The sequence below is a fragment of the Gemmiger sp. genome, from assembly GCF_057431175.1.
The window spans coordinates 1-57,454 of record NZ_DBMDDV010000006.1 but is presented as its reverse complement, the minus strand read 5'-3'; the positions used below and the strand labels follow the sequence as shown (position 1 = coordinate 57,454).

Annotated in this window: 48 protein-coding genes (1 of these 48 cut by a window edge); 6 read left to right on the top strand and 42 right to left on the bottom strand. The window is 60.3% G+C overall.

Translation table 11 applies throughout. The annotated features are described in order from the left end of the window. The 15 genes from ACZO0A_RS04010 to ACZO0A_RS03940 all read right to left on the bottom strand — a co-directional run. Nucleotides 1–1,375: the 5' portion of a sodium-dependent transporter gene (locus tag ACZO0A_RS04010; RefSeq protein ID WP_368043168.1), read on the bottom strand. The gene continues 5 nt to the left of window position 1, outside the view; only the first 1,375 of its 1,380 coding nucleotides appear in the window; its start codon is at nucleotides 1,373–1,375; its stop codon lies beyond the left edge, outside the window. A gap of 145 nt (nucleotides 1,376–1,520) precedes the next feature. Next, nucleotides 1,521–2,987: a zinc ribbon domain-containing protein gene (locus ACZO0A_RS04005; RefSeq protein ID WP_302376631.1), complete on the bottom strand. Its 1,467-nt coding sequence runs from the start codon at nucleotides 2,985–2,987 to the stop codon at nucleotides 1,521–1,523. A gap of 185 nt (nucleotides 2,988–3,172) precedes the next feature. Then, nucleotides 3,173–4,270: an RNA polymerase sigma factor RpoD gene (gene rpoD / locus ACZO0A_RS04000; RefSeq protein WP_215693376.1), complete on the bottom strand. Its 1,098-nt coding sequence runs from the start codon at nucleotides 4,268–4,270 to the stop codon at nucleotides 3,173–3,175. A gap of 52 nt (nucleotides 4,271–4,322) precedes the next feature. Continuing rightward, nucleotides 4,323–6,107, bottom strand: a complete 1,785-nt coding sequence (gene dnaG, locus ACZO0A_RS03995) for a DNA primase (protein ID WP_302370857.1) — start codon at nucleotides 6,105–6,107, stop codon at nucleotides 4,323–4,325. Between the two features lie 123 nt (nucleotides 6,108–6,230). Beyond that, a complete protein-coding gene (locus tag ACZO0A_RS03990) occupies nucleotides 6,231–7,232 on the bottom strand; it encodes a deoxyguanosinetriphosphate triphosphohydrolase (protein ID WP_291232332.1) in 1,002 nt (333 codons plus the stop codon). Nucleotides 7,233–7,385: 153 nt separating this feature from the next. Further along, complete coding sequence (locus tag ACZO0A_RS03985) at nucleotides 7,386–8,003, bottom strand: IMPACT family protein (RefSeq protein ID WP_291212889.1); 618 nt, start codon at nucleotides 8,001–8,003, stop codon at nucleotides 7,386–7,388. A 66-nt stretch (nucleotides 8,004–8,069) separates the two neighbouring features. Beyond that, complete coding sequence (rpmE, locus tag ACZO0A_RS03980; RefSeq protein WP_078784264.1) at nucleotides 8,070–8,276, bottom strand: 50S ribosomal protein L31; 207 nt, start codon at nucleotides 8,274–8,276, stop codon at nucleotides 8,070–8,072. A 224-nt stretch (nucleotides 8,277–8,500) separates the two neighbouring features. Beyond that, the gene (locus ACZO0A_RS03975) at nucleotides 8,501–10,744 is read right to left on the bottom strand and encodes a DNA gyrase subunit A (protein ID WP_291212895.1); all 2,244 of its coding nucleotides are present in this window, start codon (nucleotides 10,742–10,744) and stop codon (nucleotides 8,501–8,503) included. Nucleotides 10,745–10,966: 222 nt separating this feature from the next. After that, a complete protein-coding gene (locus ACZO0A_RS03970) occupies nucleotides 10,967–12,946 on the bottom strand; it encodes a DNA gyrase/topoisomerase IV subunit B (RefSeq protein ID WP_215693366.1) in 1,980 nt (659 codons plus the stop codon). 186 nt (nucleotides 12,947–13,132) lie between these two features. Beyond that, nucleotides 13,133–14,020, bottom strand: coding sequence for a glycoside hydrolase family 25 protein (locus tag ACZO0A_RS03965; RefSeq protein ID WP_302376628.1), 888 nt, complete (start codon nucleotides 14,018–14,020; stop codon nucleotides 13,133–13,135). Nucleotides 14,021–14,110: 90 nt separating this feature from the next. Further along, nucleotides 14,111–14,269: a hypothetical protein gene (locus ACZO0A_RS03960; protein WP_302376626.1), complete on the bottom strand. Its 159-nt coding sequence runs from the start codon at nucleotides 14,267–14,269 to the stop codon at nucleotides 14,111–14,113. A gap of 93 nt (nucleotides 14,270–14,362) precedes the next feature. Then, on the bottom strand, nucleotides 14,363–14,947 hold the full coding sequence (locus ACZO0A_RS03955; RefSeq protein ID WP_302376624.1) for a pentapeptide repeat-containing protein: 585 nt from the start codon (nucleotides 14,945–14,947) through the stop codon (nucleotides 14,363–14,365). Then, the gene (gene ymfI / locus ACZO0A_RS03950) at nucleotides 14,947–15,687 is read right to left on the bottom strand and encodes an elongation factor P 5-aminopentanone reductase (protein WP_291232355.1); all 741 of its coding nucleotides are present in this window, start codon (nucleotides 15,685–15,687) and stop codon (nucleotides 14,947–14,949) included. The genes ACZO0A_RS03955 and ymfI overlap by 1 nt, the downstream gene beginning before the upstream one ends. A 2-nt stretch (nucleotides 15,688–15,689) precedes the next feature. Next, nucleotides 15,690–16,151, bottom strand: coding sequence for a nucleoside deaminase (locus ACZO0A_RS03945; protein ID WP_215693356.1), 462 nt, complete (start codon nucleotides 16,149–16,151; stop codon nucleotides 15,690–15,692). Between the two features lie 9 nt (nucleotides 16,152–16,160). Beyond that, on the bottom strand, nucleotides 16,161–17,072 hold the full coding sequence (locus ACZO0A_RS03940; RefSeq protein ID WP_291212790.1) for a CPBP family intramembrane glutamic endopeptidase: 912 nt from the start codon (nucleotides 17,070–17,072) through the stop codon (nucleotides 16,161–16,163). A 379-nt stretch (nucleotides 17,073–17,451) separates the two neighbouring features. Here ACZO0A_RS03940 and ACZO0A_RS03935 point away from each other — a divergent pair, with 379 nt between their 5' ends. Next, the gene (locus tag ACZO0A_RS03935) at nucleotides 17,452–18,330 is read left to right on the top strand and encodes a LysR family transcriptional regulator (RefSeq protein WP_291231702.1); all 879 of its coding nucleotides are present in this window, start codon (nucleotides 17,452–17,454) and stop codon (nucleotides 18,328–18,330) included. 26 nt (nucleotides 18,331–18,356) lie between these two features. Here the strand turns inward: ACZO0A_RS03935 and ACZO0A_RS03930 are convergent, their stop codons facing one another. Both ACZO0A_RS03930 and ACZO0A_RS03925 read right to left on the bottom strand, forming a co-directional pair. Then, nucleotides 18,357–19,637 carry an NAD(P)-dependent oxidoreductase gene (locus ACZO0A_RS03930; RefSeq protein WP_302376618.1) on the bottom strand — a complete coding sequence of 427 codons (1,281 nt, stop codon included), beginning with the start codon at nucleotides 19,635–19,637 and terminating at the stop codon, nucleotides 18,357–18,359. Nucleotides 19,638–19,721: 84 nt separating this feature from the next. Continuing rightward, nucleotides 19,722–20,888 (bottom strand): nucleotidyltransferase family protein, encoded by a 1,167-nt coding sequence (locus ACZO0A_RS03925; RefSeq protein WP_302376615.1) that lies wholly within the window; start codon nucleotides 20,886–20,888, stop codon nucleotides 19,722–19,724. Nucleotides 20,889–21,067: 179 nt separating this feature from the next. On the opposite strand from ACZO0A_RS03925, the gene ACZO0A_RS03920 reads away from it, so the two are divergent. Then, entirely contained in the window at nucleotides 21,068–22,276 is a 1,209-nt protein-coding gene (locus ACZO0A_RS03920; RefSeq protein WP_291231704.1) for an acetate/propionate family kinase, read from the top strand. A 302-nt stretch (nucleotides 22,277–22,578) separates the two neighbouring features. Here ACZO0A_RS03920 and ACZO0A_RS03915 read toward each other — a convergent pair whose 3' ends face one another. From ACZO0A_RS03915 to murC, 16 genes are all read right to left on the bottom strand, one after another. Then, nucleotides 22,579–24,738 (bottom strand): polyribonucleotide nucleotidyltransferase, encoded by a 2,160-nt coding sequence (locus ACZO0A_RS03915; protein WP_302376613.1) that lies wholly within the window; start codon nucleotides 24,736–24,738, stop codon nucleotides 22,579–22,581. A gap of 302 nt (nucleotides 24,739–25,040) precedes the next feature. Next, entirely contained in the window at nucleotides 25,041–25,313 is a 273-nt protein-coding gene (rpsO, locus tag ACZO0A_RS03910) for a 30S ribosomal protein S15 (protein WP_078784277.1), read from the bottom strand. 155 nt (nucleotides 25,314–25,468) lie between these two features. Then, nucleotides 25,469–25,651 (bottom strand): hypothetical protein, encoded by a 183-nt coding sequence (locus tag ACZO0A_RS03905; protein WP_486846058.1) that lies wholly within the window; start codon nucleotides 25,649–25,651, stop codon nucleotides 25,469–25,471. Further along, a complete protein-coding gene (locus ACZO0A_RS03900) occupies nucleotides 25,621–27,054 on the bottom strand; it encodes a hypothetical protein (protein ID WP_486846057.1) in 1,434 nt (477 codons plus the stop codon). Before ACZO0A_RS03900 ends, ACZO0A_RS03905 begins: the two co-directional genes overlap by 31 nt. Nucleotides 27,055–27,079: 25 nt before the next feature. Continuing rightward, complete coding sequence (gene ribF, locus ACZO0A_RS03895) at nucleotides 27,080–28,000, bottom strand: riboflavin biosynthesis protein RibF (RefSeq protein ID WP_302370863.1); 921 nt, start codon at nucleotides 27,998–28,000, stop codon at nucleotides 27,080–27,082. A gap of 7 nt (nucleotides 28,001–28,007) precedes the next feature. Continuing rightward, nucleotides 28,008–28,901 (bottom strand): tRNA pseudouridine(55) synthase TruB, encoded by an 894-nt coding sequence (truB, locus tag ACZO0A_RS03890; RefSeq protein WP_302376610.1) that lies wholly within the window; start codon nucleotides 28,899–28,901, stop codon nucleotides 28,008–28,010. A gap of 60 nt (nucleotides 28,902–28,961) precedes the next feature. Continuing rightward, nucleotides 28,962–29,948, bottom strand: coding sequence for a DHH family phosphoesterase (locus tag ACZO0A_RS03885; RefSeq protein WP_294718224.1), 987 nt, complete (start codon nucleotides 29,946–29,948; stop codon nucleotides 28,962–28,964). A gap of 30 nt (nucleotides 29,949–29,978) precedes the next feature. After that, complete coding sequence (gene rbfA, locus ACZO0A_RS03880) at nucleotides 29,979–30,344, bottom strand: 30S ribosome-binding factor RbfA (protein ID WP_215693334.1); 366 nt, start codon at nucleotides 30,342–30,344, stop codon at nucleotides 29,979–29,981. 17 nt (nucleotides 30,345–30,361) lie between these two features. Further along, a complete protein-coding gene (gene infB / locus ACZO0A_RS03875; protein WP_215693332.1) occupies nucleotides 30,362–32,812 on the bottom strand; it encodes a translation initiation factor IF-2 in 2,451 nt (816 codons plus the stop codon). A gap of 18 nt (nucleotides 32,813–32,830) precedes the next feature. Further along, nucleotides 32,831–33,133: a L7Ae/L30e/S12e/Gadd45 family ribosomal protein gene (locus ACZO0A_RS03870; RefSeq protein ID WP_078784282.1), complete on the bottom strand. Its 303-nt coding sequence runs from the start codon at nucleotides 33,131–33,133 to the stop codon at nucleotides 32,831–32,833. Then, nucleotides 33,126–33,434, bottom strand: coding sequence for an RNase P modulator RnpM (rnpM, locus tag ACZO0A_RS03865; RefSeq protein WP_215693330.1), 309 nt, complete (start codon nucleotides 33,432–33,434; stop codon nucleotides 33,126–33,128). Before rnpM ends, ACZO0A_RS03870 begins: the two co-directional genes overlap by 8 nt. 151 nt (nucleotides 33,435–33,585) lie before the next feature. Next, entirely contained in the window at nucleotides 33,586–34,659 is a 1,074-nt protein-coding gene (nusA, locus tag ACZO0A_RS03860; RefSeq protein WP_215693328.1) for a transcription termination factor NusA, read from the bottom strand. A gap of 176 nt (nucleotides 34,660–34,835) precedes the next feature. Further along, the gene (rimP, locus tag ACZO0A_RS03855) at nucleotides 34,836–35,330 is read right to left on the bottom strand and encodes a ribosome maturation factor RimP (RefSeq protein WP_418758054.1); all 495 of its coding nucleotides are present in this window, start codon (nucleotides 35,328–35,330) and stop codon (nucleotides 34,836–34,838) included. A gap of 129 nt (nucleotides 35,331–35,459) precedes the next feature. Continuing rightward, nucleotides 35,460–36,638, bottom strand: coding sequence for an acyltransferase family protein (locus tag ACZO0A_RS03850; protein ID WP_302376608.1), 1,179 nt, complete (start codon nucleotides 36,636–36,638; stop codon nucleotides 35,460–35,462). Beyond that, the gene (locus ACZO0A_RS03845; protein ID WP_302376607.1) at nucleotides 36,626–37,861 is read right to left on the bottom strand and encodes an aminopeptidase; all 1,236 of its coding nucleotides are present in this window, start codon (nucleotides 37,859–37,861) and stop codon (nucleotides 36,626–36,628) included. Before ACZO0A_RS03845 ends, ACZO0A_RS03850 begins: the two co-directional genes overlap by 13 nt. A 248-nt stretch (nucleotides 37,862–38,109) precedes the next feature. Further along, nucleotides 38,110–39,480, bottom strand: coding sequence for a UDP-N-acetylmuramate--L-alanine ligase (murC, locus tag ACZO0A_RS03840; protein WP_215693322.1), 1,371 nt, complete (start codon nucleotides 39,478–39,480; stop codon nucleotides 38,110–38,112). A 383-nt stretch (nucleotides 39,481–39,863) separates the two neighbouring features. Between murC and ACZO0A_RS03835 the strand changes: the two genes are divergently transcribed. Beyond that, on the top strand, nucleotides 39,864–41,285 hold the full coding sequence (locus ACZO0A_RS03835) for a glycine--tRNA ligase (protein ID WP_215693321.1): 1,422 nt from the start codon (nucleotides 39,864–39,866) through the stop codon (nucleotides 41,283–41,285). A gap of 67 nt (nucleotides 41,286–41,352) precedes the next feature. Here ACZO0A_RS03835 and ACZO0A_RS03830 read toward each other — a convergent pair whose 3' ends face one another. The 6 genes from ACZO0A_RS03830 to rlmB form a co-directional block, all read right to left on the bottom strand. Continuing rightward, the gene (locus ACZO0A_RS03830; RefSeq protein WP_302376605.1) at nucleotides 41,353–43,419 is read right to left on the bottom strand and encodes a DUF6311 domain-containing protein; all 2,067 of its coding nucleotides are present in this window, start codon (nucleotides 43,417–43,419) and stop codon (nucleotides 41,353–41,355) included. 12 nt (nucleotides 43,420–43,431) lie between these two features. Further along, nucleotides 43,432–44,313, bottom strand: coding sequence for an aldose 1-epimerase family protein (locus tag ACZO0A_RS03825; protein ID WP_215693319.1), 882 nt, complete (start codon nucleotides 44,311–44,313; stop codon nucleotides 43,432–43,434). Nucleotides 44,314–44,447: 134 nt separating this feature from the next. Further along, nucleotides 44,448–45,314 carry a putative manganese transporter gene (locus ACZO0A_RS03820; protein ID WP_215693318.1) on the bottom strand — a complete coding sequence of 289 codons (867 nt, stop codon included), beginning with the start codon at nucleotides 45,312–45,314 and terminating at the stop codon, nucleotides 44,448–44,450. A 28-nt stretch (nucleotides 45,315–45,342) separates the two neighbouring features. Further along, nucleotides 45,343–45,738 (bottom strand): transposase, encoded by a 396-nt coding sequence (locus tag ACZO0A_RS03815; RefSeq protein ID WP_215693317.1) that lies wholly within the window; start codon nucleotides 45,736–45,738, stop codon nucleotides 45,343–45,345. A gap of 24 nt (nucleotides 45,739–45,762) precedes the next feature. Continuing rightward, nucleotides 45,763–49,353, bottom strand: a complete 3,591-nt coding sequence (locus ACZO0A_RS03810) for a DNA polymerase III subunit gamma/tau domain-containing protein (RefSeq protein ID WP_486846055.1) — start codon at nucleotides 49,351–49,353, stop codon at nucleotides 45,763–45,765. Nucleotides 49,354–49,388: 35 nt separating this feature from the next. After that, nucleotides 49,389–50,189, bottom strand: coding sequence for a 23S rRNA (guanosine(2251)-2'-O)-methyltransferase RlmB (rlmB, locus tag ACZO0A_RS03805; RefSeq protein ID WP_291212826.1), 801 nt, complete (start codon nucleotides 50,187–50,189; stop codon nucleotides 49,389–49,391). Nucleotides 50,190–50,774: 585 nt separating this feature from the next. Between rlmB and fba the strand changes: the two genes are divergently transcribed. The 3 genes from fba to ACZO0A_RS03790 all read left to right on the top strand — a co-directional run bounded on the left by fba (nucleotide 50,775) and on the right by ACZO0A_RS03790 (nucleotide 53,203). After that, on the top strand, nucleotides 50,775–51,638 hold the full coding sequence (gene fba, locus ACZO0A_RS03800; RefSeq protein WP_302376600.1) for a class II fructose-1,6-bisphosphate aldolase: 864 nt from the start codon (nucleotides 50,775–50,777) through the stop codon (nucleotides 51,636–51,638). 144 nt (nucleotides 51,639–51,782) lie between these two features. Next, nucleotides 51,783–52,283: an RNA polymerase sigma factor gene (locus ACZO0A_RS03795; protein ID WP_215693310.1), complete on the top strand. Its 501-nt coding sequence runs from the start codon at nucleotides 51,783–51,785 to the stop codon at nucleotides 52,281–52,283. Beyond that, the gene (locus tag ACZO0A_RS03790; RefSeq protein ID WP_302376598.1) at nucleotides 52,280–53,203 is read left to right on the top strand and encodes an anti-sigma factor; all 924 of its coding nucleotides are present in this window, start codon (nucleotides 52,280–52,282) and stop codon (nucleotides 53,201–53,203) included. Before ACZO0A_RS03795 ends, ACZO0A_RS03790 begins: the two co-directional genes overlap by 4 nt. Nucleotides 53,204–53,220: 17 nt before the next feature. Here the strand turns inward: ACZO0A_RS03790 and ACZO0A_RS03785 are convergent, their stop codons facing one another. From ACZO0A_RS03785 to ACZO0A_RS03775, 3 genes are all read right to left on the bottom strand, one after another. Beyond that, the gene (locus ACZO0A_RS03785) at nucleotides 53,221–54,087 is read right to left on the bottom strand and encodes an AAA family ATPase (protein WP_302149593.1); all 867 of its coding nucleotides are present in this window, start codon (nucleotides 54,085–54,087) and stop codon (nucleotides 53,221–53,223) included. 695 nt (nucleotides 54,088–54,782) lie between these two features. Then, the gene (locus ACZO0A_RS03780) at nucleotides 54,783–56,006 is read right to left on the bottom strand and encodes a recombinase family protein (RefSeq protein ID WP_302376597.1); all 1,224 of its coding nucleotides are present in this window, start codon (nucleotides 56,004–56,006) and stop codon (nucleotides 54,783–54,785) included. Between the two features lie 176 nt (nucleotides 56,007–56,182). Beyond that, on the bottom strand, nucleotides 56,183–57,145 hold the full coding sequence (locus tag ACZO0A_RS03775; RefSeq protein WP_302376595.1) for an alpha/beta hydrolase: 963 nt from the start codon (nucleotides 57,143–57,145) through the stop codon (nucleotides 56,183–56,185). Between the last annotated feature and the right edge of the window lie 309 nt (nucleotides 57,146–57,454).

The window sequence follows — 57,454 nt, the reverse complement described above, 5'->3', positions numbered from 1 at the left end:
TCTTAATGATTCCAAACGCGTTGGCTACCGAGCTGGCCAGGATGATGGCGGCAAAAATTGGGCAGAGCCAGCGGATCATGAAGGCAAAAATCCTCTTGCGGCGGAAGGGCTGACCGTCCGCCTCGACCTCCTGCTCGATTTTCTCCACACCAATGACGCGAGAGACAAGCAGGCAGGTAGCAATGGCCGCAATCGGCATCATGACCGAGTTGGTCAGGAAGTCGAAGAAGTCAAGGAACTGCATTCCGATGATGGTCACGCCCGCCAGTGGGCCATAACCCAGGCTGGACAGCGTACCCAGCGCCACCATGATGACGCCGACAAGCACCGTGGATTTTTTGCGGCCCCAGCCCAGCTCATCTTCAAAGGTCGAGACAGCGCTCTCGGTCAGAGCAATCGAGCTTGTGACCGCCGCGAACAGTACGAGCAGGAAGAACAGCACACCGACGACCGTGCCCAGCCCCATGCTGGCAAACACCTTGGGGATGGTAATGAACATTAACGCCGGGCCTGCCTGTAAGGTGTCCGGGTCGCCGCCGGTGAAAGCAAACACCGCCGGGATGATCATAAGGCCCGCCATGATGGCGATGATCGTGTCAAAAATTTCAACGTGTTCGGTGGATTCCTCGATCGAGACGTCCTTTTTCATGTAAGAACCGAACGTGACCAAAATGCCCATGGCGATGGACAGCGAGTAGAACATCTGGCCCATGGCCGTGACCACGGTCATCCAGGAGAAGTTGTCCGGGTTGGGCACCAGGAAGTAGGCCACGCCCGCCAGCGCGCCGGGCCGCGTGATCGAGTAGACCGCGATAATGACCGACAGCACCACCAGCACCGGCATCATGATCCTGGAGACGCGCTCGACGCCGTTGCGTACGCCTGCAAAGATGATGCCCAGCGTGAAGAGCGCAAACAGCAGAAAGCAAATCTCCGCCGAGGCTCCGTCCGCAATGAAGGAGCTGAAATAGTCATCCTGTGCAAGGCCCTGGGCGTTGCCGCGCAGATACTCAAACAGATACTTGATGACCCAGCCGCCGATGACCGAGTAGTACGGCACGATCAAGACCGGGATAATGGCGTTGATCCAGCCGCCAAAGCCGAGAAAGCCGTTTTTCTTGCCCGGCTTGGCAAAGCTGCCGTAGGCGCTGACCGGGCTTTTGTGGGTCATGCGGCCCAGGGCGGTCTCAGCCATAATCATCGTGTAGCCGAAGGTGAGCGCCAGCACAATATAAATCAGCAGGAAAATACCGCCGCCGTATTTAGCCGCCAGGTACGGGAACCGCCAGATATTGCCCAGCCCCACCGATGCCCCGGCCGCCGACAGCACAAAGCCGAGTTTACCGGAGAAGCTGCTTCTGTTTTTTTCTTTCATGATTTTTCCTATTTCCCTCCGCATTATAGTTTTTTCACACGTGGGCAAGTGTATCACATACAAGCACAAAATGCAACCCCCTGGCAGCAAAACAGCCCCGCCGGGCAGGCGGGGCTGTTGGTTTCAGATTGGTGTCAGGCCGTTATCAGCCGACATTGTCCTGATGGTTGTAGTCCTCAACATTACGGGTGACAGCATTGCTGTACAGTTCGTCCAGGGTTTGGTAGCCATCGTAGCTCCAGTACTTCTCCCACCAGCCATCATCGAGGCCGGTTTTAACATCGAAGCTCGCATTCGCTGTATAGTAGTCATCCAGACCACCGGCGATGTTGCCGTCAGCATCTTTGCTGACGTTCCTGAAAGCGATGTACCAGTAGTACGAAACATCCGCATCATAAACCTGGCCTTTATCATCCTCAAAGTGGTTATGCGAGGTCACCTGATAAGGCAGGATGATAACATCCTGAGAAACACCGTAGTTATCCTTGTTTTTTGGGGTCAGGATGTAGTAGCCCAAGTAGCTCATCCCCTTGAGGGTGACGCACTCGCTGTCCCAAGACTTGGCAATGTATGCATTCAGCACATCCTGGGCCTGGTTCTGCAAGCTGACCAGCACGGAATCGGTCAGGCCGTCGGAATCGGTGACATACTCGTTCAGCCCCTCCACCGTGTAGGTCTTTTCAGTGGTGGCGGGGATAGCGCCGTACTTCTCGATGCAGTCGCTGAAATCATCGCGGTTGCTGTGTACGGTCACGGTGACAGTGTCGCCGTTGGCGAGGTCATACTGCTCGTCCAGTGTGTAGTACAAGCCCTTGGCGGCCTCGGCGGTGGGCAGGGTGTTGACCGTGGCGCTGCCGTCCGGGGAGATGCCGTTGAACTCGACCTCGACGCCGTCGAAAGCATCAAAGGTATTCACAGCAGTCAGGCCGGAGACCTTGTAGGTCACGTCGCTGCACTTGATCTTGACGCCGAACATTTCCTCGGCTTCCTTCTTGGTCTGCTCGTTGACGCCGTCCCAAGTGTAGGTGACAACATCGCCGTTGCTCAGGTTGCAGGTCTTGTCGGCGCTGCCGTCGGCGCAGTAGGTCACAAACAGGCTCGTCTCGCTGCCCTCATACAGGGAACCGGCCAGGTTGCTGAGGCCGTAGGTGTCCTCCTCGTGGTTCTTCATCGCCTTCTGGAAGTTCTTGGCAATCTTTTTGCCGTAATCCTTTTCCAACTTGTCGGTGTCGAACTCGACATCCAGCGTGCCGATGGAGTTGTAGCCCTCGGCAGACAGGGTGATGTACTTGTTCAGGTTGACGGTGGGCTTATGGGTGGCAATCAGCACACCGCCCACAACCACGACAGCCGCCACAGCGACCGGCACAGCCAGCTTCTTGGGGTCGATGGGTGCTTTGGGCGTCACCGTTGCGGTGGCCGCTGCGGGCTGGCCGCCCATGGGCTGCTGTGCGCCCATGACCGGGGGCTGCTGCGGCGGCTGCACGCTTGCGCCGGGCTGGATGTTGAACGCAGGCTGACCGGCGGGCTGGTCAGCGGCGACCGGCTGGCCGCAGAAGGGGCAGAACTTCGTTCCGTTGGGGATATCGCGTCCGCAATGTACACAAATCATACTATTTTCCTCCTTGATTTTCAGCGGGCAGCGCCTTGTTGGGGGTGCTGCCTGCAGCCTTTCCTTGAAGAACTTTCTGTCATGATTCTACATCATCAGGGTGGAGTTTGCCACCCTTTTCGGATGAAACGTCGTTTTTGATGTATGAATGACCACATTCAGGCCCAAATACCGCAATTTGGGGCTTAATCCAGGAAGTCACGCAGTTTTTTGCTGCGGCTGGGGTGGCGCAGCTTGCGCAGGGCCTTGGCCTCGATCTGGCGGATACGCTCACGGGTGACGTTGAACTCCTTTCCGACCTCTTCCAACGTGCGGGGGCGGCCATCCTCCAGGCCGAAGCGCAGGCGCAGGACCTTTTCCTCACGCGGGGTCAGGGTCTTGAGCACATCGGCCAACTGCTCTTTCAGCAGGGTCTGGCTGGCGGCCTCGGCGGGGACCGGGGCATCGTCGTCGGGGATGAAGTCGCCCAGGTGGCTGTCCTCCTCCTCGCCGATGGGGGTTTCCAGGCTGACCGGCTCCTGAGCTACGCGCATGATCTCGCGGACCTTATCGACCGGCATATCCAGGCGCTCGGCAATTTCCTCGGCGCTGGGGTCGTGGCCGCACTCGTGCAGCAACTGGCTGGACACCTTCTTGACCTTGTTGATAGTTTCGACCATGTGGACCGGGATGCGGATGGTGCGGGCCTGGTCAGCGATGGCACGGGTGATGGCCTGGCGGATCCACCACGTTGCATAGGTAGAGAACTTGAAGCCCTTGGTGTGGTCGAACTTTTCCACAGCCTTGATCAGACCCAGGTTGCCCTCCTGGATGAGATCCAGGAACTGCATACCGCGGCCGACATAGCGCTTGGCGATGGAAACGACCAGACGCAGGTTGGCCTCGCTCAAACGCTGCTTGGCCTTCTCGCCCTCGGGGCCGCCGGCCTGAATCTTCAGCGCCAGCTCGGTTTCTTCCTCGGGAGTCAGCAGCGGCACGCGGCCGATCTCCTTTAAGTAAACTTTGACGGGGTCGTCGATGGTGATGCCGTCGGCGGTCAGGCCGTCCTCGTAATCGTCGGCGCCGTCATCCGGGGCGGCAACGGTGTCGTCCACCTCGACGGGGGTGTCGTCGATGACCTCAATGCCGTTGCTTTCCAGCTCCTCATAGAGCTTTTCCATCGCTTCGACTTCCAGGACGTTACCGGCTTCTTCCATAGCGTCGCTGATTTCGGTGCTGGTCAGCTTGCCTGCACGGCGGCCGCTGTCGATCAGATTGCGGATGGGGTCTTTCTTTTCTGCCATAAGTAGGTTCTCCTTTTGGTTTTATATTGTTCAACAACGATGTGGGATGGCGTTATTCATCGGGCGTCGGCTGGTGGGCACCCTTGCGCTTGCCGATATCGGCAAAGAAGTTTGCGAACTGGTCAGCGTCCATCTGCTTGACCTTTTCGCTGGCAGGCTTGGCGGTCTGCATACGGTCCAGGTACATATCAATATCCTGTCTTTGCAGGGGCGTACCGTGGTTCTGCGCCTGAGCCAGGGCAATCTGCCCGAAGGCCTTGTCGTCCAGCATCTGCTGCAAGGTCGTCAGGTTCAGCGGCAGCTGCTCGTCCACACAGCGGAAGATGGCGTTCAGCACCGTTTTCATTTCAGGGTCAAGCACCATCTCCATATCCAGGCGGCTGCGCACGTAGGGCACTTCCTCCGGCTTTTGCAGCAGGGCCGCGGCCAGCTGCCGGGCCGCACTGGCCGCGCCCAGGGCAGACTCGCCGCCGCTGGTGTAGGGCACACGGATATCAGCGGCAATGCCCTCTTTGGATAAATCGCGCTGTTCCTTGCGGTAATTGCGGCGCTCGGCGGTGCGCACCGCGCCCTGCATCTGGGATACGATGGCCTGTTTGGAGACGCCGGTCTCGTCGGCCAGCCGCCCGGCGTAGACATCCCGTGCCGTGGGGCTGACGCCGCGTTCGGTCAGGATGTCGATAGCCTCGCGGATGTAGCTCAACCGCCCATCGTCGCTGCGCAGGTCGTACTTGGCTTTTGCCTTTTTCAGCTGGAACTCGGTGGGATTGGCCGTGCCGTTCAAGAGCATTTCAAACCGCTCACGGCCATATTTTTTGATGAACTCGTCGGGGTCCTTCGCGCCCTGGTAGCTTAACACGCTGACTTTCATCGGCGTATTGGCCATGATGCCCAGGCTGCGCTCGGTGGCTTTCTGGCCCGCCTCGTCGGAGTCGTAACTCAATACGACCTCGTCGGCGTATTCGCTCAGCAGCTTGGCCTGCTCGGCTGTCAGGGCCGTTCCGCAGGCACAGACCGCCGTGTCGAACCCGGCCTCGTGCATCGAGATAACGTCCATGTAGCCTTCGCAGAGGATGTAGCGCTTGGACTTGGATTTTTTTGCGACGTTCAGCGCAAACAGCGTGCGGGATTTGTGGTAAACCATCGTCTCCGGGCTGTTGATGTACTTGGGCTTAGAATCATCCAGCACGCGGCCGCCAAAGGCGATGATAGCCCCGCGCACATCGATGATGGGTACCATGACGCGGTGGCGGAAGATATCGTAGAGATTGCCCTTGGCGCTGCGCTTGACAAGGCCGGAAGTTTCGAGTTCGCTTTCCGAGAAGCCAAGGTGCTTTAAATAGTGCAGCAGGCCGACGAAATCATCGGGCGCATAGCCCAGGCCGAAGCGGCGGATGGCCGCGTCGGACAGGCCGCGCTTCTCTTTCCAGTAGCGGCGGGCCATGGCGGCCTCCGGCGTTTTGGCGTTGAGGTTCTCGTAGAAATACCGCGCGGCGCAGCGGTTGATTTCCAGCAGACGCTGGCGGGCGCGGGATTCGCGGTCGTCCTCCTCGGGCAGGGGCATTCCGGCGCGGGAGGCCAGCTGTTTGACGGCCTCGACATAGCCGAGGTTATTGTACTTGCGCACAAAGCTGATGACGTCGCCCGCTGCGCCGCAGCCGAAGCAGTAAAAGCTCTGGGTATCGGGGTAAACGACGAAGGACGGCGTTTTTTCGTTATGGAAGGGGCACAGTCCGGTGGCGGTGCGCCCGCGGCGGCGCAGCTGCACATACTGGCCGATGATCTCTTCAATATCATTGCGCCGCACGACTTCCTGTATGTATTCCTGGGGGATCATGGGTTGACTGCACCTCCTTGTCAGATTGTAGGGGCCGGGCATGCCCGGCCCGCGGTTTTCCCGCAATGCTGCGTCTGCCAATCTGTGCAGGGCCGGGCATGCCCGGCCCCTACGGCGCAGCGGTTACAAAACGTGCCACTTTTGCGGCACGAACAGTTCCTCAAACAGGCGGGTGGCAAACTCATCGCTCATGCCGCTGATGTAGTCGGTCACGGCGCGGTCAACGCCCTCGTTGTAGGCGATCTGCATATAAAAATTTGGCATCAGGGCCGGTTCGTCGCTCAGGCGGGTGTACAGCTCGCTGATGAGCTTGTCCACCTTTTTTTCCTCGCGCTTGGCCTCCTTGTCAACGTAGACCGTCGAGTACATGAAGTCCTTCAAAATCGCGTAGGCGGCCTCGACCTCGGGCGAAAAATTGATCTGCCCTTCCCCGCTGTGGGCGATCAGATCGGTTATCATCGTCGTGATGCGCTGGGATTTCGTCGCGCCCAGCACGGCGGTAGCTTCGGGCGGCAGCTGGCGGGCGTCCAGCACACCGGCGGTGATAGCGTCCTCGATGTCGTGGTTCAAAAATGCAATGTGGTCGGCGCGGCGCACAACACAGCCCTCCGGTGTGCGGGCCCAAGCGCCCGACGTGTGGGTCACGATGCCATTGCGCACCTCCCAGGTCAGGTTCAGGCCCTGGCCGTCGCGCTCTAAGTAATCCACCACCCGCAGGCTTTGGCGGTAGTGGGTAAAGCCGCCCGGGCACAGCCGGTTCAGCGCCCGCTCCCCCGCGTGGCCGAAGGGCGTGTGCCCCAGGTCATGGCCCAGGGCGATGGCCTCGGTCAAATCCTCGTTCAGGCGCAGAGCGCGGGAGATCGTGCGGGCGATCTGGGAGACTTCCAGCGTGTGGGTCAGGCGGGTGCGGTAGTGGTCGCCCTCCGGTGAGAGAAAGACCTGGGTCTTTTGCTTTAGGCGGCGGAACGCCTTGCAGTGCAGAATGCGGTCCCGGTCGCGCTGGAAACAGGGGCGGATGGGGTCATCTTCCAACGGCGTGCGGCGGCCCAGGCTGTTTTCGCTCAACGTTGCATAACGGCTCAAGGTTCGGCGCTCGATGGCTTCGGTCTCTTCGCGGATCGTCATGGTATGTCCCCCTTTTTTACAGCTTCTATTTATAAATACGACAAAACTGCGGGAAACACTCTTTTTTTGTGGAAATTTTTTTGAAGTTTTTTCACGGCTGCGGGGGCGGGACGTCGGGCGGGGCACCCTCACCCCGCTGGAGGGCGCCGCAATTCAAAACGCCGCATACTGTGCCTCGGAGATCTCCACCTCGGCGCCGCCGCGGGTCAGCTCGGTCAGGGCGGTGACGAGTGTACCCTCCTGCCCTGCGGGCATACGCCAGCAGAGTGTCACGGCATCGTCAAAAATCGGCTCGTCCAGCCGTGTTTCCGCCGCCGCTATGATGCGCTGGGCCTGCTCAAACTGGGCGTAGGGCACGCGCAGACGGCAGTCCACCACCAGCCGCATACTGACAAGCTCGGCATTCTGCAAAGCCCCCGACGCGGCGGCGGTGTAGGCCCGCACCAATCCGCCGGTGCCCAACAGGATGCCGCCGAAATACCGCGTTACCACAACAATAACGTCCGCCACGCCCGCATGGCCGATGGTTTCCAGCACCGGCGTACCGGCGGTCTTGGCTGGTTCGCCGTCGTCGGAATACCGCGTGCGGCCGTTTTGCAGCACATAGGCGTAAACGTTGTGCCTTGCGGTGCGGTTGGCGGCACGCACGGCGTTCAGCACGGTCAGGGCCTTTTCCTCGGTGTCGGCAAAGGCGGCGGTGGCGATAAAACGACTGCGCTTTTCCTCATATTCAAAGGTGGATGTGCCGCGGATGGTCTTGTAATCAGCCATAGGAAACCTCGCTGTATAGCAAAAAATACCCCGGATGAAAAAACATCCGGGGTACAAAAAACGGAATTACTTGCCAGACTTGGCGAAGCGGCGCTTGAAACGCTCGACGCGGCCACCGGTATCGACCAGCTTCTGCTTGCCGGTGTAGAAGGGATGGCACTTGCTGCAAACTTCGACGTGGATCTCCGGCTTGGTGTCACGGGTGTGAATCACGTTGCCGCAGGCACAAGTGATGGTGCAGTCCACATAGTTCGGATGGATGCCCTGCTTCATGGTTATTTCACCTCTTTCTCGATTATGATAAAAGGAGCCATACTCAATATATGTGCTCATCACAATCTCCGAATTGCGGCCACCAGCGCCCGCCATCCTGTGCGGACGGAGCAGCCATCTGAACGATTGCTGAAATATTTTAGCACAAAGCAATCACAATGTCAAGCAATTTTGGAAATTTCACAGGAAACCTCGTCTTCCCCCTTGGGGGAAGACTTTCACGCTTACAGTGTCAGCTGCTCGGCTTTGTCGTCGGCTTTCAAAATGGCACCGGCGGCAGGCAGGGTCCGCACGCGGTAGCGCGGGGCGTCGTTTAGTTCCAGGCCCTCGGCCAGCGTCACGCGGGAAATCTTCGCGTTTTTCTTGAGCGCCACCACATTGACACCGGCGGTGTCGCGGGTCGCCTTCTCGGGAATCAGCGCACTGCCCACCAGCAGCAGGCGGTTGTTGCTGGTGAAGATAGCCAGCTCGGTTTCCTCGGGCAGATAGCGCATAAAAGCCAGCACGGCCTTGTCGCTGTACGCTTTCAGCAGCTTGCGCCGGTTCTGCTTCGTCTCATAGCTGGAAAGCGGCACTTTGGCACACTTGCCGTTGTCGTAGAAGAAGAGCATCCAGCCTTTGTAGTCGGGCGTGACCACCATATACAGCGGCACTTCGCCCTCCTCCATGCCGAGGGCCGAGGCCACGTAATCGCCCAAAACGCTCGCCTTGCTGTCGCCGAAGTCATAGGCGTGGGACTTGTAAACCTGACGATGGTTCGTGAAGAACAACAGTTCCACGCTGTTCGTACTCTCGCAGGTGAACAGGACCTCGTCGCCGTCTTTCAGTTTCTGTTCACCGCTCATACGCAGGCTCTGCGGCGTGATTTTCTTGAAGTAACCGTCCCGCGTGAAGAACAGATGCACCGGGTAATCAGGGATCTGCTGCTCCGGCTCCTCGCTCTCGGCGGCGGGGACTTCGTACATAATTTCGCAGCGGCGGGGCTTACCGTACTTCTTGGCGACGTCGGCCAGCTCTTTCATGATAATTTTGTTGATGCGTGCCGGACGTTTGAGGATATCCTCAAGGTCAGCAATGGCGTTTTCCAGTTCCTCAATTTCCTCGGTGCGCTTCAAAATATATTCGCGGTTTAAGTGGCGCAGCTTGATTTCGGCCACGTACTCGGCCTGCACCTCGTCGATGCCGAAGCCAATCATCAAGTTGGGTACGACCTCGGTTTCCTCTGCGGTATTGCGCACAATTTCAATTGCTTTATCGATATCCAGCAGGATAGCTTTCAAGCCTTTGAGCAGATGCAGGCGCTTCTGCTTGCCCTGCAAATCGTAGTAGGTGCGGCGGCGCACGCACTCGGCGCGGAAAGCGATCCACTCATTCAGAATGCTGCGCACCCCCAGCACCTTGGGCTGGCCCGCAATCAGAACATTGAAGTTGCAGGCAAAGCTGTCCTCCAAGGGCGTAGCCTTATACAGGCGGGTCATCAGCTTGTCGGGATCCTGGCCGCGCTTGAGGTCGATGGTCAGTTTCAGACCGTTCAGGTCAGTCTCGTCGCGCATATCGCTGATTTCGCGGATTTTGCCCAGCTTGACCAGCTCGGTGATCTTGTCCATGATGGCCTCAACGGTCGTCGTGGGCGGGATCTGGGTGACGTCGATGCAGTTGTTCTCTTTATCGTAGCTCCACTTGGCGCGGACGCGGACACTGCCGCGGCCGTTTTCCAGCACGTTCTGCATCTCGGCGGCATCGTAGAGAATCGTGCCGCCGCCGACGAAATCCGGCGCGGGGATGATTTCCCGCAAATCGGCCTGAGGATCCTTCATCAGCGCGATCGTCGCGTTGCAGAGTTCTTCCAGATTGAAGGAGCAAATATTGGACGCCATACCGACGGCGATGCCCAGCGTGTTGTTTGCGAGAATCGTCGGGAATGTGACGGGCAGCAGCGTCGGCTCGGTGGTCGTGCCGTCGTAGTTGGGCACAAAGTCTACGGTATCCTTGTCGATATCGCGGAACAGTTCGTCGCAGACCGGCTCGAGCTTGGCCTCGGTGTAACGGGCGGCGGCGTAGGCCATATCGCGGCTGTACGCCTTGCCGAAGTTGCCCTTGGAGTCGACGAACGGTACGAGCAGGCTCTCGTTGGAGCGGCCCATGCGAACCATCGTGTCGTAAATCGCAGCGTCGCCGTGGGGGTTCAGGTGCATGGTGCTGCCCACGATGTTGGCGCTCTTGGTGCGGTTGCCTTTCAGCAGGCCCATCTCGTACATCGTGTAGAGCAGCTTGCGGTGGGCGGGCTTGAAGCCGTCGATCTCCGGCAGCGCGCGGGAGACGATAACGCTCATCGCATAGGGCATATAGTTTGTTTCCAGCGTGTCGGTGATGGCGGATTCCAGCACCTCGCCCGCTGATAAAATCTCGACGTTATCGCCCAGCTGCGGGCGCGCCGGGGTCAGCTTTTTTTCTTTTTTTCTTGCCATATGATAAAATCCTATATTTCACAGCTGCCCGGCAGGGGCCGGATATGTCCGGCCCCTGCCGGGAGCAGAGCGTTTGCGGAAAGGCTGAGGGCGGGGCATACCCCGCCCCTACACGCGCGGCAATCGTAGGGGCGGATACCATTATCCGCCCGTCAGACGGCAGTCACCTTGCGGGCGCATATGGAATGCGCCCCTACGGGGTGTTCTTCTGTCGGGCGCGTATCAGCTTACATCCAAATCGTCCAAATACTCCGAACCGTGCTCGGCGATATGCTCTTTACGGCCCTGCAGGTTGTCACCCAGCAGCAGGTCAAACACCGCGGCGGTGCGCTCGGCATCGGTAGGCAATACCTTGATAAGGCGGCGGCTCTCGGGGCTCATCGTCGTCAGCCACATCATCTCGGGGTCGTTCTCGCCCAGACCTTTCGAGCGCTGGATCGTGTACTTTTCGTCCTCGATGCGACGCAGGATGTCAGCCTTTTCCGGCTCGGTGTAGGCGAAGTAGGTCTTGTTCTTCGTGTTGATCTCGTACAGCGGCGACTCGGCGATGTAGACATACCCCTTGTTGATAAGGGTCGGCGTCAGGCGGTAGAGCATCGTCAGCACTAGGGTGCGGATCTGGTAGCCGTCCACATCGGCATCGGTACAGATGACGACTTTATTAAAGCGCAGGTTGTCCAGGTTGAAGCTGGCCAGGTCTTTGTTGTGGCTGCCGCCCAGCTCAACACCGCAGCCCATGACGCGGATCAGATCGGTGATGATCTCCGACTTGAAAATACGGGCGTAGTCGGCTTTCAGGCAGTTCAGGATCTTGCCGCGGATGGGCATGATGGCCTGGAACTCCGAGTCGCGGCTCTGCTTGACCGCACCCATAGCGGAATCGCCCTCCACGATATACAGCTCGCGGCGGCTGGCATCCTTGGTGCGGCAGTCGACGAACTTCTGCACGCGGTTGGCGAGGTCCATCTGCTGGGTCATCGTCTTTTTGATCGTGATGCGCGCCTTCTCGGCGTGTTCGCGGCTCTGCTTATTGATAAGAACCTGCTTGCAGGCCTTTTCGGCCTCGTCGGGGTGCTCAATGAAGTAGACCTCGATCTGATGCTTGAGGAACTCGGTCATGGCCTGGGCCACAAATTTGTTTGTGATGGCTTTCTTGGTCTGGTTCTCGTAGCTCGTGCGGGTGGAGAAGCTGGACGACACCAGCACAAGGCAGTCCTGCACATCGGCGAAGGTAATCGCACTTTCGTTTTTCTTATACAGGCCCTTGTTTTTCAGCCAGGCGTTGATCTGGCTGACGAAGGCCGTGCGCACAGCGCGGTCGGGGCTGCCGCCGTGCTCCAGCCAGCTGGAGTTGTGGTAGTATTCCAGACACTGCACGGTGTTGGAGAATGCGAACGCGACGTTCATCTTGACCTGATAGTCCGGCTGGTCGGCGCGGTCGCGGCCGGTGGCAGCACCGCTGCAGAAGTATACCGGCGTCAAGGCCTTATCCCCTACCAATTCGTTGGCATAGTCGGTGATGCCGTGCTCGTACAGATACTCAAACTTCTCGGCGTCCGCGCCGGACTTGTCGGTGAACACCAGCGTCACACCGTCGTTGACGACGGCCTGGCGGCGCAGCATATCCTTGAAGGATTCCGCCGGGACAGCGATATCGGTAAAGACCTCAGTGTCGGGCTTCCAGCGGATGACCGAGCCGGTGCGCTTGCCCTTGAACGGCTCTTTCTGCAAGCCGCCCACATTCTCGCCTTTTTGGAAGTCGAGGTGGTAGTGGAAACCGTCGCGGTAGATATCGGCAGTCATCCACTCGCTGGCGTACTGCGTGGCACACAGGCCCAGGCCGTTCAGACCCAGGCTGAAATCATAGTTGCCGCTGCCCTCGGCGTATTTGCCGCCGGCGTACAGCTCACAGAAAACGAGGTCCCAGTTCCAGCGTTCCTCGGCCTTGTTGTAGTCCACCGGGATGCCGCGGCCGAAGTCCTCGACCTCGACGACATGATCCGGAAAGAGCGTGACGTTGATGCGGTTGCCGTGGCCGTCGCGGGCTTCATCAATGGAGTTGGAGATAATTTCAAAAATGGAATGGGCGCAGCCCTCGACACCGTCGGAGCCGAAGATGACCGCCGGGCGCTTGCGCACACGGTCAGCACCTTTCAGCTGGCGGATACTGTCATTGCCGTATTCCTGTTGTTTTTTTGCCATGCGGCGGTTCCCCCTGATTTATATTGAAACAGTGGTAGTTTTTGCACATATATTTTTATTAAACCACAGTTTGGAAGTGTTTGTCAAATCGACTTGCTCTCTGCGGGCAGGTTGTAGGGGGCAGATGCGGGCATCCGCCCCTGCAAGCTCAGTGTAATACAACAATTCGTTGTTGTCAAGTTGTTCTTATGAATTGCAGTTACAATTACACGGTTCCACCCGGTTGCGGTCGCCGATGACCGCGGTCCAATACTCGGCACCCCGGAAGCGGAAGATGACCCAATCATAGCCGTTGTATTTCTGGGTGCTCTGCTTGACGACGCAGTAGCTGCCCAGCGGCAGATAGCCCACTACATCGTTGAAATTGGCCGTGTAGAAATACTCGCACCGGGCATTGAACACCACAAGCCGCTGGCCCGCCACCGTCTCCATAGAAGGGCCGGAGACCCCATAATTATTGTAGCCTCCGGCCTGTATTTCGGGTAAAAAGTCCTTGTAACTACGGTTCAGGTCGCACGCGCCGGATATCCCATTCACACTGCCGCTGCCCGAATATTGCCACATGGCGTAGTTGCCGTTGTAGCCTAAGGTCGAGCGGTAATCCGCCACCCACAGCGGATATTGGCGCAGCGCGGCGGCGTTCAGATAACTATTGATGTAGTTCGTGTAGCTATACCATCCCGCGTACCATTTGCGCTGGTAGAGGATATCCATGGCGTACTGCACCAGGCTGGTCAGCTCGGCGCGGCCCAGGCTGGTCAGGCTGAAATCCTCGACATCCACAAACACCGGGTACTCTAATTGCAGCCCCTCCATGACGTTCAAAAAGGTCGTCAGCTCGTTGGCGACGGCGGCGCGGGTGCGGGCGTAGGTGTAGTAGTAGGCCCCCACCCGCAGGCCCGCCGCCTTGGCCCCGTTGACATTCTGCAAGAAATACGGGTCAACATACAGCCCGCCGCTGTTGCTGGACCCCACGCGCACCATGGCAAACTGCTTGCCCGCCGCCGCCACCCTGCCCCAGTTGATATTGCCCTGGTAGCGCGACACATCAATGCCGTTCTGGTATACAGCCATAAAAAGCCCCCCTTTGCGGTATAGTATGCAAAGAGGGGGTGGGGTGTGTAGTATCCTGTTTCCGCTGCGAGGTCGGCAGACATGGGGCATTTACGCCAGACGCCGTTCCGCAAGCAGGACGATGCCGCGCTCCTGTGCTGCTTCCCGTAACACTGCAAAGCCGTTTTTGCACCAGAAATGATTGGACTGCGGGTTCTCCTTGTCAATGCCGAGGCGTACCGCCGCCGCAATACCTGAAGTACTGGTCATTGCGCAGCATCCATGCATACAGCATCGACACATCGGCGTCCGTCAGGCGGCGAATTGTATACGAATTGGACAGCTTTTCAATCTGTATATTCTTCATAGCAATTTGATCTTCAAATCTCCCAACAGCGACACTGCCTCCGGCAGTGAAAATTTTGCACCCTGCAGCTTGCAGCCGAAGATATCGACTTTATACCCACTAGCCTCTTTGAAGTTTGCCTTCCGCATATCGCACTGGTAAAACTCGGTGTCCAACAGGTCGCATTTCTCGAAATCCGCGCTGACGAGATTGCACTTGGCAAACATCGAGCGTTGGATCTCGTTGCCCGCAAAGTTGAATTTTGTAAGGTTCATCTCGGTGAAGGTGTTGTATTTCAGGCGGCAGTCCTGCAATTTTTCGATCGGGTCAGCAAACGAGCCGTCTCCCTGCAGGGACAGCCAGTCGATATTGTTGAGGGTGCAGTTTTGAAATTCTGTAAACTTTGCACGGGACATCGTGGTTTTCAGTCCTGTAATTGTACAGCGGATGAACTGGCACTCGCTCAGCACGCTGTGGTCCAGCTTGCAGTTTTCAAATGTGCAGTCGATGAAAGTGCAGTCGGAGAAGTCGCAGTCGTAAAAGGTTTCCTCTGTAAAATCAAGGTGTGAAAAGCGCTCTCCCTCGCGGTATTCGGCGCGCATTAAATCACCAGTCCTCCGTTGACACCCAGCACCTGGCCGGTGATGTAGCCGCTGGCCTCATCGGCCAGAAAGACCATCGTGCGTGCAATCTCGTCCGCTGTGCCCAGGCGCTCCACCGGGGTTTCCTCGGCCAAAGCGGCGCGATCCTCGTCGGTGAAGGACGCCATCATATCCGTATCAATGACGCCCGGCGCAATGACGTTGACCGTGATGCCGCTGGGGCCTTCCTCTTTTGCCAGCGCCTTGCCCAGACCGATGAGGCCCGCCTTGGCCGCGCTGTACGCGACCTCGCAGCTGCCGCCGGTCTGGCCCCACATACTGCTGACCAGCAGGATGCGGCCATATTTCTGGTGGATCATGCCGGGCAGCACGGCACGGCAAGCGTAGAACGCGCCGTCCATGTCAACGGCCATCATCCTCCGCCAATCCTCGTCGGTGGTGTCGGTGAAAAGTTTGACCTGTGCGATGCCCGCGTTGCAGACGAGCACCTGCAGGCTGCCTAATTCCCGCTGTGCCTGCTCCACGGCGGCTTGCACCTGAACAGAGTCGCCCGCGTCGGCCCGGATGGCAAGGAAGCACCCGCCGGGGGCGAGGGCTTCGGCCTGGCGGCGCACGGCGTCGGCGGCGTCGGGGTGGGCGTTGTAGGTAAAGGCGACGTTATAGCCGGCCTTGGCGAACGCCAGCACCGCCGCCGCGCCAATGCCCCGGCTGCCACCGGTGATGAGTACGTTTTTGTTCATGGTTATTTTTTCTTCCTTTTTTCCCGCAGCATCACAAAAAATTCCTGCAATAGGGCCTGCGCTTCTGCCTCCATCAAACCCGATTCAATGACCGGGTGGTGGTTGAAGGGCAGGGCAAACAGGTCAGTCAGGCCGCCGCAGCAGCCGGCCTTGGGGTCGCGGGCGCCGTAGACGACCCGCTTCAGGCGGCTGTTTATGATGGCCCCGCTGCACATCGGGCAGGGTTCCAGCGTCACGAACAGCTCACACTGCCACAGCCGCCAGCCGCCCAGTGCCTTGCAGGCTGCGTCGATGGCCATAAGCTCGGCATGGTAGGTGGCGTTTTTGCCGCTCTCGCGCAGGTTGTGGGCGCGGGCAATGATCTCGCCGTCCTTGGCGACGACCGCCCCCACCGGCACTTCGCCGAGGGACGCAGCAATTTTTGCCTCGTCCAGCGCGGTCTGCATCAGTTCTTCATCAGACATAGTTTCCTCTCAATGTACAAAAATCACCGCATAAACCACCAGGAAAACCACAACTGCGCTGTATGCCGGGCTGGTAAAGACCGCCAGCACATCCACGCCGGGCCGCAATCCCGCCGAAAAGCGGAACCCCTGCCCCCGCGCGTGCCAGATCATCCACAGCCCGAAAAGCGGGAAGAAAAGCAGCAGGAACAGCTCGACGCCGAAGGATGCCTCCGTCGGGGCATAATACCGAAGATACATCGTCAAAAATGCCAGTGTGTTGTTCACCAGATGCAGCAGCATCCCCGGTAAAATGCTGCCCGAGCGCTCGGCCAGCCAGCCCAGGAACACGCCGCAGACAAAAGCCGTCAACCCCTGCGCCAGATCCAGATGCAGCAGCCCAAACAGAAGTGCCGGGGCAAAGATGGCCGCCGCGCTGCCGCTGGGGCGCATCAGGCCCTGGAACGCGCCGCGGAACAGTAGTTCCTCGGCCACAGCGGGCATGACGCAGAGCGCCAGATAGTACATGAACAGCTCCGGCCCGCCGCTGGGCAGCATCTGGGCCGTTGTCTCGCTGCCGGTGATGTGGTTGATGAGCGCCCCTGCCAGGTTGGCGAGGTTCGCCACGCCAAGGAACACCGGCAGACAGAAGCCTGGGCTCCACGGTGCGGGCAGCGTAAGGCGCAGGTCGTCGGACCGCAGACGGGTCAGTTTCATCATAAAAACCAGCGTCAGACCGATGGCCCCCAGCCCAATAATCAACTGGAACAGCGCCAGGCTGACCTCGCTGAAGCCCAGGGGTTTTGCCATACTGGCCCCCGGGTGCGCCAGCCCCATAAGGGTGCTGACCAGCGCATACAGCAGGCTGCGCACCAGAAGATATACCAAGGATGCCACCGCGCAGAAACCCGCCGCGCCCCGCACCCCACGTGATTTTGCCATGTGATTTTCCACCTTTACGTTAAAGGCTTCCCCCTTAGGGGGAAGCTGGCCGTGAAACGGCCTGATGAGGGGCCGGTCTGCCGCAGCCACCCATTCACGGTTTGCCGCGGGAAGGCCACCCCTCATCCGCCCCTTCGGGGCACCTTCCCCCTTGGGGGAAGGCTTTATTAGTATCATACCACAATCCGCAAAATAAAAAAAGCCCCACCGGTGTGCGGGCCGGTGGGGTGAGGTTGGAGGGAGAGGAGTCATTTTCAACCTGCATTGTGCGATGCAGGCATTGACTTTCTGACTTTATGATAGTACATTATAGGCATGAAGTAAAGCTCAACTTTTTCATACATCACATGAATTTTATTCACCATAGGAGATGCAGACCATGACCCTGACAGACTGCCAGCTGTTAAGCATTGTCGCCCAGCTGGGCACCTTTGCCGCCGCGGCGGAGCGTATGCACATCACCCCTTCCGCCGTCAGCCACGCGGTGTCCGGCGTGGAGGCCGAGTGCGGCTTTCCGCTGTTCACCCGCACCAAAAGCGGCGTCACCCTGACCGCCGCCGCCGAAAAACTGATGCCCGCCATCCAGCAAATGCTGGCCAGCAGCGAGTCGCTGGAGCAGTCCATTGCCCAGATCAACGGTATGCACAAGGGTGCGCTGCGGCTGGGGGTGTTCAACTCGGCCTGCGTAACCTGGCTGCCCAAAATCGTGCCAGGCTTCCGGGCTGCGTTCCCGGGCATCGACGTGCAAATTTACCAGGGATCCTACGATGATATTACCGGCTGGCTGAAAACCGGCGCGGTGGAACTGGGATTTCTCTCCAATTCCAGCGCCCATGACCTGGATTTTGAGCCGCTGTACGATGACCGCCTGATCTGCATTGCACCGCCGGACTACAAGCCCCGCCGCCCCGGCGTGGTGCGGGCCGAGGAACTGCGCGGTCAGCCTTTTGTCAGCCAGCAGTCCGACGTGGACGCCGATATCCAGAGTTATTTCAAAAAGAACGATCTGCACGTGTCGAGCCAATGCTATATCGTGGACGACCAGAGCATGATCGCCATGGTGGCCTGCGGGCAGGGCTTGGCCCTGATGCCCGAGCTGATGTTTAAAGAGGGTGCTGCCAGCGCGGGCTGCCAGGTTTTGCAGCTGGAACCTGCCGCCAAGCGCAGCATTGGATTAGCGTGTTTGTCGCGTGGGGCGCTGTCCCCCGCGGCGAAGGAGTTTGTGAAGCATGCAAGGGAGTTTGCGCGGATGCGATAAAGCCCCATGGGGGAAGCCTTTTTATGTTAGTTTCCCTCGTCATACTCCGCGACAGGTACATTGGCGTACTCGTCGGGCAGATCCGGGGGCAGGGTCTGCATATACTCGTGCATGGCCTCAGCCACAGTCTTGCTGTATGCCACGGCCTCGACCACCGTACGCGCGCCCTTGACGGCGTCGCCGCTGGCGAAGATGCTGGGGATGCTGGTGCGGCCGACCTCATCCGTTTCAAACAGGCCGCGGGTGTTGGTTTTCAGATCCTTGGTGCTGTCGGTGATCGTCGTACAGGGGCCCTGGCTGATGGAGACAATAACGCTGTCCGCCGGGTAGAGCTTCTCGGTGCCGGGGATCTCGGTCAGCGTGCCGTCCTCGGCCTCGCTCAGATCGATAAAGACAACGCCCTTATCGGTGATTTCCAGCGGCTTTTTGTTAAAGATAAAGTTGACGCCTTCGAGCTTGGCATAGCTGGCCTCGTACTCGCTGGCCGTGATGTGCCGGGACAGCGAGAAGCACTCGATATGCCGCGTGCCGTGGCGGATGGCGGTGCGCGCCACGTCCATGGCCGCATTGCCCGCGCCGATAACAATGGCCCGTTCACCCAGGTGGTAGACATCGGGGTTTTGCAGGTAGTTGATGGCGTAGTGTACGTTGCCCAGGCTCTCGCCCTTGATGTGCAGCGTGTTGGGCCGCCAGACGCCGGTGCCGATAAAGATGGCCTTGTAGCCGTCGCGGAACAGGTCCTCGATTTTCAGCGCCTTGCCCACGTCGGTGTTGGGGCGGACCTTGATGCCCTTCAAGCGCAGGTGGCGGTACTCGAAGTCGTCCAGCACCGATTTCGGCAGACGAAACTCCGGGATGCCGTAGCGCAGCACGCCGCCAATTTTATCGTGGCTCTCAAAGATCGTAACATCGTAGCCATAGCGTGCCAGGATGACCGCAATGGTCAGGCCCGCCGGGCCGGAACCGATGATGGCGGCCTTTTTGCCGTTGGAGGGCGCAGGGCCCTGGGTCATCTGGCTGGCGTAGGTGGACGAGATGTAGTTCTCGATGACCGAGAAATGCACGGGCGCACCCTTGATGCCGCGCACGCAGTGCCCCTCGCACTGGTTCTCGTGGTTGCAGACCAGCGAACATACGGTGGTCAGGGGGTTGTTTTCAAACAGCATACGGCCCGCTTCGTCCAGCTTGTTGGCTTTTAAAAGGCGGATGACTTCCGGGATATTGGTGTGGATGGGACACCCCTGCTGACAGCGGGGCACCTTGCAGCCAAGGCAGTGGTTCGCTTCGTCCATTACGTGCAGCGCCATGTTTTACTCCTTCATTTCGTACCGATTTTGCGCGTTAAAAATGCAACAATCTTGTATTATGCGCATTTTTTCTCCATATGATATTTATATTACCACCACCTTAGCAGTAAACGCAAGCCCCATAGGCTGAATTTTTTCTCTGCATAATGACGAAAAATCCGTTGCCTTGCTATGTAGTCTGCCGATTTTTTCAGCTTCGGCGCTGCTGCGCACCAGGTCGGCCAGAGCTGTGCCTGCCGGGGGCGTTGCCTGTTTTAAACGCGGCAGCGCTGTTTTTCGTGCACCCAGCACATGCAGGTAGGGCGGCATTGGCAATTCTGCCGGGAGCTGCAGCGCCGCGTCCAGCACCAGCCGCCGCAGCCGCGCGTGTGGGTAGCGCTTGGTTTTTAGTCTCGTATACAGGTCGTCCATGCTGTTTGCCTCCCGCACGGCGGCAGCCAGGCGGTTTTCCAGCCCCTCACTGACTCCACGCACCTGCGCGAAATTTTCGGGATCCTGCATCCGCAGCAGCGTTAAAATGGCCGTCTCAAATTTTGCGCCGTCCAGCAAAAGGCCCTCGGCGGCTGCTTTGCCGTAGAGTTCCGCCGCCCGGGCAGGCACAAAGGGTTCCCAATCAGGCTGGGGCAGGCTGCGCAAAAAACTGGCGCTGGCCATCGGTGTGCCCGCATGCTCCCCTGCCCCACCGCCGTGGGCCGCGCCCAGCCGCGGCAGCGCAAAAGGCGTGAGGGGCGCGTGCTGCGCCAAAATTGCCTTGCAGTATTCGATGCCCAAAATGTTGTTGGGGGTGCGCAGCAAAGTCCCTGTGCCGGGACGCAGGGTGTCGGCGGCCTCGGCCCGGGCGGCGGCGTAGGTCATGCCGGTTGCAAGATTTTTGCGTATCACATCGTCAATTTCTTCACATTGCAGCAGCCTGGCCGCGTCCAGCAGCGCCCCCGCGTCGGGCGTCTCGGCCCCAAAAGCCAGTGTGTCACACCCGAGGGCGGCCAGCAGACACACTCCCGCGGCGGCGAACTGCTCCGCCGTGGCGCAGGCGTAGGGCGCAGGCAGGGCAATGACGATATCCGCCCCGGCAGCCAGCGCTGCCTGCACCCGCACCCGCTCGGGCAGAATCGGCACGCCGCCGCGCTGCACCGCGCCGCTGCTCATGCAAACAGCAATGCACTGGGCACCTGCCGCCCGCACCGCCGCAATCTGGGCCGCGTGGCCGTTGTGGAAGGGGTCATATTCGGCGATAATGCCTGTAAAATCCATAACGATTTTCTCCTGATTCTTTGGCGATAGATTGTTAAAAAAGTACTTTGCCGTTACTGTGCAAAAATTGTGCTATCTTGCAGAACTTGCCCTTGAAAATTCTTTTTCACCATTATATAATAAAATCACGGATAAGGAAAGGGCAAATCTGCCCTGCCAAGTTTTAAGGAGGATATTCCATGAAAGTTCTGGTTATCAACTGCGGTTCTTCCAGCCTGAAGTACCAGCTGATCGACATGGAGGGCGAGAAGGTCCTGTGCAAAGGTCTGTGCGAGCGCATCGGCATGGAGAGCAGCATGATCACCCATGAGGCCAACGGCCACAAGGCCACCACGCCCGCCATCTTCCCCACCCACACCGAGGCTTTCACCGAGGTCGTCAAGAAGATGACCACCGGCGAGGGCAAGGTCATTGAGAGCGTTTCCGAGATCGACGCCATCGGCCACCGCGTGGTCCACGGCGGCGAGAAGTTCAAGGAGAGCTGCCTGATCACCCCCGAGGTCGTCAAGGCTATCCATGACCTGTCTCCCCTGGCCCCCCTGCACAACCCCGCCGCCATCCTGGGCATCGAGGCCTCCTACAAGGTCTTTGGCGAGGACAAGCCGAACGTGGCTGTTTTCGACACCGCGTTCCACTCCACCATGCCCCCGAAGGCCTACATGTACGCCATCCCCTACGAGTACTATGAGAAGTACGGTGTCCGCCGCTACGGTTTCCACGGCACCAGCCACAAGTACGTCAGCCACCGCGCTGCCGAGTTCCTGGAGGAGCCTATTGAGCGCCTGAAGCTCATCACCTGCCATCTGGGCAACGGTTCTTCCATCGCCGCTGTCGACCAGGGTAAAGTTATCGACACCTCGATGGGCATGACCCCGCTGGCCGGTCTGATGATGGGCACCCGCTGCGGCGACCTGGATCCCTCTGTGGTCAACTACCTGAAGTACAACCTCGAAATCACCGGCCACGAGCTGGACGAGATTCTGAACAAGAAGTCCGGCCTGCTGGGTGTTTCCGGCGTGTCCAGCGACAAGCGCGATGTCGAGGAGGCCGCCATGAACGGCAACAAGCGCGCACAGCTGGCCAGCGACATGCTGAACTACCAGATTAAAAAGACCATCGGCAGCTACATTGCCGCTATGGGCGGCGTGGATGCCATCGTCTTTACCGGCGGCATCGGCGAGCATGACGCCGACTCCCGCGCCAAGATCTGCCACCACATGGATTGGCTGGGCATCCGCATCGACACCGACAAGAACCGCGATGCACACAAGCAGAAGGAAGATGTCGTTGAGGTCACTGCCTGGGGCGCCCGTGTCCGCACGCTGATCATCGAGACCAACGAAGAGCTGATGATTGCCCGCGACACGAAGGAAGTCATTGAGAAGTAAGTCTTACTTTTCTTGAAAGAAAAGTAAGCAAAAGAACTTTTAATATTTTTCACCGGGAACGAGTTATAGCGAGAGGCTGCAGCATGGGGTTTGACCTTGTGCGGCAGCCTCTTTTGTGGATGAATCCCTCCCCTACAATGCAACCCATGAAAAAGTGCTGACATGAGGCTGCGGGCCGGGCATGCCCGGCCCCTACGGCACAATAGAAATTCAAAAAGGGAGGCTGCCCACCTGGGCAGCCTCCCTTTTACGGCTTATTTGTTTGGAGTTCTTTTGGTTACTTTTCTTGCAAGAAAAGTAACTTACTGCTGGGCAGCCTCGGCGCGCTTCTTGGCGATGGCTGCCAAGGCGTCCTTGCGGGACAGGTTGATGCGGCCCTGCTGGTCGATGTCGGTCACCATGACAAAGATGGGATCGCCGACAGCAACGACATCCTCAACATGCTCAACGCGGTGATCGTCCAGCTTGGAGATGTGAACCAGACCCTCCTTGCCGGGGGCAATCTCAACAAAGGCACCGAAGTTCATCAGGCGGGTCACGCGGCCCTTGTAGATGGCACCGATCTCGGGATCCTCGACAATGGTCTTGATGGTCGCAATAGCGCGCTTGGCATCGTCCTGATCGACAGCAGAGATAAAGACATGGCCGTCCTCCTCAATGTCGATCTTGCAGTTGAAGTTGGCGCACATTTCCTGGATGACCTTGCCGCCCTTGCCGATGACATCCTTGATCTTGTCGACCGGAATCATCATGCTGAACATTTTGGGCGCATACTTGGACAGCTCGGCGCGCGGCTCGGCAATGACCGGCTTGATGATCTGGTCAAGGATGTACAGGCGGCCCTTGCGGCACTTCTCCAGCGCTTCCTCAACGATCTCATAGGTCAGGCCGTCCACCTTGATGTCCATCTGGATGGCGGTGATGCCGCGGCGGGTGCCGCCGACCTTAAAGTCCATATCGCCGTGGAAGTCCTCAACGCCCTGAATGTCGAGCATCGTCATCCAGCGGCCGCCGTGCAGCGGGTCACCATCGGTGATAAGGCCGCAGGAGATACCGGCAACGGGTGCCTTGATGGGCACACCGGCGTCCATCAGGGCCAGCGTAGAGCCGCAGATGGAAGCCTGGGAGGTGGAGCCATTGGAGGACAGAACCTCGGAGACGCAGCGGATGGTGTAGGGGAACTCGGCCTGATCGGGCAGTACGGGGATCAGGGCACGCTCGGCCAGGTTGCCATGGCCGATCTCGCGGCGACCGGGGCTACGGGGTGCGCGAGCCTCGCCGACGGAGTACGGCGGGAAGTTGTAGTGGTGGATATAGCGCTTGTAAGGCGTATCGGACAGGTCATCCATCAGCTGGGCATCCTTGGTGGAGCCGAGGGTGCAGATGGTCAGCACCTGCGTCTGGCCGCGGGTGAACATGCCGGAACCGTGGACGCGGGGCAGCAGGCCAACCTCGGCGGCCAGCGGGCGGATCTCATTGATGCCGCGGCCGTCCACGCGCTTGCCGTCCTCAAGCAGCCAGGTACGAACGACCTTCTTCTGCAGCTTGTAGCTGATGAGGTCGAGGTCGGCGGCGGTCAGGTCGGGGTGCTCGGCGGCAATAGCATCCATGATGGGCAGCAGGGCGGCGTCGCGGACATTCTTGTCGTCGGTGTCCATGGCAGCCTTGACTTCGTCCAGATGCTTGGCATAGACATCGGCCAGCAGGGCATGATCCAACTCCACAGGGGTAAAGCTCTTCTTCGGCTTGCCGATCTCGGCGACGATACCGTTGATGAAGGCGAGCATCTTCTTGATTTCCTCATGACCGGCGCGGATGGCCTTCATCATGGTCTCCTCGTCGACCTCGTTGGCACCGGCCTCAATCATGACGATCTTTTCCTCGCTGGCGGCCAGGGTCAAGGACAGGTCACTGTGCTCGCGCTGCTCCTTGGTGGGGTTCAGGACGATTTCACCGTCCACCAGGCCGACGAAAACGCCGGCGATGGGGCCGCCCCACGGAATATCGGACATAGCGATGGCCAGGGACGCGCCATTCATGCCGGAGATTTCGGCAGAGCAGTCGGGATCCAGGCTCATGACGGTCATCGTCACGCAGACATCGTTGCGCATATCCTTCGGGAACAGCGGGCGGATGGGGCGGTCAACGACGCGGGAGGACAGGATGGCGTGCTCGCCGGGGCGGCCCTCACGGCGCATGAAGCTGCCGGGGATGCGGCCGGCGGCGTAGAGTTTTTCCTCAAACTCGACGCTCAGGGGGAAGAAGTCAACACCGTCGCGCGGCTTGTCGCTCATCGTAACGTTGCACAGCACGCAGGTCTCGCCGTAGCGGATCATCGCGCTGCCGTTGGACAGGCCACACATTTTGCCGGTTTCGACCACAAAGGGGCGGCCCGCAAAGGTCGTCTCGAACTTGCGGTACTTGGGGAAGGTTTCCAGTCTGGATGCGAATTCGTAAGCCATAGGGATTCTCCTTCTTTAGTAGATTTTTACTTTCAGCGCTCCCCTGCCCCGATTCTGTACAATAAAGCCAGCAGCCAAGCCAGTTGCTTGGGTGCTCGATTTACTGCACAAAATGGCGGCGGGGCGGCTGTAAAATACAGGTGCAGTGGGGTTTCAGGTGTGCATTGCCGGAAACGGGCACGGGCGGATATGGAATCCGCCCACGGGGCGGTCGGGGACGCCGCCCCTACAATTACGGCAAACTGCGCACGTATAAAAAAATCAGGCAGAGTGCAAATGCACCCTGCCCGTTTTTGCGAAAATTACTTACGCAGACCCAGCTCAGCGATCAGGGCACGGTAACGGTTGATGTCCTTCTTCTGCAGATAGGCCAGCAGATTGCGGCGGCGGCCGACCATCTTGAACAGGCCGCGGCGGCTGTGGTTGTCATGCTTGTTGGTCTTAAGGTGCTCGGTCAGGTGGTTGATACGAGCGGTCAGCAGAGCAACCTGGACCTCCGGGGAACCGGTGTCACCCTCGTGGATGGCTGCCTTAGCGATGATGGGCTGCTTATCGATAGCGGATTTCTGGCTCATGGGTAAATACCTCTTTCTAAAAAATATATCGGCCGTCGGCGCAGTAAGGGGTAGTTGGAACCGTTGAGGCATACGCCCCATACCGGGCCGCGGTAACATTAGTAGTATAGCACAACCATTGGGGGAATACAAGTGCAAATCTGCTTTTTCCGCAATTATTTTGCAGTGTTTTCCGCGCGTTTCTGGCAGGGCAGCTTTTGCGCTGCGGCAGCCAGACCTGCCGCCGCCAGCGGGAAGCAGCACAAGAAATACGGCAGGCAGTACCGGGCCTTTGCCTCGGCGGCCAGCTGGAACACAAAGCCGCCGATCAGGCAGACGGCCAAGCTGAGCTGCCACACCTGCGTTTTTTATGCTTGCGCAGCAGCACAACAACGCCTACGGTGCTCCACACATAGACCACTGAGATCAGCATACTGAGCCAGGCGTGCACCGGCACAAACAGCGTTTTGCTGGTGATGGCCGTTGCCAGCCACTTGGGTTCCTCAAAAATGCTGGGGTTGTTCATCGTTAGGCCGCCGAACCAGGGTTCCAGCCACTGGTCTGCGGTCTTTTCGTAGAAGAAGGAGCCAAAGCGCCCGGTCTCCCAAAGCTGGTTCAGGCAGAGCACAATATAATCCATCGCGCGCTCGTTGGCGGCCCTGGGTACAAAATTGCTGGCGTAGTACAGGCCCGCGTTCACGCAGTTGTAAAAGCCCGGCGTCACATCGGTGTTGGCATCCACCCCCATGGCGACGCGCGGCCAAATTGGGCAGCCCGGTTCATTGCCCAGGCCCATGCGGTGCATAGCCAGGGCCTGCCAGCCGTGCTGGAAACCGAATGCCACCACAAACATCAGCACAGCGCCCAGAATTTTCTGCCGCTGGTCCTTGTGGAAAATACCGGTCGCCAACAAAAGCAGCGTGACCGCCACGAGGAAAATCTGCATACCTGTGTACAATGTAATAGCCAGCGTAATGGCGACTGTGCCCACAGCCCACCACTTGCGCTCGGACTTTTTATCCTCGGCCGTACACTGGCGGATGACTGCATAGACAGCAAGCAACGACGTCATGGTGCCGGACAGCGTACCGTACACAAAGGTCGTGTACATATTGAGTGGGAAGAAGCCCGCAACCAGCACCGCGCAGCAGGCTTTGGCGCGGGGCGAGTTGGTGATACGCCCGCAGATGCAGGAGAGCAGCATCACGCAGCCACCGACACAGAAAGCGTTCATGACCTGCCAGGCACCATAGTTGCCGTTAAACAGCCTTGCGAACGGCTCACCGGTCATGCCGACAGCTGCCTGGAACGGCCAGTAGCGCAGGTAGTCCAGCAATTCCGCGCTGGGCGCCTGGTGCCCGGCTAGGGATTCCGCCACATTCCAGAAGGTGCCCTGGTCCGCGACCGGGCTGCTGGCAAACGAACTTTTCCACCAGAAGCCCAAGATTGTCTGCACGGTGGCGGCCGCCCAGGTGACGATTTTGGCGTGTTTCCATGTAAAGTTCTGCCGTGCCAGCAGCAGGAGCAGAATGCTGAGCACCGCGACTACCGGGGCAACGTGCAAAACGTTACGGCCGGCAAGCACGAGTTGTTCCGGCAACTCGCCCAGAACGGGGATCTCGTCCATCCGCATCACTGCCAGGGAAAACAGCGACGCGACCGTCAGAAAGCCGCAGATCAACAGGCTCAAAACGGCAATCAGATAGGTGGGCACCTGCTGCAGGATGGCCCAGCAGGTTTCTTTTCGGGAGAGGTTTTTCATAGTCCGGCGTCTCCTCTTTTCTTTTTCATTCCGCAAAATATGCTTTACTCTCGTCGGCGGCGTGGTGGATGAGGGCCGCCAGCTCGATGAGGGAATTGAACTTGCGCACAGGGCAGAAATATTTGTAAAATTCCAGTACCGGCTGCTGGCCGTAGACATTGCCGGTGAAGTCCGGCACAAAGGTCTCGCAGGTCACGGCGGCGTCGGCGCTCTGATCCACAGTGGGGCGCTTGCCGATGCCGGTTGCGGCCGGCCACCACGTACCATTGAGGAAAATGCGGGTCAGGTAGACGCCCGCGCAGGGCTGCAATGCGGCAGCGGGATAGTTCTGGTTCAGCGTCGGCGTGCCCAGCTTGCCGCTGCCGATGCCCTTGCCGTGGACGACCGGCCAATCAATGGCGTAAGGCGTGCCGAGCATGGCGTTGGCGTCGGCCAGGCGGCCTTCCTCCAGCGCCGCGCGGATGCGGGTGGAGGACACAGTCTGGCCCTGATACTGGGCCATCGGCACGATATGGACGCCGATGCCCAAGGGTTTGCACAGTTCCCGCAGCCGTTCGACATTGCCCGCCGCGCGGGCCCCGAAGGTGAAGTTATCGCCGCAGAACAGCTCCTTGGCGTTGAAGCACTCCACCAGAACCGTCTGGACAAAATCCTCGGGCGAGAGGGCGCGGAACTCGTCAAAGGGGGCTTCCTGGTATTCTTCGATGCCCAGGGCCGCCACGCGGGCGTGCTTCTGGCGCAGAGACAGGATGCGCCCGCCTTTCAGCGTGCTGCCCGCAGGCAGTTCAAACGTGAAAGCTGCGGCGGTCAGGCCGTTGGCTTTGGCGCAGTCAACCGCCGCACCCAGCACGGCGCGGTGACCGCAGTGGACACCGTCAAAGTAGCCCAGCGCCACCGCGCTGCCCTGGGGTGCGCGGACGGGCGTCAGGCTCTGGTATATCTGCATTGGGCGGTCATCCCCTTTCGCAAAATAGTTTTTCGACTTTCAGCACACCGCCCTCGACGGTGGCAAGACCCAGGAACGCACCGTATTCGTCGTAGGTGCGATAACGGCCATCGGCGGCCTTATAGTGGCTCGTGGGGCAGCCGTTGAGCAGGTGGGCCTTCCCGCCCTCATTGACATGCAGGGCGGGAAGCGGGGCGAACACCGTTTCAATTGGCAGCACCCAGCCGTTGGTCTCAAGTTCCCCGCTCTCGGCGGCGGCCAAGATTTCCGGCAGCGTGTGGCACTGTTCCAGGCTGAACACGCCCGCCTGGGTGCGGCGCAGCGCGGCCAGCGTGGCGGGCACGCCGAGGGCTGCGCCGATTTCCTCGGCCAGGACGCGGATGTAGGTGCCCTTGGAGCAGGCCACGCGGATGGTGTATTCATCGGGCGCGGGGCTGCCGAGATATTCAATATTATAAATCGTGATGGGGCGGGGCGTGCGCTCCACGGTCTGGCCCTTGCGGGCAGCCTTATACAGCGGCTGGCCGTTGATTTTTACCGCGCTGTACATCGGCGGCAGCTGCATTCTGTCGCCCATGAATCGGGGCAGCACGGTGCGCAGCTCACGCTCCCCCACCGTGACCGGCGCGGTTTCCAGCGTGGTGCCCGTTACGTCGCCGGTGTCGGTGCGCAGGCCCAGGCGGATGGTTGCCTCATAGGTTTTATCGTGGTCAAGCTGGCGGTCGGCGGCAGAAGTTGCCTTGCCGATAAACACCGCGAGCACACCGGTGGCCATAGGGTCCAGTGTGCCCGAATGTCCCAGCTTGCGTGTGCCCAGCGCGCCGCGCAGCTTGGCCAGCACATCAAAGCTGGTCCAGCCTGCAGGCTTATCGATAGGCAGAATGCCGTTTGGCGTTTGCATAGCAGGGTTCCTTTTCTGTTGTTAGGGTTTAAAAGGCTTTCCCCTAGGGGGGAAAAGGCTTTATTGCGCTTCTTTCTCCGCGTCGACGCGGTCCAGTTCCTTTTTGACTTCCTCGAGAATGGCATGCTTGGCGTTGTCCGGGTTGCCGCTGATCTCACAGCCTGCGGCGCGGGGGTGGCCGCCGCCGCCCAGCCGCCGTGCAATGTTGCAAGCGTTGGTGTCGTGGCCGGTGCGCACGCTGATTTTAAAACTGCCGTCCTTCTGCTGGCGCAGGGTCAGGCCGACCTCGACGCCCTCAATGGAGCGGGGCAGACTGGTCAAGTCTTCCAGCTCGGCCCCGGCCACGCCTGCGGCCTGGATCTGGTCCCAGGTCAGGCAGATGAGCGCACAGCGGTCGTCGTAGTAAAATTCCAGGCTTTCCAGCGCCATCCGCTCGGCAATGACCCGCGCGTGGGAGCGGCTCTCGAACAGGCGCTCGTTGAGCTTTTCCACATCGGCACCGGCCTCGATGAGCGCCGCCGCCGCGCGGTGGGTCTCCGCCGTCGTGTTGCTGAACCGGAAGCAACCGGTGTCGGTCGCCACGCCGGTATACAGGCAGGCGGCGATCTCCGGCGTAATCTTCGCGCCCATCTCGGGGATGAGTGTCGTCAGCAGCTCGGCGGCGGCAGCCGCGTGGTCGTCCACCAGCGTCTCATAGGCATAGCCGCTGTTGGAGCCGTGGTGGTCGATGCACAGATTGACGTGCTCAGCGTAATCCCGGATGTTGTTGCGCTCGCCAAACAACTGGATACCGGCCACATCCACCGCCACGACGAACGCAGGGCTAAAGCTGCCGTCAAACACCGTGATGGGCATATAGTCGTACATGGCTGGGATGGGGTCGCTGCACAGCACCGCGGCGTTTTTGCCCAGCTGCTGCAGGGCAAGGCAGAGCGCCGTGCCCGAGCCGATGGTATCGCCATCCGGGTTTTTATGACACAAGATCAAGATGTCATCTGCAGCAAGCAGACGCGAAACAACGGTTTCGCGATCCACATTCTGAGTCATAGGTTCCTCTTTTCTAACCGGGTGCAGGGTTTACTCTGCGTCAGAGTCGGACTCGATGTCCAGCTCACCCAGCAGCTTGTTGATGTGCGCGGCATAGGCTGCGCCTTCATCTTTCACAAATACAAAGCGCGGTGCCTTGCGGATGTGCATACGGCGGCTGACCTCGGTGCGGACATGGCCGGAGGCCTTGTTCAGCGCCTTGACTACCGGCTCGGGGCCGCCCTCGCGGCCCATAACGCTGATGTAGACCTTGGCCTGGTCGAGGTCAGGGGTCACATCCAGTCGGGTCACGGTCAGCAAACCACCGTTCACGCGGGGGTCCTTCATCTCGCCGATAATCGCAATCAGCTCACGCTTCATATCCTGGGCCATACGGCCGTGATTTTTGGTTGGCATTTAGTTTACCTCTGCAATTAGTCGCGGTACTCTTCCATCTTGAAGCACTCGAACACGTCGCCTTCCTTGATATCCTGGAACTTGGCAAGCGTGATGCCGCACTCGTAGCCCTCGGCCACTTCCTTGGCGTCGTCCTTAAAGCGCTTCAGGCTGGCGATGGAATCCTCGCAGATGACGATGCCGTCACGCACCAAGCGCAGTTGGGCATCGCGGGTGATCTTGCCGTCGGTAACGCGGCAGCCTGCAACGGTACCGACGCTGGAGATCTTGTAGACCTGACGGACCTGTGCTTCGCCCAGGGCGACTTCGCGGACCTTCGGGGCCAGCATACCCTTCATAGCGTCGGAAACATCGTTGATGGCGTCGTAGATGACGCGGTACATACGCATCTCCACGCCGGTCTGCTCGGCTTCCGCCTTTGCAACGGCGTCGGGGCGGACGTTGAAGCCGATGATGATGGCGTTGGACGCATCGGCCAAGGAGACGTCGGACTTGGAGATAGCACCGACACCCGCATGGATAACGCGGACGCGGACCTCATCATTGGAGATCTTCTCAAGGCTCTGCTTGACGGCCTCGGCGGAGCCCTGGACGTCGGCCTTGACGATGATGGGCAGTTCCTTCATATCGTTGGCAGCCATCTGGTCAAACAGGTTATCCAGCGTGACCTTGGTGTAGGCGGCAAACTGCTTCTCCTTGGCCTCGGCGGTACGCTTGTCAGCCAGCTCACGGGCCAGGCGCTCGTCCTCAACGGCCTCGAACAGCTCACCGGCCTCGGGCACTTCGGTCAGGCCGGTGATCTCCACGGGGGTGGAGGGGCCGGCCTCGGTGATTTCCTGGCCCTTATCGTTGCGCATGGTACGCACACGGCCAACGGCGGTACCGGCAATCAGGCAGTCGCCCTTATGCAGGGTACCGTTCTGGACCAGCAGGGTCGCGATGGGGCCCTGACCCTTGTCCAGACGGGCCTCGACAACAGCGCCCTTGCCGCGGCGGCTCGGGTTGGCTTTCAACTCCATGACCTCAGCCTCAAGGGCGATGCGCTCCAGCAGGTCGCTGATGCCCATGCCGGTGACGGCAGAGACGGGGATGCAGGCGACATCGCCGCCCCAATCCTCGGGGACGATCTCGTACTTGGTCAGCTGCTCCTTGACGCGCTCCGGGTTGGCGGTGGGCTTATCCATCTTGTTGATGGCGACGATCAGCTTGACGTTGGCGGCCTTGGCATGGTTGATAGACTCGATGGTCTGGGGCATGATGCCGTCATCGGCCGCGACGACCAGAACCGCGATATCGGTCATGTTCGCGCCGCGGGCACGCATCGAGGTGAAGGCCTCGTGGCCCGGGGTGTCCAGGAAGGTGATGACGCTGTCATTGCTCTTGACCTGGTAGGCGCCGATGGCCTGGGTGATACCGCCGGCCTCACCCTTGGTGACATTGGTCTTGCGGATGGCGTCCAGGATGGAGGTTTTACCGTGGTCAACGTGGCCCATGACGACGACAACCGGCGGACGCTCGACGAGGTCTGCGGCGTTGTCCTCTTCCTGCACGAAGAGGCGCTCCTCGATGGAGACATGGACCTCGTGCTCGACCTTGGCGTGGAATTCCTCGGCGATCAAGGCGGCGGTGTCGAAATCGACGACGTCAGAGATGGCGTGCATCTCGCCCATCTGCATAAACTTGGCAACAACCTTGGCAGCGTTCTGCTTCAGGCGGGTAGCCAGCTCGCCGACGGTGATCTCGTCGGGGATGGAGATTTTCAGCTGCGCGTTGCGGGCCTTTTCCAGCTGAATGCGCTGCAGGCGCTCAGCCTCGGTCTCGCGGCGGCGGCCAAACTGCTGGCCGCGGCGGTTGTTGCGGTTATTGAACTTTTCTTTTTTGCCGGTGGGCTGGTTCTTGCGCTTGCTGGGCATATTGCGGCTGTCGGCCAGGTCGTCATAGCGGGCGTTGAACTTGTCAACGTTCACATCGACGGTGCGGGTGTCCACGGACACCTGGGCGCGGTTGACCTGGACCTGCTCGGTCTTGACAGGCTCCTTGATGCCGGTATCGGCGGCCAGCTCCTGCAGGGTGACGCGCTTTTCATTGCGCTTCTCGGCCTGCTTTTCGGGCTTGCGATCCTTCTTCTGCTCGGGCTTCTGCTCGGGCTTGGCTTCAGCCTTGGGCTGCTCTGCCTTGGCGGGCTGGGCAGCGGGCTTCTTCTCCTCTGCCTTCTTGGCCTCAGGCTTCTTCGGTTCCGCCTTCGGGGCGGGCTTTGCTTCCTCCTTGCCGCTGGCAAGGTAGGCATCCAGGCTCGTCTCAGCGTTCTCGCGGGTCAGGGTCTCCAACAGGACGTTGAGTTCTTTTTCCTCAAACGTGCCGCCTGTCTTGTAGGCGGTGCCGGTCACACCGGAAACGGTTTCGATGACCTTTTTAGCGGGTACGCCGAACTCCTTGGCAACATCAGCGATTTTGTATTTAAAATCCATATATCGTGGTCCTCCTCATCAAAGGTATTTTGCGCACAGTTGTGCAAGGTGTTCGTCGGTAACGCCGAACACGGCGGCGGGTTTGGGGGTAAGCATGGCCAGGTCAGCGCTGGTCAGGGGCATCTGCTCGCAGGCGACGATGCCGTCGCAGGCGTCCTTCATATGGCTGACCGTGCGCTCGCTGGCGTCGGAGGTAAGCAGCACCAGGGCCACTTTGCCGCGCAGTGCATTTTCCTGTACGCGGTCATACCCATGCAGCAGCTTACCGGCCTTGCGGCACAGCCCCAGCGCGCCCAGCAGCGGGTGCTGATCGTTATTCATCGCTCGCCGCCTCCTTTGCGCTTTGTTCCGCACATTGTATTTCCTCGGTCAGGCGGTCGTAGATGCCGTCCGGGATGGGAACCTCAAACGTGCGTTCCAGCCGCTTGGCCTTGCGCGCTTTGGCAAGGCAGGCGGCCGAGGGGCACAGATACGCGCCGCGCCCCGGTGCTTTGCCGCGCAGATCAATGCTGATCTCGCCTTCCGGGCTGCGCACCACGCGCACCAATTCGCGTTTGGGGCGCTGGGCATTACAGCCCACACACCGGCGCACCGGTATCTTTTTTTGCTTTTGCTGCTGCAACTGGCAGACCTCATTTCTAAATAATAGATAAAAGATAAGAAATATGGGGTTCCGCGGCGCTGCGCACCGCTCAAAATTTTGTTTTTGCCCTGCGGGCAAAAACTCCACATTTTTTATTATTTATTATGTTTTATCTCTTATCTCTTTTTATTTATTCTTCGTCCTCGCCGTAGTAGCCGGACTCGGGGCGGATATCAATATTGTAGCCGGTCAGATGGGCGCACAGACGCACATTCTGGCCCTTGTTGCCGATAGCAAGGCTCAGCTGGTGATCGGGCACGGTCACGCGGCAGCTCTTGGTCTCGCCGGGCAGCAGCTCGACCTTGACAACCTTGGCCGGGGACAGTGCAGCGGAGATGAACTCGGTGATATCCTCGCTCCAACGGATGACGTCGATCTTCTCGCCGTTCAGTTCCTGGACGATTTTCTCCACGCGGGCACCGCGGGCGCCGATGCAGGCGCCGACCGGGTCAACGTCGGGGTTCTTGCTCCAGACGGCCAGCTTGGTGCGGGCACCGGCCTCGCGGGCGATGGCCTTGACTTCGACGGTGCCGTCGTAGATCTCGGGGACTTCCAGCTCAAACATACGCTTGACCAGGCCGGGATGGGTGCGGCTGATGGTCACGCGGGGGCCGCGGTCGGTCGCCAGCACATCCACAACGTAGACCTGCACAGTCTGGCCCTCGGTGAAGGTCTCGCCGGGGACCTGCTCGTTGCGGGGCAGAACGGCGCTGCCGCCCTTGCCCAGGTCGAGGACGATGTTGCCGCGCTCGGGGTCGATGGAAACGACGGTGGCGGCGATCAGCTCATGGGCACGGGACTGCATCTCGCTGCACTGCAGGTTGCGCTCGCCCTCGCGCAGGCCCTGACGGATGACGTGCTTTGCGGTCTGGGCAGCGATACGGCCGAACTCCTTGGTTTTCAGCGGGGTGACCATGCGCTGGCCGACCTTGTAGCTCTTGCGGATCTTCTGGGCATCTTCCAGGCTGACCTGAGTGTGGGGGTTCTCGACCTCCTCCACGATGTCACGCAGCAGGCTGGCGCGGAAAGCGCCCAGCTCAGGGTCGATATCAACGACGACGTTGTCGTCCTCGACCTCGTAGTCCTTCTTGACCGCGATGACGATGGCTGCCTTGATCTTTTCGATCAGGTAGTCCGCGGGCAGGCCGCGTTCCTTTTCCAGCGCAGCAAGAGCCTCAAAGAATTCGTTGTTAGCAGTAGCCATTTTATGGTTTCCTCCCAATTATATTTCAAGTACACGCAATACAGTATTTAAAATGCTCTGCCTTCCCCCTTGGGGGAAGGTGGCCCCGCAGGGCCGGATGAGGGGCGACTTCGGCAAAGCTGCCCCTCATCAGTCAGCGGTCAAGCCGCTGACAGCTCCCCCTTGGGGGAAGCCATTCAGAACAAATCTTCATCATCGCAGAGCTTGACATAGCCCGCGCTCTTGACCGGGAAGGTCCAGCTTTCCTCACCATCGGTCAGGGTCACGTTGCCGTCGGCGTCCAGCCCCTGCAGAATGCCCGCGTAATCGCGGCGGCCCTGCTCATCGGGGCGGATCAGGTGCGCGGCGCACTTCTGGCCCTTGAGCTGCTCGTAATGCTCGGGGCGGGTCAAGCGGCGGCCCAGGCCGGGGCTGCCGACCTCGAGATAATAGCTCTGTTCAATGGGGTCTGCCTCGTCCAGCAGCGGGTCGATGGCGCGGGAGACAGCCTCGCAGGTGTCGGTGTCCAGCGGCTCGTCGCGGTCGATCAGCACGCGCAGGAACCAGTCCGGACCTTCCTTTTCAAAGCGGACGTCCCACAGACGCAGGTGCATGCCTTCCACGACCGGGCGGACGAGGGCTTCCACGACCTTGACCGCACTGCCCTGCTGCGGTTTACCGGGTTTTGCCATAATTAAAATGCTCCAATCATAAAAAGAAAGCGGACCTTGCGGCCCACTTTCAGTAAAATCATCATCGAACACTATGAATATACCATACTCCCGCGCAAAATGCAAGCCCCCGCCGGGCGGAATTGCCTGTTATCGGGCTTTTTGAGCGCACATTTTTTGCGGAGTTTTGGAAAACCGCCGTGCCGCGGGCTTTTCGATGCCGTAGTAGGCCGCTATGCTGACCGCTAGCGCGGCCGCCCAGTAGAGCAGGTCGGCCCGGTGCATCCAGGCGGCGTCCCCCGACTGGTTGGGCGGTGTGTCCCCCGCCCAGGCGGGCAGATGCAGATCATACTTTAAAAAGACCGTCAGCATCTGGTGCCACAGGTAAAAGCTGTACGTCAGCGCAGCCAGCCAGCGCAGGGCGCGGCGCAGCACCCCGGGCAGGGTCAGGCCCAGGCCAAAGCACACCAGCACCGCCGCAGCCGCAAGGACCAGCGGCATCCGGTTTATCAGCTGGAACTGCTGGTACTCTGCCGCCGCAGCCTGGGCGCGCATTTCGGCATCCAGCCAGATGAGCGCCGCCAACCCCAGCGCCGTACAGCCCGCGCGGGGCAGAATGTGCTGTGCCCAGCCGCCGTGGGCGAATTTGGCAAACACCCATGCCGCCGCCAGTCCCACGGCCAGCACCCCGCTGAACGCCGGGAGCTGGTTGAACCGGGCAGAATAGTCTCCGCTGCCGTACTGCGGCAGTAGCCAGCACGTGTACCCCAGCTGTACCAGTCCCAGTGCAGCCAGCGTGGGCAGCGGCCATTTTGCGCAGAGCGGGGCCAGCAGCGGGAACACGAGATAAAACAGTGCAAACACCGTCAGCGTCCAGGTCACGCCGTTGAGCTGGCAGGCCAGGTAGGCCGGGCGGTAGAGCTGCTGGGTCAGCGCCAGGTGGGCGGCCAGATCCAGCGCCAGCGCCTTGCTCCACCCACGCCGCGCCACGGCCAGCACCAGACTGAACAGCAGGCTAACGTAGTAGGCGGGCAGCAGCCGCAGGGCGCGGCGGCGGTAGAATTCCGCCGGGCGGATGCGCGGCAAAGGCTGGTTCCGCACAGCCGCGTTGGCCCAGGGCAGGAACAGGCAGAACGCCGACAGCATGACCAGCAGGTCCACGCCGACGCTGCCCGCCCGCAGCCAGTGTGCCGGGGCTGCGCCGCCGTACCAGCTCTGCTGCCAGATGTGGAACGCGCCGACGGCCCAGGTCGCCAGCACCCGCACAAAGTCCGCTGCCGCCGGGCGGTCTGTGTCGATGGGCGCAGGGGCGCGGTTTAGAACGCCCATTCTCCGTTTTCAAAGATCGTGACTTCTTCCCCGCTCTTGGTGATGCCGACGACGCGGGTGTCGGGTGCGCCAATCATGACGTCCTCATGGATGGCAGAGTTGTTCAGCCCCTTCTTCATCAGTTCGTCGCGGGTCATGGCGGAGCCGCCCTTGATGTTCGTGGGATAACCCGCGCCAAAGGCAATGTGGCAGGCGGCGTTCTCGTCAAACAGCGTATTGAAGAACAGCACACCGCTCCGGTTAATGGGGCTGGAGGCGGGCACGAGGGCGATCTCGCCGATGCGGTTGGAGTTCTCATCGGTGGAGAGCAGTTCGGTCAGCAGATCGGCGTTTTTCTTTGCGCCGTGCTCGACAACGACACCATCCTTGAAGGTGACGTGCCAGCCTTCGATGAGCTGGCCGTTGTAGGCGTAGGGCTTGGTGCCGTAGACGATGCCGTTGGTGCGCTCACGGTGGGGCGCGCAGAAAACTTCCTCGGTGGGAACGTTGGCGATAAACTCAATGCCGCCCTCGGTCTTGCTGGATGCACCCTCCCAGGTGGCGTCGTCGGCCAGGCCTACGGTCAGGTCGGTGCCGTTGGCGCTGGTCATGTGGATGCGGTCGAGATCCAGCTCGTTCATGTGGTCGCGGCGGGCCTTCGTCTTGGCGACGTGCTCCTGCCATGCGGCGACCGGGTCGCCGGTGGAGACGCGGCAGACGTCAAAAATCAGTGCCCACAGTTTTTCAACAGCCTCGTCGATAGGCAGTTCGGGGAATACCTTGGCGGCCCAGCCCGGGGCGGGCACAGCGGCCACGCACCACTGCACGCGGTCGTTCATCGTGTACTCCTGCCAGGGCTTGAGGAAGTTGCGGCGGGCCAGGTTGACGCGGTTCAGCTTGCCCGCGTCGAGACCGGTCAGCGCCTCGGGGTCCTCGGCGTGGATGGCCAGCGTGCAGCAGCCGTCCGGGTCCTCGGCATAGTCGAGGTAGCTGCGCAGCTCATAGGGCTTCATGGCGGCCAAGTCTTTTTCGTCGGCCATTTCCATGTTCAGTCGGGTGAGCTTGTCGTCCTCCCAGCGGACAACAACGGTTTTTGCGCCCGCCTCATATCCCGCGCGGACGCAGGCATGGGCAAAGTCGGGCATCGTGACCGGGCAGCGGACGATAAAGTTCTGGCGCGGGCGTACATTGACGCCCACCTTGACGATAAAATCAGCGTAGAGTTGGAGGAAGTGTTGGTTCATGGGGTGATCTCCTTTATATAATGTTTGTTTGCTGATATTGTAGCATAAAGTGGGTGGTACTGGCAAGTTGGCGGCGGCATGAGGGCATGCCGCCCTACGGCGGCACAGCGTTGTAAGGGCCGCATGTGTGTGGCCCGCGGCTTTCCCACAGACAGCCGCTCGCCTTACACAGCCGGGGCGGGCATACCCGACCCCTGCACTCTGTTGCAAAAAACAGGCTGCCCTGCCGGACAGCCTGTCATCAGATTTTATTTTCCTGCCATCATATCGGCGGCCTTGTACAGATCGCCGCAGCTCATGCAGACGACGAGGTCGCCCTTCTTGGCGTTCTGCTTGACCCAGTTTGCAGCGCCTTCCAGGCCATCGACCACAACGCTGCCGGGCAGCTTGGCGGCCAGATCCTCACTCTTGACCGTGCCGTCATCCTTCTCTCGACCGCCCATGATGGGCAGCAGCACGACCTGGTCAGCAGCGCTCAACACCTTGGCGAACTCGTCCATCAGCATCTTGGTACGGCTGAAGGTGAAGGGCTGGTGCACGGCGATCACGCGGTCATAGCCCATCTCCTTGGCAGTCGCCAGCGTGGCGGCCAACTCGGTGGGGTGGTGGGCGTAGTCATCGACGATGACCGCGCCGTTGCACTCGCCCTTGACCTCAAAACGGCGGCCCGTGCCGTGGAACTGCTCGGCTGCGCGGACGGCATCCTCAGGCTTGAGGCCCAGCGGGCGGACACAGCAGCACATAGCCAGGGCATTGTAAATGTTGTGGTAGCCGGGCACGCCCAGCTTGATGTGGGCAAACTGCTCACCCAGTTCGAGGACGTCGAACTCGAAGAAGCCGGGCTTGTACTCGCCGATGTTGACGGCGCGGAAGCGGGCCTCCTCCTTGATGCCGAAGCTCAGCACCGGGCGGTCGATGGAGTTGACAACGTCCATCGTGTTTTTATCGTCCATGTTGAAGACGACCGTGCGGGACAGCAGCGCAAACTTCTGGAACGCGAGCTTGAGCTGACCCATCGTGCCGTAATATTCAAGGTGGTCATTGTCAATGTTCAGGATGACGCCCACCGAGCAGGTCAGCTGCAAAAACGTCTCGTGGTACTCGCAGGCCTCAATGACGACGCTCTGGCCGTTGCCGGCCTTGCCGTAGCCGCCGATGAGGGGCAGCTTGCCGCCGATGACCGCAGCGGGATCCTTGCCCGCCAGTTCCAGCATGGTGGTGATCATGCCGGTGGTCGTGGTCTTGCCGTGGGTACCGGCCACGCCAATGCTCTGGGAATGGGTGCGGCTGATGTAGCCCAGCATAACGCTGCGCTCAATGGCCTTGATGCCGCGGGCGCGGGCGGCCTGCAGCTCGGGGTTGTCGTCGTGGATGGCGGCGCTGTACACGACCAGATCAGCGTTGCCGACATTGGCGGCATCGTGGCCAATGGAGACGCGCACGCCCAGGGCACGCTCGGCCTCGGTGTTCTTGGTCTCCTCGACGTCAGAGCCGGTGATGGCGTAGCCGCGGCTGTGCAGGATCTGGATCAGCGGATAGGTGCCGGAACCGCCGCAGCCGATAAAATGGATCGTGCGGACGCCTTCCAGCAGCTTGGGGTCATACATACTAAAAACCATAACAGTGGTCACCTCAAAATTTATCCGCTGCCGGGCAGGGCACGCGGCGTATATTACTGGAAACATTATACTATTTCTCTGCAACAAAATAAACACTTTTTTTGAATTCGATGCCTGACCGGGCAATTTTTGGGTAAATGGCACAAATTTAGACCCATAAATTACAGCAATACGTTGATGGTGCAGTTGCAGCAGTCTTTCCGACGCGGCAAAAGGTTTTTGTGTGTCCGATAAACTACGCCGCACCCGCAGACATATTTTTGCTGCAGTGCCTTGTTCCCGCCCGCATGGTATGCTATAATGGTTATATCGCACCAAATTTATCCGGCGCGGTGGGAATAATCGCTTTGTGTGGCAGCCAGCCATGCGGAAGGAGTAACGTAATGAAGAACAGTGAAAAGACCCTTGACATGATCGTGAACCTGTGCAAGAACCGCGGGTTCATCTATCCGGGCAGCGAAATTTACGGCGGCCTGGCAAACAGCTGGGACTACGGCCCGCTGGGTGTTGAGTTCAAGAACAACGTCAAAAAGGCATGGATGAAGAAGTTCGTGCAGGAAAGCCCCTACAATGTCGGCCTGGACGCCGCCATCCTGATGAACCCCCAGACCTGGGTCACCACCGGCCATGTGTCCAGCTTCTCGGACCCGTTGCTGGACTGCCGCGCCTGCAAGAGCCGTCACCGCGCTGATAAGCTGATCTCCGAGTGTGAGCAGGGCAAGGGCGTGGATGTGGATGCCATGACCTTTGATGAGATGGATGCTTTTATCGCCAGCCATGATGAGGTCGTCTGCCCCGTCTGCGGCAAGCATGACTTTACCCCCATCCGTAAATTCAACCTGATGTTCAAGACCGCCATCGGTGTTACCGAGGATTCCTCCTCCACCTGCTATCTGCGCCCCGAGACCGCGCAGGGCATCTTCGTCAACTTCGCGAACATCCAGCGCACCACCCGCCGCAAGCTGCCCTTCGGCGTCTGCCAGGTGGGCAAGGCGTTCCGCAACGAGATCACCCCGGGCAATTTCACCTTCCGTACCCGCGAGTTTGAGCAGATGGAGTGCGAATTCTTCTGCAAGCCCAACACCGATCTGGAGTGGTTCGCCTACTGGAAGGACTACTGCAAGAACTGGCTGCTGAGCTTGGGGATCAAGGAAGAGAACCTGCGCCTGCGCGACCATGAGCCCGCCGAGCTGGCCTTCTACTCCCGCGCCACCACCGACATTGAGTATGCCTTCCCGTTCACCGACTGGGGCGAGCTGTGGGGCATTGCCGACCGCACCAACTACGACCTGAGCCGCCATCAGGAGGCCTCCGGCAAGTCGCTCGAGTACTTTGACCCCGAGACGAACGAGCATTACATCCCCTATGTTATCGAGCCGTCTCTGGGCTGTGACCGCGTGGCGCTGGCTTTCCTGTGCGAGGCCTACGATGAGCAGCACCTTGTCGATGCCAAGGGCAAGGAGGATGTGCGTACCGTGCTGCATCTGCACCCCTACCTGGCACCGTTCAAGTGCGCCGTGCTGCCCCTGTCCAAAAAGCTGGGCGACAAGGCGATGGAGATCCGCAACGAGCTGGCTAAGGACTTTATGGTGGACTACGACGACGCCGGTTCCATCGGCAAGCGTTACCGCCGCCAGGACGAGATCGGCACCCCGCTGTGCATCACCGTCGATTTCCAGACCGTGGGCGACGACAAGGTTGAGGCCGACGGCTGCGTGACCGTCCGCGACCGCGACACGATGGAGCAGATCCGTATGCCGATTTCCGAGCTGCGCGACTACGTTGCCAAAAAGGTTGCGTTTTAAGTAAGTATTTAAGTAAGTACCGTATAAAAAACTGCCTGCAAATGGAATCGCATTTGCAGGCAGTTTTTTATACGATTTTTTCTACCGTCACACTGTTGACGGTGACATTGGCATCGTCCAGAGTATGGACAGCAACACGCCAGTAGTGGAGCATCTCGGTGGCCGTGAACTCAAAGGTCATTTCGTTGGGGTCAATGCCGGTAAAGTCGATATCGAGCTTGTAGGTTTCCTCGTTGATAAGGCCGTACCGGGCGTAGATGTAGCTGTGGTCAAAGCCGCTGCCGGTCAGCGTCACACGGTAGCGCCCGGGGAACAGCGTCCACTCCTCGGTCATCATCTCACCGTTCATGCCCAGAACAATGCCGTCCGCCGCCAGAAAGAGCGGGTCAACATCCGACTTCGTCAAATCCATCGTGTGGGCGGGCACTTCGGGCGCAGGCTCTTCCTCCAGGCCATCGATGGGCTCGACGCTGCCGATCAGGATGCCATCCAGCCGGTAATAGTGCAGGTCGTAACTGTTCCGCGCCAGCTCGTCCTCATCGATGAAGGCATAGAGCGTGTCAGCGGAAAGCTCGTTCAGCTCGCCCGGCAGCGTGACCGCCGCAAGGTTGCCGTCCATATGCGCCATGTAGAAGCTATTGGAGGTCCAGCCGTGGTCGGCGGCAAAGTCGACCAGATCCCAGAACTCGTCATGTTCAAAGTCGAAGCTGGCAAACGCAAGATGGCTGTACCTGCCGCTCGCGGCGATGTTCTCCCACGCGGGGTCGGTCAGCAGGGTTTTGTTCTCATAGCGGAAGCCGTAGTAATGGTAGTCCGTCCAGCGGTTGAACAGTTCCCCGCGCTGGCCCCAGCCCTGCGCCACAGCGCAGACGGCCAGCATCAAAGCGGGTACAACGCCCTTTTGCCAAAAGCGCAGCACCAGGCCGCAGGCGGCGACAGCCAGCAGCAGACCCGCCACCCACGCCAGACGCGCGCAGGAGGAAAACATCGCCCAAAAATCCATCAAGAACTGCGGAATGGGCACGGTGAACAGCGTCTTGCCGCCCACAGTGATGGCGTTGCCGCCCGCAGCCAGCAGGTCGAGTACAAGCACGACAACACCCGCCACGACCCAGTCATGGTGCGCGGTGAAGAACTTCTCCGCCTTGCGGGCATTGCAGACCACGCTAAAAATCGCCAGCACAACAGCCAGCACTGCGCCGAGGCCCATGTAGACATTTTGCTCCCAGCTTGGCGCGAGCCACGGCACAAACAGGCCGAGATAGTCCGCGCCGCTTAAATATCCGTTGGAGTAGCCTGCAAAGTTGACGGCAAACGCGCCGAGCAGGAACAGCTCGGCCAGTGCCGCCGCGCAGAATGCGGCAATGGGCAGCAGCACCGCCGCCGGGCTGCGCTTTTGCAGGGCGCGGCGCACCGCGTACCCTACCAGCACCAGCCCGACCATGGGCAGGTAATACAGATGGATGCCCGCGCAGAGCAGACCCATCAGCCCCCAGAGCAGACAGGCGCGGCGGGTCGCAGACATGAGTTCGTCGCTGCGCAGCCAGAGGTAGAGCGCCAGCAATACAAGCCAGGTTCCGGCCAGCGCCTCATGGGCGAAAGTGCGCATCGTCAGCGCCGGGAAGAGCACAAGCACCCCCGCACCCAACACACTGCCCCACAGTTTGGCGGTCTGGCCGGGGCTCATGATGATGGCGATGGCGGCCTTGCTCTTGTCGCCCCGGCCAAATGTGGGCTGCACGCCCGCGATGCGGGCAATGACGGCCTGCGCCAGCCCGCCCTGCATCATGTAGCAGAACAGCCCCCACCAGCCAAAATACTGGAACCGGGTGGGCAGGATGCCGCCCAGCAGCTTAAACAGCAGCGCCGCCAGCGGGAGCGAATCGGTAAACAGGACGCTGGTGCGGAAGGGATAGACTGCGTTGTAGTTCGCGCCGATATACGGCAGATGTACCGGGCTGCGGCGGAACAGCTCCCACCCGAGGTAGTGCTGCGCGGGGTCGGGGCTGGGGTTGTTCAAGATCCAGTCAACGCTGGTGGGGTCCAGCACCCGCACACCGTACAGCAGCAAAAAGATCAGCGCCCCCAGCAGCGCACCGGTGAGGGGCCAGCGATATTTTTTCAGTGTTTTCATCTTTGCCAATTTTTACCGCACAAACGTCGTGGACAGGGTGGTGGACCAGCTTTCACCGCGCTTGAGGGATGCGGCGCAGGGGCGCTGCTCCCATTCGAGGGGACCGTTTTCCTCGCCGGGCAGACTGTGCCAAGGCTCGATGCAGATAAAGTGCAGCGGCTTTTTGGCAGCAGACCAAATCAGCGTGTAGGGGAAGTCCGACACATCGCAGATGACGCTGCGGCCGGTGTCCTTCTCGATGACTGAGACATGGCCGCTGCGCAGGTTGACCATAGCGTGACTGTCGTTGTCAAACAAATCGTCCGTCAAGGGGATGGCCTCGACGTTGCGGGCGAGATAATAGCTCTCGCCGTTGAGAAGGCCGTTGGGCTGAGCGCTGACGCAGAGCGGCGACTCGATGCCGTCAAAGCGAATCTCGTAGTCCTCGGTGACATGGCGGTCATCGAAGGGGAAGGCGAACGCCGGGTGGTAGCCGATGCCGAAGCGCAGTTCTTCCTCCACCGGGTTCTCGACGGTCAGGGTGTGGTGGACGGTCTCCCCTTCCAGCGTGAAGGTGGAGCGCAGCACAAAGGCGTAGGGCCATTTGGGAAGCGTTTCGGCGTTGGCGTGCAGCTCAAATTCCAGCAGGGCTTCGGTGTGGTGGGTCATCGTGTGCTCCACATCCCGGGCAAAGCCGTGCTGGCCGCCTGCATACTCCACGCCCTTAGCAATCATCTTGCCGCCGGTCAGCTTACCGGTGTAGGGGAACAGAATGGGCGCATGGCGGCCCCAGACGGCGGGGTCGCCTCTCCAGAGCAGTTCAGCCCCGGTGGGCTTGTGGATGACGCTGACAGGCTCCGCGCCGTGGGTATCCACGGTCAGGCGAAGGATGTCGTTTTCAATGCTGTATTGCATAGGGAAGCCTCCTTATAAATATACAAATTGTATAGTATACAGTTTTAAAGTGCGTTCTCACGCGAATGTAGGGCGGGGTGTCCTCACCCCGCCGCGGCGGCATGAGGGCATGCCGCCCTACGCTTGGTGTTATTTTATATCGGCAGTATCTGCAGCAGCATACCCACAGCTGCGCCGATGGCCCAGAGCAGGCCGGTCATGAAAAGGTTCTGCTTCCAGCTGGGGTTCACCCGCCACAGCACGGCCAGGCCCACGCCTGCGCCGGCGGTCAGGCCCGCAAACAGACTGCCGAAGCTGATGGCCCCCTGCACGTAGAGCTGGGCCAGCAGCACGCTGACCGCGCAGTTGGGCACAAGGCCGACCAGCGCCGTCAGCATCGGCTGGAAGATGCCCATGCCGGACAGTGCCGCCGTGATGGGTTCCTCACCAAAGCCCTCAAACAGCAGGCTGATGATAAAGCTGAACAGCAGGATGAACACAAAAATTTCCAGCGTGTGGCGCAGAGCCGCCAAAAAGATGCTGCTCGTCTCCTCGTGTTCCTCGTGGCAGTCCACGTCGTCGGCGTGGCCCTCATACCCGCCGTAGAGCGAGTGGGGCAGGATATGGCGCAGCGGGATATCCAGCAGCCAGCCGCCCACGATGGCAAAGGCCACCTTGCAGGCCAGCAGCAGCACCAGGGTCACCCACTGGGACGGCTCAGCCGCCAGCAGGGGGATGGCTTCGTCACTGGTGGCAATGAACACGGCCAGCAGCGTGCCCGGGGTGATGACCCGGCTTGCGTACAGGTTGGAGGCTACCGCGCTGAAGCCGCACTGCGGCACACAGCCCAGCAGCGCACCGGGGATGAACCCCCAGCGCCCGCCGCCTGCGAGGGCACCTTCAATGCTCTCGCCGTGGTGGCGTTCCAGCCATTCGATCAGCAGGTAGGCCAAGTAGAGAAACGGCAGCATTTTTACGCCATCGACCAAGGCGTCCAGAAGGGCGTCTACAAACAATTCCATGAATACCTCTCTATAATGAAATTATGGGTCACTGAAAGCTGCGCAGCAGGCGGACTGCCGGGCGCACAGCCTTATCGGGGATGCGGGCGCGGAACCGCGCCACCGTGCGGGAAGAAAACGGCACCTCGTCGGTGAAATTTTCAAACCCTAAAAAATATTGCAGATAGGGGCTTTCCTGCACCAGCGCCACGACCTCGCGGTCCGATACACCGTAGTGCAGCTGGATGATACGGCAGCCCAGCGCCACGCGGGCGGGCAGGGCCACTTTGCCGCCGGGGGCAAACAGTTCGCTGTACGCCTTTTCAAAGCCATCCCAGTCGATGGCGGCGGCCAGCTGCACCCAACGGTTGGCGTTGCACAGCTCCCCATGGTAGGGCGGCAGATAGTCGTAAATCGACATCTGTTTTTCGCGCGCACGGTACATTGGGATTTCCCCTTTCTTTTTACATTAGTAGCGCTGCAGCAGCGGGAAGATCAGCGCCAGCACACACCACGCCGCCTGATACAGCACAATGCCGGGCAGCGGCAGCGTGACAAGGCCGCCGGTCAGGGTCAGCAACACGCCGACCACACAGCTGAGCAGCACACTCACCGTCAGCACGATGGCCGACTTATGCTCGCCCTCGGCTGCGCCGGAGGCGGCCTCCAACCCGCCGACAAAGCTGGCGAAGCTGCCCAGATGGAGCATATTGCCCTCGCTCTCGGGCAGCCAGGCAACCGCCGGGGCCATGGCCTGGTGTTCGTCGCTGGAGAGCACCTTGACCGAACCGGCGGGCAGGCTGTACGCAGTCTCCAGCAGCTTGACGTCGCAGTTGAAATCATCGCAGTCCACCACCAGGGACAGGCCGTTGTGGTGCAGCGTTTCCAGCACGGCGGCGGTGTCGGGGTCGCGCTGGTAGGCTACCTGGAACATGGCAAACAGCTTGCCAGATACAGCCAGGTAGATGACCCGGCGCTGGTTCACAGTATGGTGCTGCTCATATTCCAGGCTGGGGATTTTGATGCCGTAGTCCTGCATCAGGGCGCGGTTGCCCACCAGGACGCGGCGCTTGTTGACCCAGCCCACATAGCCCTTGCCGTAGACCGTCTCACGGTCGTCGACCTTGGCTAGCAGGCTGCGGTTCTCCCCCAGCATATTCATAAAGACGTCCCGCAGGGTGGGGCCGGCCTCGGACAAGATAGAGGCTGCGTAGACGATGGCAGTGTCGATATGCTCGGGCTTGACAGGCTTTATGCCCGCCAGCGTGACGCACCCTGCCGGGAAAAGGTCACGCGCCGTGACCTGGATAACATTGATGCGGCCCAGCTGGCGGATGTCGCGCCAGCCGGGGATGACCGCGCCCACCTGGGCAGCGCTGCGCTGCATCATGCGGGCAGGCAGAGCCGAGAGCAGCGTACCGGCCAGCGGGGCCGCCAGGCAAAACACACCCGCCATGGCCGTGGCCGCCGTGGCCGCGTTCTTGGTGGAAATAACCGTGAAAAGGAACGCCGCCGCACCGCAGGCCGCCAGCACCCAGGCGAACTGCTGCTGGTTTTTATCACTGGTGCCGTGGGCAGCACTGTTGGTCAAAAAGCTGCGGAAAATTTGGGTCGGACGGCTGACCAGCACACTGGGATGCGGCTCGGCCAGGCCCTGGGAGACAGCTTTCAGCGCCCCGGCGTCCTTGAGCCGGTAGGCGACGGAATGCTCGACTTTGGCGCTGACGAGCCGGAAGTTCTCGCTGACCGTTACCGCGTTCAGGCGGCGGCCCACAGCGTTCAGGCAGAGCACCAGCGCTGCCGGGCCGGTCATCATCGGCAGCGTGCCGGTGTAGCCGCCGGTGGCCAGCAGCACAATACACTGGATGGCCGCGCCGAGAGCGGGCAGAATGGCCAGGCTGTCCGGCGTGGGCATCTTGGCAAGGCCCTTGAAGCCGCTCAAAAACGTCTGCCAGTTGGCGGCGCAGGCTGCCAGCAGCAGCACGAGCATGACCGCCGGGTAGACGGTGGCATCGTTCAGGGCGGCAGGCCGGGCAGGCAGCACTGCCAGCACGATCATGACCGCTGCGGCCACACCTGCCGCGATACAGCCGATCGTGGCCCAGGTCAGGCGTTTTGCCAGCTCGGCACGCACGGCGGGGGCATCCTCGGCCCGCTCATACTCACGGCTGTGGGGCACAGGAATCTCCGCTGTGTCAAACGGCGAGACGGTGTTGTCGTCACCCTCGTCGGCGGCGGGGCCTGTCAGGCGGGCGGCAGCCTTTTTCACGTCGGCTGCCGTGGGGATGCGGGCGCGGGTGCGGGTGCGGGTGGCACCGGCGTCCTCAGCCAGCGAGGCCGTCAGCCGGGCCGCTGCGGCAGCGTACTGGGCCGCATCCTCTTTTTCGCTGTTGATGGCATTTGCAATGTCGCTGACGAAAGCCGAGGTGTTCGGCTCTGCCGGGGCGGGGCCAGCCAGGTCTTGCGTGTAGCCGCTGTGGGCCTGCGCGGGCCGTGCCGGGACAGGCTGCACCGTGCCGAGGTTCTGGGTGAACCCGGTGTGGGCAGGCTGTGCAGGAGCGGGCTGCGGGGCCGGGGCAACCGGGGTCAGCTTGATGCGCCCGGTCAGCGTATCGACAAGGGTATCCACATCGTCGCGCTGGCGGTGGGGCAGCAGCCGTTCGCCGGTCTCCTCGATGGCCTCTCGGGACTGGTCGCCGATGACGAGGGTGTCGTCGTAGGCGTCCTCTTCCGATTCCGGCTGCTTCGGCTGCGGGGCGGGCCGGGGCGCTGGGGCAGGCTGCGCAGCCGGGCGGGGACGGCGCACGGCGTTGTAAGCGCTCATGAATTCCTGGGTGCTGTCCACCGGCTTGGCGTCCAGCGCGTCCATCTGCATCGTGAAACCGGTGGAGACCGGCGGCTGGGCAGGCTGATTGCGGGGCGTCTCGATGGGTTCACCCACCGGTTCGCCGACATGCTGCGGCATCGGCTGGGGCGGCGGGGTCGCCTGTATCTTCTGGCCGGGGGTAAACTCGACCGTGTTGCGCTTTTTGCGGTAGATCGTGCCGGTCGCGCCGCTGTTGGACGGCGGCGCGGGGTGCTGCTGGGCGTAGCCCACCGTGCTCTGGATGCGCTCCAGCGTTCGGCTTTCGGTTTCCTCGGCGGCGCGGCGGGCCGGGCGGGTGTACTTGCTGCGCCAGACCTCCTGGGTGGAGGTATCCTCCGCCGGGGCGGGCCGCGTCACCGCCGGGCGGGAGAGCGTCGGTTCCTCCACGCGTTCCTCGGGGATCATCAGTTCCTCGGTCTCCCCTTCCCCGCCGAACAGGCCGCCGAAAAAGCCGTGCTTTTTGGCTGCGGGCTGGCGGGCGGGAGCGGGTTCCTCGTCGGGGTAGTATTCCTCCTGCGCGGGCGGTTCGGGCGTGGGCTGCTTGGGCGCAGTGCTGCCGCCGCCTAACGAGACATTGATGGGCACAAATTCCCCGGTGTCGTCGGCGTATTTCATACCGAAGAGGCCGCGCTTTTTCTTGCCCGGCTCCCGCAGGCGGCCCTTTTCATCGGGCACGACCGCGACAGAGTTTTTGAAGAATTTCTGGAACTGGTTTTTGCCCAGGTTCAGCGCGTCGCTGTCGGCGTTGCTGCCCTCCGGGGCCATCTTGACCAGAAAGCCCTTGATGATGCCGGTGCCGGTCGTGTCGCCGCTGAAGGTCGTCGTGCCGGTGTCCGCCATCGGCAGGTCCTGCCGGGGCGGCTGGGTCGCCGGGGCGGCTGGTCGTGTCTGCGGGGCCGTCGGCTGGGGCGCAGGCTGCACAGGGCGCGGGGCCGAGGCGGCCTGCCTTGGCTGCGGGGCGGCCTGGCTCGGCGCAGGGCCGGGGTCGTTCAGCAGGGCGTCCAGGTCGTCGCCCGCCTCAAAGGCAAAGCCGCCCTGGACCGGCTGTGCAGGCGCGGTGGAAATGCCGACGCTGCGCAAAATCTCATCGACCTGGTGGTCGGTGACACTGTCCCGCAGCCCGGCCTGCGCCTGCTGTATATTCAGGTCTTCCAGAATACGGTCAACCGAATCATTGGTACGTTTGCTTGGCATGGTGATTCCTCTTTGTAAAAGGATGAACTTCGTTTTTACTTCTTCGCAATCCGTCTGCGCATCACATCATAGCACAGGATGCCGGCGGCGACGCTGACGTTGTAGCTGTCCACGCCGGTCGCCTGGCCGGGGGCCATTTCCAGCGTCACAGCAGCGTCACACAGCTTGCGGGTCAGGGCACCGGGGCCGCCGCCCTCGCTGCCCAGAACCAGCGCCACAGGGCCGGACAGATCGGTCTTGGCCAGCGGGGCACCGCCCAGGTCTGCGCAGTAGACAAAGATATTATGCTCTTTGATCGTGCGGATGGCCTGCGCCAGATTGGGCACCCGGGCGATGGGCAGCCGCGCGGCAGCCCCGGCGCTGGCCTTCATGACCGTGCCTGTCACGCCGACGCCGCCCCGCTTGGGGATGACCACGCCGTGCGCACCGCACAGGTAAGCCGAGCGCACGATAGCACCCAGGTTGTGCGGGTCCTCGACACCGTCACACAGCACCAAAAACGGCTGCTCGCCTTTCGCGTCGGCGGCCTTGAACAGATCGTCCAAGTTCGCGTACTCGACCTCGGCTGCGCGGGCAGCCACGCCCTGGTGGTCCGGCGTGCCGCACATCTTCTGCAATTTGTTGGCGGGCACGCGCTTGACGACCGCGCCGCTCTCCTTGGACAGGGCGGTGTAATAGCCCGCCACCGCCTGGGGCATCGTGTCAGTCAGGTAGACCGTGTCCACCGCGCCGCCGCTTTTCAGCAGTTCAGTCACGGCATTTTTGCCCCATACCAGGGTGTCGGTGCGTTCAGCACGGTCGGGTGCCAGTTCGCGGTCGCGGGCGAATTTTTCCATAGTGTCCTCCATCTGTATCGTAAAAAGCCGACAGTTATCGACTATGCTCTATAATCAGATAACAGTATAGCACACTCATGGGGGCTTTGTCATCTTTTTTTGCGCCATTTGCGGCCCGCCGGGCGCATTTTTACAACTTTGCCGCCCGAAATACACCAAAAGTGCAAATCGTTTTTGCGCCTTGTCGAAACATCGCTGTTTATACAAAGCGTAGAGCCAACCGGGTTTTCCACCTGTTGAAAACTCTGTGGAAAGTGTTAAAAATCTGCTTTACGATGGGCTTTTCCACCATTTCCACCAAGTTTTCAACAATCACAGTGGAGAAATTTTCCACATAACAGCCCGGATAAACCCGGTTGTCAACCTGGAATAACGCTGATTTTTAAGGCGAAACCTCTGGTTTTCCTTACAAAATTTACAAAAACTGCACAAAATCCGTGCGTTCTTTCCGGTTGTGACAAAAGTACATCTTCCACCGCGAAAAAACCTGTTGATTTTTTGTCAAAGTCGGGTTATAATAGACTTGATGGCGCACCGGACATCGGTACGTCACTACTGATAACGTTTTACGTGGAGGTATGTTCTATGCTGGTAAATGCTACCAATATGCTGCTGAAGGCCCGCGATGGTCATTACGCAGTCGGTCAGTTCAACATCAATAACCTGGAGTGGACCAAGAGTATCCTGCTCACCGCGCAGGAGATGAACTCTCCCGTCATCCTCGGTGTTTCTGAGGGTGCTGGCAAATATATGACCGGTTTCAAGACCGTGGCCGCCATGGTCAAGGCCATGGACGAGAGCCTGGGCATCACCGTTCCCGTTGCCCTGCATTTGGACCACGGCACCTATGAGGGCGCTAAGGCCTGCGTCGCCGCAGGCTTCACCTCCATCATGTTCGACGGCAGCCACTACGCCATCGACGAGAACGTCGCCAAGACCACCGAGCTGGTCGCCCTGGCCCATGACCACGGCCTGTCCATCGAGGCTGAGGTCGGCTCCATCGGCGGCGAGGAGGACGGCGTCATCGGTATGGGCGAGGTTGCTGACCCCGCTGAGTGCGCCAAGATCGCATCCCTGGGCATCGATTTCCTGGCTGCCGGTATCGGCAACATCCACGGCAAGTACCCCGCCAACTGGAAGGGCCTGGATTTCGTCGCGCTGGACAAGATCCACAACGCCACCGACAACATTCCTCTGGTCCTGCACGGCGGCACGGGCATTCCTGACGAGATGATCAAGAAGGCCATCTCCCTGGGCGTCTCCAAGATCAACGTCAACACCGAGTGCCAGCTGAGCTTTGCCGATGCTACCCGCAAGTACATCGAGGCCGGCAAGGATCTCGAGGGCAAGGGCTTCGATCCCCGCAAGCTGCTCGCCCCCGGCGCCGAGGCCATCAAGGCTACCGTCCGCGAGAAGATCGAGCTGTTCGGCTCTGCCAACAAGGCTTGATTTTTCAGCTGCCTGAAATAAGCATTTCGCCCGCAGGTGTGGTTTTCCACCACGCCTGCGGGCGTTTTTATTTTTGTGCGGCTTGTAATATTTTGCCGCTTTGTGTACTCTAATGATATAAGAGCAGAAAGGGGGGCGCACCATATGAATATACCCGAGTTGGATGAACTGTACGCCCTCTACCGCGCCGACCTGTACCGCTATCTCTGCCGCCTGACCCGCGACTCCGCCGCGGCGGAAGACCTGTTGAGCGAGACATTCCTGCGGGCGCTGAAGGGCGCGGTGACGTTCCGTGGCGAAAGCGGCGTCAAGACCTGGCTCTTCACGATTGCCCGAAACGCCTGGTGCGAAAGCCTGCGGCGGCAGCACCCCACCGTCAGCACCGACGAACTGGTGACCGCGCAATACTTGGCCGATGACACCCTGCATACCCACACTGAGACCCGCGCCCTGCTGCACCGCGTGCGCGAACTGCTGGACGGCTACGGCGACCGCCCCCGGGACATTGTACTGCTGCGGGCGCAAGGGTACAGCTACGCCGAGATTGCCGCGCGGCTGGACATTACCGAAAACTCCGCCCGAGTGATTGAACACCGCACCCGCGCCCGGCTGCGTGCGGATTTGACGAAGGAGGGATACGAATGACGCCCGAGAAAATTTCCTGCGGCATTTGCCGCGATTTGCTGCCGCTGGTGCTGGACGGTGTGGCCGCCCCCGAGAGTGAAGCCGCCGTGCGTGCCCATCTGGCCGCCTGCCCCGAATGCCGCGCGGTGTGGCAGGCCGAATGCGGGGATACGCCCTCCCCCGCCCCGGATATCCTCCCGGATGATGCAAGAATTCTGTGCAGACTGCGGCGGCGCGTTCGCGGCTGGCTGGCACTGGCTTTGGCGGCGGCGCTGCTTGTTGCGCTGTTTGCCTACACGGTCAACGGCGACCCCATCAGCGGCGCGTGGGCGCAGCAACGGGCCATCCGCTATGCTGAGCAGCGTTTTCCCGGCCAGACCTTTACCGCGCCGAAGGGCAGCTGGTATTCCTACTATTTCAATTATTCTGTCGAGGTGCAATCCGACCAAAGCCCTGATACCCATTTCACAGTGGAGACGCGCAAGTGGCTGTGGCTGGATGACTATGGCACCACCGACGCTGTGACCAACGGCGTGACCGCCCGTCAGCGGATGGAACAAGCGTTGACCGACAAGGCCCAGCGGACGTTTGACGCTCTGAGCGACCGGTCGGATTTGGACGGCACCCTCCAAGTGGAACTCTGCGTAGAGCCAGACGCGGACAGCAGCAGCGGCTATGCCCCGCATACGGAACATTACAGCGATGTGATTTATCTTGATGCCCCGATGGATGAAGCGATTCTGGACAAAGTTCCCTCCTGTCTTACCCTCACCATTTTCTGGCCGACGGCGGCGACGGAGACGGATGTGCAGACGGTTTTGCGGGAGGTCAAACAGCTGATGGAGCAGTCCGATTTGCCGATGACCTACTACCACGTCACCCTCCTTGGCAGCGACGGCATTGTGGGTTCCGGCGTGGTTGCGGCAAATGCTGTTGGCTGAATTTTCCACCAGACGCTCTATGCAAACTCATCCCTATGCGCCTGGAAAAACTCCCATGTTGCCCTTACATTCTCCAATTCCGTCCACTTCCGTGTTGTGACAGGCTCGGCATCCAAATCATACACTCGCGCCCCGGGCATGGCCAGCAAAAACGGTGAGTGGGTCGCGATGACAAATTGGCAGTTATAAAACCGCGCCGAATCATGCAAAAACTGTGCCAATTCCAACTGCCGCGCGGGCGAAAGACTGTTTTCCGGCTCGTCCAGCAGGTAGAGCGCGTTCTCGCGGATGCGCTCACTGAACACTGCCAGCGCACTTTCGCCGTTGGAGCGGGTGCGCACATTGGCGGGCAGCGTGCGTCGGGCCATCTGGGACTGGCTGTACCGCCGCGCTGCGCTGACCTGCTTGAGCCGGTCATAGTCCTGCATACCGTGCATCTGGAACTTTTCACACCGCAGCGAATTATAATCTGCAAACATCTGTTCGCGGCGCATATCTACGCCGTCATTCAGCGCCCGCAGGTCCAACATATAGTCAAACACATCATCACTCGTCAAGATCAGGCTGCCTGCCGGCACCGGGCGCATTGTGCGCGGCTCACACAGGCGCACGTAATCGTCAAAGAACGGCGTGCGGTTGTACTCTGCCCGGCGATGCAGCCTCAATGCGTCGGCCATCACATTTAACAGTGTCGTCTTGCCGCTGCCGTTGCCGCCGTACAAAATCGTGATTTCCAGCAAATCCAGCTCCGGCAGCGTGCGGCCCTCAAACAGCCCGAACGGATAGTAGGAATCATAGCAGGTCTGCTTTGCCCGCCAGCTGTTCGCCATGTAGTTGGCCTCCTGCGCCGCGCCGGGGAACCGAAACCCGGAAAGATAAATCATGCGCCCGCCTCCTTTTCCCCTATTGTAGCACGTTTTCGCGCCGCTGCATAGCGTGGGACAGGAGGTGTTTTGCTATGGCCAATGGCAGTATCCAAATTTACACATCGGCGGGGCAGGCGGCCCCGCTGGCCGGTGTCGCCCTGACCGTGCTGGACGAGAACGGCGCGGCGCTCGCCCACCTGACGGCCGACGCGGACGGCTTTGCCGAAGCCGCCGACCTGCCCGCCCCCGACGCCGCGTACAGTCTGGACGAGGCCAACTCAGCGGTGCGCCCCTACGCGATTTACAGCGTAGAGGCCGTACTGGACGGCTGGCAAACGGTCGTGCTGAACGGCGTGCAGGTCTTTGACGGCCAACAGACCGTGGCCCGGCTGTCGCTTTTGCCCAACGGCGGCATCCCCAGCGCCGCACGGACAGCGGGCGGCGAGACGGATCCTGATGTCGTCACCATCCCGCCCCACACGCTGTTTGCCGGGGACGGCGGCAGCGGCCCGGCACCGGAGGAACTCTTACCCGGCGACGTCCTGGCCCGGGTCGTCGTGCCGAAAAAAATCACGGTGCATCTGGGGAAACCATCCGCCAACGTCAGAAATGTGACGGTCAATTTTCAGTCCTACATCGCCAACGTCGCGTCCAGTGAGGTCTACCCTACCTGGGATGGCGTTTCCTCCACACAGTACGGTATTACACGGCCGTTAAAAGCGCCAGATTATTTTTATCGTGCGCCGGTCGTTTTCTGGCGGACTGACGACAATCGTTTGTATCAGGGCGTGCACCAGGGCATAGGTCAGCGGCTGGGGTGTATAGGTTTGCAGTTTGGACTGCACCAGCTTTTCTAAGTCGTGCATGGGCAGATATGGCTGCCCCGGACAGGCCGCGCGGCTCTTGGCCGCTGTGCAGCAGCGGTAGTAACGGCGCGGGCCGCTGCCGGTCAGTTCCATCTTTCCGCCGCACATACCGCACCGGACAAGCCCCGCCAGTGGGTGTTGTGTTTCTCCGTGTGCGGCACGGCTGCGGGCTGCCAGCTGCTTTTGCACGGCCGCAAAGCGCCGTCGGCTGATGATGCCCTCGTGAGTGCCCGGTACGATGATCCACTCGTCGCGGGGCAGCCGGATGGCCTTTTTTGATTTGTAGTTCAGCTTGCGCACGCGCCCTTGCTCCATGTCGCCGACATAGGTGCTGTTGGACAGGATGCGCCGCACAGTTGCCTTGCTCCACAGTGTTGGCTTTGCGGCGGGTTGGCCGCTTTGCGCTGCGCGGTAAACGGACGGCGGGGGGATGGCTTCGGCGTTCAATGTTTGCGCGATCTTTCCCGCGCCAGCCCCCTGCACATACAGGGCAAAGATACGCCGCACCACCGCCGCTGCGGGCGGGTCGATAACCAGCCGGTTGTGGTCGGCGGGGTCCTTGCGGTAGCCGTACAGCGCAAAGCTGGCGATGTAGCACCCGCTGTGCCGCTTGTGGTCCAGCACAGCCCGCACATTGCCGGATAAGTCTTCAAGATACCACTCGTTGATAAGGCCGTTGATCTGCCGCGCCTTTTTCCCGGCCGGGTCGCAGGTATCCACATGATCCAGCACGGCGATAAATCGCACGCCCCACTCGGGGAACAGGCCGTGCAGATAACGCTCCACTAGCTCCATATCGCGGGTAAAGCGGGACTGCGTTTTGGCTAGGATGACCTCAAATTTCCCCTGCCGCGCGTCGTTCAGCATGGCGTTGAACCCCGGCCGCGCCCGGTCGATGCCTGAGTAGTCTTCATCGGTGTAGACTTTGTAAACATGGTAGCCGTGCGTCGCCGCCCAATCCAGCAGCAGTGCCCGCTGATTGCGGATACTCTCGGACTCCGCCGCGGCTTTGTCCTCGTCCTCCTTGCTCAGGCGGCAGTATACCGCCGCCCACCCCTTACGCGGGGGCATTTTCTGCCTGCCGCAGAAGCTGCGCCAGCGCCGCACGGCGTTCCGTTTCATTTGGGTGCAAGAATTTTTCTATGACGATATATTCCATCTGTACTCCCTCCCTCTGCTGCATTGTACGCCGGGGCGCGGCACGGTAACACAAAAACGGCGCAGCCCGCAGGCCGCGCCGTTTTGCATCAGTTCATATAGGGTTCAAGGAACGCAAACACGGTATCCCAGTACGTGCCACCCAGCGCGTAAAGTGCCTCACCGTGCCCCGCGCCCTCTGCGGTCAACTCCGCTTTGTTGTCCCCGGGCTTCGCGCTGTAAAGCGCATCCATCATCTCATAGGGGATAAAATCATCTGCCGTACCATGAATGAAAAGCATTGGCTTCTCGCAGTGCGCCACCTGCTGAAGCGCACTGGCCTCGGTAAAGCTGTACCCCGCCTGCAGCTTTGCCACAGCGCTGGCCGTGTACAGGATCGGAAATTCCGGCAACCCGAACCGCAGCTGCAGCTCGCTGGAAAAAACATCCCAGACGCTTGTGTACCCGCAATCCTCGACAAACGCCTTCACGGCGTCGGGCGTGGTTTCACCCGCAGTCATCATCGTGGTGGCTGCGCCCATTGAAATGCCATGAATGACGATTTCTGCCTGCGGGTCGCGCACCGTGATATAGTCGATCCACTGCAAGATATCCTCGCGGTCGAGCCAGCCCATGCCCACATAGCTGCCTTCGCTTTCACCGCAGGCGCGCAGATCCGGTGCAATGACCTGGTAGCCAGCCTCATAGTAAGGTTCTGCCAGGCACAGCGCCCCGGTGTAGTCTCCGCGGTAGCCGTGCAGCACAATGGCCCAGCGGTGGCTGTTTGCGTCCGCATGGTTGTAGCAGACACCGTGCAGCGTTAGTCCATCTTGGGAAGTGATCGCCAGGTTTTCCCCGGGATTTTCCTGTGTGAAAGCGTCAATTTTTCCCTTACACTGCGCTTTATTCGCTGCAATGACTGCCTCCACGCTGTCCGGCGAGGCTTCCACTTCCAGCGCCACATCACGGTCGCCGCCGCTGCCGCTGCGGCCAATGGCATAATTCACCAGATACACGCTGACCGCCAGCAGCACCGCCGCCAATACGACAGCAACGACTGTAACCGCCGCCATAACTTTCTTTTTAAAATTTGTTTTTACTTTCAATCTGCCCATACCTTTCAGTGATTACTCAACAATACGTGTTAGTATACTGTATTATTATTGATTTGTCAACAACGCAGGCGCAAAATATAGTCCACCCGGCCACTTCGCCGTTATTGCAATTTAAAACCGAAGGCCGGGCAGACCCGGCCCCTGCAGCGCTATAATAAACAAAAACGCCCTGCTCATCACTAGGATGAACAGGGCCTTTTTACGAGAAGCCGGCATCTACCTATTTTCACAGGCCGTTTCCAGCCAACTATCTTCGGCACAAGTGAG

Excerpts from the sequence above, each read along its gene's own strand:
- ACZO0A_RS04005 (WP_302376631.1), bottom strand. The coding sequence starts at position 2,987 with ATGATTTGTGTACATTGCGGACGCGATATCCCCAACGGAACGAAGTTC.
- murC (WP_215693322.1), bottom strand. The coding sequence starts at position 39,480 with ATGGTTTTTAGTATGTATGACCCCAAGCTGCTGGAAGGCGTCCGCACG.
- ACZO0A_RS03930 (WP_302376618.1), bottom strand. The coding sequence starts at position 19,637 with ATGGCGCTGCACGTAATGGACGAAGCGAACCACTGCCTTGGCTGCAAG.
- ACZO0A_RS03915 (WP_302376613.1), bottom strand. The coding sequence starts at position 24,738 with ATGGCTTACGAATTCGCATCCAGACTGGAAACCTTCCCCAAGTACCGC.
- ACZO0A_RS03975 (WP_291212895.1), bottom strand. The coding sequence starts at position 10,744 with ATGGCAAGAAAAAAAGAAAAAAAGCTGACCCCGGCGCGCCCGCAGCTG.
- ACZO0A_RS03815 (WP_215693317.1), bottom strand. The coding sequence starts at position 45,738 with ATGTACCGTGCGCGCGAAAAACAGATGTCGATTTACGACTATCTGCCG.
- ACZO0A_RS03870 (WP_078784282.1), bottom strand. The coding sequence starts at position 33,133 with ATGAATAACGATCAGCACCCGCTGCTGGGCGCGCTGGGGCTGTGCCGC.
- truB (WP_302376610.1), bottom strand. The coding sequence starts at position 28,901 with ATGCAAACGCCAAACGGCATTCTGCCTATCGATAAGCCTGCAGGCTGG.
- ACZO0A_RS03795 (WP_215693310.1), top strand. The coding sequence starts at position 51,783 with ATGAATATACCCGAGTTGGATGAACTGTACGCCCTCTACCGCGCCGAC.
- rbfA (WP_215693334.1), bottom strand. The coding sequence starts at position 30,344 with ATGCCAACCAAAAATCACGGCCGTATGGCCCAGGATATGAAGCGTGAG.
- nusA (WP_215693328.1), bottom strand. The coding sequence starts at position 34,659 with ATGGCTACTGCTAACAACGAATTCTTTGAGGCTCTTGCTGCGCTGGAA.
- ACZO0A_RS03885 (WP_294718224.1), bottom strand. The coding sequence starts at position 29,948 with ATGACTCAGAATGTGGATCGCGAAACCGTTGTTTCGCGTCTGCTTGCT.
- ACZO0A_RS03820 (WP_215693318.1), bottom strand. The coding sequence starts at position 45,314 with ATGGAATTGTTTGTAGACGCCCTTCTGGACGCCTTGGTCGATGGCGTA.
- ymfI (WP_291232355.1), bottom strand. The coding sequence starts at position 15,687 with ATGAACAAAAACGTACTCATCACCGGTGGCAGCCGGGGCATTGGCGCG.
- ribF (WP_302370863.1), bottom strand. The coding sequence starts at position 28,000 with ATGCAGATATACCAGAGCCTGACGCCCGTCCGCGCACCCCAGGGCAGC.
- infB (WP_215693332.1), bottom strand. The coding sequence starts at position 32,812 with ATGGATTTTAAATACAAAATCGCTGATGTTGCCAAGGAGTTCGGCGTA.
- ACZO0A_RS03845 (WP_302376607.1), bottom strand. The coding sequence starts at position 37,861 with ATGAACCAACACTTCCTCCAACTCTACGCTGATTTTATCGTCAAGGTG.
- ACZO0A_RS03775 (WP_302376595.1), bottom strand. The coding sequence starts at position 57,145 with ATGGCGGCGGTTACAGTCGTTGCTGTCGTATTGGCGGCGGTGCTGCTG.
- ACZO0A_RS03990 (WP_291232332.1), bottom strand. The coding sequence starts at position 7,232 with ATGACGATCCGCGAAGAGACCGAAGCCATCGAGCGCCGAACCTTGAGC.
- ACZO0A_RS03830 (WP_302376605.1), bottom strand. The coding sequence starts at position 43,419 with ATGAAAACACTGAAAAAATATCGCTGGCCCCTCACCGGTGCGCTGCTG.
- ACZO0A_RS03935 (WP_291231702.1), top strand. The coding sequence starts at position 17,452 with ATGACCCTGACAGACTGCCAGCTGTTAAGCATTGTCGCCCAGCTGGGC.
- ACZO0A_RS03900 (WP_486846057.1), bottom strand. The coding sequence starts at position 27,054 with ATGAAAAACCTCTCCCGAAAAGAAACCTGCTGGGCCATCCTGCAGCAG.
- ACZO0A_RS03955 (WP_302376624.1), bottom strand. The coding sequence starts at position 14,947 with ATGCGCGCCGAATACCGCGAGGGAGAGCGCTTTTCACACCTTGATTTT.
- rpsO (WP_078784277.1), bottom strand. The coding sequence starts at position 25,313 with ATGAGCCAGAAATCCGCTATCGATAAGCAGCCCATCATCGCTAAGGCA.
- rimP (WP_418758054.1), bottom strand. The coding sequence starts at position 35,330 with ATGGCAAAACCCGGTAAACCGCAGCAGGGCAGTGCGGTCAAGGTCGTG.
- ACZO0A_RS03810 (WP_486846055.1), bottom strand. The coding sequence starts at position 49,353 with ATGCCAAGCAAACGTACCAATGATTCGGTTGACCGTATTCTGGAAGAC.
- ACZO0A_RS03785 (WP_302149593.1), bottom strand. The coding sequence starts at position 54,087 with ATGATTTATCTTTCCGGGTTTCGGTTCCCCGGCGCGGCGCAGGAGGCC.
- ACZO0A_RS03945 (WP_215693356.1), bottom strand. The coding sequence starts at position 16,151 with ATGTCTGATGAAGAACTGATGCAGACCGCGCTGGACGAGGCAAAAATT.
- ACZO0A_RS03835 (WP_215693321.1), top strand. The coding sequence starts at position 39,864 with ATGAAGAACAGTGAAAAGACCCTTGACATGATCGTGAACCTGTGCAAG.
- ACZO0A_RS03790 (WP_302376598.1), top strand. The coding sequence starts at position 52,280 with ATGACGCCCGAGAAAATTTCCTGCGGCATTTGCCGCGATTTGCTGCCG.
- ACZO0A_RS03780 (WP_302376597.1), bottom strand. The coding sequence starts at position 56,006 with ATGCCCCCGCGTAAGGGGTGGGCGGCGGTATACTGCCGCCTGAGCAAG.
- ACZO0A_RS03985 (WP_291212889.1), bottom strand. The coding sequence starts at position 8,003 with ATGGCTGATTACAAGACCATCCGCGGCACATCCACCTTTGAATATGAG.
- ACZO0A_RS03825 (WP_215693319.1), bottom strand. The coding sequence starts at position 44,313 with ATGCAATACAGCATTGAAAACGACATCCTTCGCCTGACCGTGGATACC.
- ACZO0A_RS03925 (WP_302376615.1), bottom strand. The coding sequence starts at position 20,888 with ATGGATTTTACAGGCATTATCGCCGAATATGACCCCTTCCACAACGGC.
- ACZO0A_RS03965 (WP_302376628.1), bottom strand. The coding sequence starts at position 14,020 with ATGGCTGTATACCAGAACGGCATTGATGTGTCGCGCTACCAGGGCAAT.
- dnaG (WP_302370857.1), bottom strand. The coding sequence starts at position 6,107 with ATGATCCCCCAGGAATACATACAGGAAGTCGTGCGGCGCAATGATATT.
- ACZO0A_RS03940 (WP_291212790.1), bottom strand. The coding sequence starts at position 17,072 with ATGGCAAAATCACGTGGGGTGCGGGGCGCGGCGGGTTTCTGCGCGGTG.
- ACZO0A_RS03850 (WP_302376608.1), bottom strand. The coding sequence starts at position 36,638 with ATGGGCGTTCTAAACCGCGCCCCTGCGCCCATCGACACAGACCGCCCG.
- rpmE (WP_078784264.1), bottom strand. The coding sequence starts at position 8,276 with ATGAAGCAGGGCATCCATCCGAACTATGTGGACTGCACCATCACTTGT.
- ACZO0A_RS03960 (WP_302376626.1), bottom strand. The coding sequence starts at position 14,269 with ATGACCAGTACTTCAGGTATTGCGGCGGCGGTACGCCTCGGCATTGAC.
- ACZO0A_RS03920 (WP_291231704.1), top strand. The coding sequence starts at position 21,068 with ATGAAAGTTCTGGTTATCAACTGCGGTTCTTCCAGCCTGAAGTACCAG.
- ACZO0A_RS03970 (WP_215693366.1), bottom strand. The coding sequence starts at position 12,946 with ATGGCAAAAAAACAACAGGAATACGGCAATGACAGTATCCGCCAGCTG.
- rlmB (WP_291212826.1), bottom strand. The coding sequence starts at position 50,189 with ATGGAAAAATTCGCCCGCGACCGCGAACTGGCACCCGACCGTGCTGAA.
- fba (WP_302376600.1), top strand. The coding sequence starts at position 50,775 with ATGCTGGTAAATGCTACCAATATGCTGCTGAAGGCCCGCGATGGTCAT.
- rpoD (WP_215693376.1), bottom strand. The coding sequence starts at position 4,270 with ATGGCAGAAAAGAAAGACCCCATCCGCAATCTGATCGACAGCGGCCGC.